Annotated in this window: 46 protein-coding genes (1 of these 46 only partly in view); 31 read left to right on the top strand and 15 right to left on the bottom strand. The window is 67.2% G+C overall.

Annotation, left to right across the window (positions count from 1 at the left end):
- The 3 genes in view from J7I79_RS09655 to J7I79_RS09645 are tightly spaced (at most 50 nt apart) and all read right to left on the bottom strand, a layout consistent with a single transcriptional unit that may run on beyond the window.
- Positions 1-478, bottom strand: partial view of a PH domain-containing protein gene (locus J7I79_RS09655; RefSeq protein ID WP_214952662.1) — the 5' portion only. It extends 149 nt beyond the left edge of the window; 478 of the gene's 627 nt are visible here — the first part of the coding sequence; the start codon lies at positions 476-478; its stop codon lies off the left edge, out of view.
- A complete protein-coding gene (locus J7I79_RS09650) occupies positions 471-1,478 on the bottom strand; it encodes a biotin--[acetyl-CoA-carboxylase] ligase (protein WP_214952659.1) in 1,008 nt (335 codons plus the stop codon). Before J7I79_RS09650 ends, J7I79_RS09655 begins: the two co-directional genes overlap by 8 nt.
- 50 nt (positions 1,479-1,528) lie before the next feature.
- Entirely contained in the window at positions 1,529-2,419 is an 891-nt protein-coding gene (locus J7I79_RS09645; protein ID WP_214952657.1) for an NAD(P)-dependent oxidoreductase, read from the bottom strand.
- A gap of 206 nt (positions 2,420-2,625) precedes the next feature.
- Here J7I79_RS09645 and J7I79_RS09640 point away from each other — a divergent pair, with 206 nt between their 5' ends.
- From J7I79_RS09640 to J7I79_RS09625, 4 genes are all read left to right on the top strand, one after another.
- Positions 2,626-4,209 (top strand): acyl-CoA carboxylase subunit beta, encoded by a 1,584-nt coding sequence (locus J7I79_RS09640; RefSeq protein WP_214952655.1) that lies wholly within the window; start codon positions 2,626-2,628, stop codon positions 4,207-4,209.
- Complete coding sequence (locus J7I79_RS09635; RefSeq protein WP_396020184.1) at positions 4,206-4,472, top strand: acyl-CoA carboxylase subunit epsilon; 267 nt, start codon at positions 4,206-4,208, stop codon at positions 4,470-4,472. The genes J7I79_RS09640 and J7I79_RS09635 overlap by 4 nt, the downstream gene beginning before the upstream one ends.
- Positions 4,473-4,578: 106 nt before the next feature.
- Positions 4,579-6,264 (top strand): DUF885 domain-containing protein, encoded by a 1,686-nt coding sequence (locus J7I79_RS09630; protein WP_214952653.1) that lies wholly within the window; start codon positions 4,579-4,581, stop codon positions 6,262-6,264.
- 176 nt (positions 6,265-6,440) lie between these two features.
- Complete coding sequence (locus tag J7I79_RS09625; protein WP_214952650.1) at positions 6,441-7,883, top strand: dicarboxylate/amino acid:cation symporter; 1,443 nt, start codon at positions 6,441-6,443, stop codon at positions 7,881-7,883.
- A gap of 116 nt (positions 7,884-7,999) precedes the next feature.
- On the opposite strand, the gene J7I79_RS09620 is transcribed toward J7I79_RS09625, so the two are convergent.
- Complete coding sequence (locus J7I79_RS09620) at positions 8,000-8,551, bottom strand: hypothetical protein (RefSeq protein WP_214952649.1); 552 nt, start codon at positions 8,549-8,551, stop codon at positions 8,000-8,002.
- A gap of 182 nt (positions 8,552-8,733) precedes the next feature.
- On the opposite strand from J7I79_RS09620, the gene J7I79_RS09615 reads away from it, so the two are divergent.
- Both J7I79_RS09615 and J7I79_RS09610 read left to right on the top strand, forming a co-directional pair.
- Positions 8,734-9,414, top strand: a complete 681-nt coding sequence (locus tag J7I79_RS09615) for a TetR/AcrR family transcriptional regulator (RefSeq protein ID WP_214952647.1) — start codon at positions 8,734-8,736, stop codon at positions 9,412-9,414.
- A gap of 1 nt (position 9,415) precedes the next feature.
- A complete protein-coding gene (locus tag J7I79_RS09610) occupies positions 9,416-11,959 on the top strand; it encodes an MMPL family transporter (protein WP_214952645.1) in 2,544 nt (847 codons plus the stop codon).
- 80 nt (positions 11,960-12,039) lie between these two features.
- On the opposite strand, the gene J7I79_RS09605 is transcribed toward J7I79_RS09610, so the two are convergent.
- Positions 12,040-13,422: an HNH endonuclease signature motif containing protein gene (locus tag J7I79_RS09605; RefSeq protein WP_251042605.1), complete on the bottom strand. Its 1,383-nt coding sequence runs from the start codon at positions 13,420-13,422 to the stop codon at positions 12,040-12,042.
- A gap of 589 nt (positions 13,423-14,011) precedes the next feature.
- Here J7I79_RS09605 and J7I79_RS09600 point away from each other — a divergent pair.
- From J7I79_RS09600 to J7I79_RS09590, 3 genes are all read left to right on the top strand, one after another.
- On the top strand, positions 14,012-14,701 hold the full coding sequence (locus J7I79_RS09600; protein WP_214952640.1) for a nucleoside triphosphate pyrophosphatase: 690 nt from the start codon (positions 14,012-14,014) through the stop codon (positions 14,699-14,701).
- Between the two features lie 211 nt (positions 14,702-14,912).
- Entirely contained in the window at positions 14,913-16,697 is a 1,785-nt protein-coding gene (locus tag J7I79_RS09595; protein WP_214952676.1) for a biotin carboxylase N-terminal domain-containing protein, read from the top strand.
- Between the two features lie 91 nt (positions 16,698-16,788).
- Positions 16,789-17,520, top strand: a complete 732-nt coding sequence (locus tag J7I79_RS09590) for a glutamine amidotransferase (protein ID WP_104172645.1) — start codon at positions 16,789-16,791, stop codon at positions 17,518-17,520.
- 72 nt (positions 17,521-17,592) lie between these two features.
- On the opposite strand, the gene J7I79_RS09585 is transcribed toward J7I79_RS09590, so the two are convergent.
- Entirely contained in the window at positions 17,593-19,005 is a 1,413-nt protein-coding gene (locus J7I79_RS09585; RefSeq protein ID WP_214952639.1) for an MFS transporter, read from the bottom strand.
- A 268-nt stretch (positions 19,006-19,273) separates the two neighbouring features.
- On the opposite strand from J7I79_RS09585, the gene J7I79_RS09580 reads away from it, so the two are divergent.
- Genes J7I79_RS09580 through J7I79_RS09570 form a run of 3 tightly spaced genes read left to right on the top strand, consistent with a single transcriptional unit; the run spans position 19,274 to position 24,589 of the window.
- Positions 19,274-20,749, top strand: a complete 1,476-nt coding sequence (locus tag J7I79_RS09580; RefSeq protein ID WP_214952637.1) for an MFS transporter — start codon at positions 19,274-19,276, stop codon at positions 20,747-20,749.
- A 1-nt stretch (position 20,750) separates the two neighbouring features.
- Complete coding sequence (locus J7I79_RS09575; RefSeq protein ID WP_214952635.1) at positions 20,751-22,991, top strand: molybdopterin oxidoreductase family protein; 2,241 nt, start codon at positions 20,751-20,753, stop codon at positions 22,989-22,991.
- On the top strand, positions 22,988-24,589 hold the full coding sequence (locus J7I79_RS09570; RefSeq protein WP_214952633.1) for an FAD-dependent oxidoreductase: 1,602 nt from the start codon (positions 22,988-22,990) through the stop codon (positions 24,587-24,589). Before J7I79_RS09575 ends, J7I79_RS09570 begins: the two co-directional genes overlap by 4 nt.
- Positions 24,590-24,635: 46 nt before the next feature.
- On the opposite strand, the gene J7I79_RS09565 is transcribed toward J7I79_RS09570, so the two are convergent.
- Genes J7I79_RS09565 through pnuC form a run of 3 tightly spaced genes read right to left on the bottom strand, consistent with a single transcriptional unit; the run spans position 24,636 to position 27,152 of the window.
- Positions 24,636-25,379 (bottom strand): NUDIX domain-containing protein, encoded by a 744-nt coding sequence (locus J7I79_RS09565; RefSeq protein WP_214952631.1) that lies wholly within the window; start codon positions 25,377-25,379, stop codon positions 24,636-24,638.
- Positions 25,376-26,485 carry an AAA family ATPase gene (locus tag J7I79_RS09560; protein ID WP_214952629.1) on the bottom strand — a complete coding sequence of 370 codons (1,110 nt, stop codon included), beginning with the start codon at positions 26,483-26,485 and terminating at the stop codon, positions 25,376-25,378. Before J7I79_RS09560 ends, J7I79_RS09565 begins: the two co-directional genes overlap by 4 nt.
- Position 26,486: 1 nt before the next feature.
- The gene (gene pnuC, locus J7I79_RS09555; protein WP_214952627.1) at positions 26,487-27,152 is read right to left on the bottom strand and encodes a nicotinamide riboside transporter PnuC; all 666 of its coding nucleotides are present in this window, start codon (positions 27,150-27,152) and stop codon (positions 26,487-26,489) included.
- 168 nt (positions 27,153-27,320) lie between these two features.
- Here pnuC and J7I79_RS09550 point away from each other — a divergent pair, with 168 nt between their 5' ends.
- The gene (locus tag J7I79_RS09550) at positions 27,321-27,998 is read left to right on the top strand and encodes a hypothetical protein (RefSeq protein ID WP_214952625.1); all 678 of its coding nucleotides are present in this window, start codon (positions 27,321-27,323) and stop codon (positions 27,996-27,998) included.
- Here the strand turns inward: J7I79_RS09550 and J7I79_RS09545 are convergent.
- A complete protein-coding gene (locus J7I79_RS09545) occupies positions 27,945-29,360 on the bottom strand; it encodes an NAD(P)H-quinone dehydrogenase (RefSeq protein ID WP_214952623.1) in 1,416 nt (471 codons plus the stop codon). The genes J7I79_RS09550 and J7I79_RS09545 overlap by 54 nt on opposite strands.
- Before the next feature lie 95 nt (positions 29,361-29,455).
- Between J7I79_RS09545 and J7I79_RS09540 the strand changes: the two genes are divergently transcribed.
- A complete protein-coding gene (locus J7I79_RS09540; protein WP_214952621.1) occupies positions 29,456-30,274 on the top strand; it encodes a purine-nucleoside phosphorylase in 819 nt (272 codons plus the stop codon).
- A 33-nt stretch (positions 30,275-30,307) separates the two neighbouring features.
- On the opposite strand, the gene J7I79_RS09535 is transcribed toward J7I79_RS09540, so the two are convergent.
- Positions 30,308-30,793, bottom strand: a complete 486-nt coding sequence (locus tag J7I79_RS09535) for an Rrf2 family transcriptional regulator (protein WP_214952619.1) — start codon at positions 30,791-30,793, stop codon at positions 30,308-30,310.
- Positions 30,794-30,890: 97 nt separating this feature from the next.
- On the opposite strand from J7I79_RS09535, the gene J7I79_RS09530 reads away from it, so the two are divergent.
- On the top strand, positions 30,891-32,633 hold the full coding sequence (locus J7I79_RS09530; RefSeq protein WP_214952617.1) for a phospho-sugar mutase: 1,743 nt from the start codon (positions 30,891-30,893) through the stop codon (positions 32,631-32,633).
- Positions 32,634-32,678: 45 nt separating this feature from the next.
- Here J7I79_RS09530 and nirD read toward each other — a convergent pair whose 3' ends face one another.
- On the bottom strand, positions 32,679-33,044 hold the full coding sequence (nirD, locus tag J7I79_RS09525) for a nitrite reductase small subunit NirD (protein WP_104172657.1): 366 nt from the start codon (positions 33,042-33,044) through the stop codon (positions 32,679-32,681).
- A gap of 281 nt (positions 33,045-33,325) precedes the next feature.
- On the opposite strand from nirD, the gene nirB reads away from it, so the two are divergent.
- The 13 genes from nirB (at position 33,326) to J7I79_RS09460 (ending at position 49,504) form a co-directional block, all read left to right on the top strand.
- Positions 33,326-35,956: a nitrite reductase large subunit NirB gene (nirB, locus tag J7I79_RS09520; protein WP_214952615.1), complete on the top strand. Its 2,631-nt coding sequence runs from the start codon at positions 33,326-33,328 to the stop codon at positions 35,954-35,956.
- A 2-nt stretch (positions 35,957-35,958) separates the two neighbouring features.
- Positions 35,959-36,993, top strand: a complete 1,035-nt coding sequence (gene cobA, locus J7I79_RS09515) for a uroporphyrinogen-III C-methyltransferase (protein ID WP_214952613.1) — start codon at positions 35,959-35,961, stop codon at positions 36,991-36,993.
- A 19-nt stretch (positions 36,994-37,012) separates the two neighbouring features.
- Positions 37,013-38,158, top strand: a complete 1,146-nt coding sequence (locus tag J7I79_RS09510) for a uroporphyrinogen-III synthase (RefSeq protein WP_396020186.1) — start codon at positions 37,013-37,015, stop codon at positions 38,156-38,158.
- A 165-nt stretch (positions 38,159-38,323) separates the two neighbouring features.
- Complete coding sequence (locus J7I79_RS24770; protein ID WP_214952609.1) at positions 38,324-40,981, top strand: GMC oxidoreductase; 2,658 nt, start codon at positions 38,324-38,326, stop codon at positions 40,979-40,981.
- Between the two features lie 13 nt (positions 40,982-40,994).
- Positions 40,995-42,992, top strand: a complete 1,998-nt coding sequence (locus tag J7I79_RS09500) for a hypothetical protein (protein WP_214952607.1) — start codon at positions 40,995-40,997, stop codon at positions 42,990-42,992.
- On the top strand, positions 42,989-44,053 hold the full coding sequence (locus J7I79_RS09495; RefSeq protein ID WP_104172663.1) for an alpha/beta fold hydrolase: 1,065 nt from the start codon (positions 42,989-42,991) through the stop codon (positions 44,051-44,053). The genes J7I79_RS09500 and J7I79_RS09495 overlap by 4 nt, the downstream gene beginning before the upstream one ends.
- Positions 44,050-45,033, top strand: a complete 984-nt coding sequence (locus tag J7I79_RS09490) for an acetoacetate decarboxylase family protein (RefSeq protein ID WP_251042603.1) — start codon at positions 44,050-44,052, stop codon at positions 45,031-45,033. Before J7I79_RS09495 ends, J7I79_RS09490 begins: the two co-directional genes overlap by 4 nt.
- Positions 45,030-45,512: a DUF1772 domain-containing protein gene (locus J7I79_RS09485; RefSeq protein ID WP_104172664.1), complete on the top strand. Its 483-nt coding sequence runs from the start codon at positions 45,030-45,032 to the stop codon at positions 45,510-45,512. Before J7I79_RS09490 ends, J7I79_RS09485 begins: the two co-directional genes overlap by 4 nt.
- On the top strand, positions 45,509-45,985 hold the full coding sequence (locus tag J7I79_RS09480; protein ID WP_251042602.1) for a hypothetical protein: 477 nt from the start codon (positions 45,509-45,511) through the stop codon (positions 45,983-45,985). The genes J7I79_RS09485 and J7I79_RS09480 overlap by 4 nt, the downstream gene beginning before the upstream one ends.
- Complete coding sequence (locus J7I79_RS09475; protein ID WP_214952605.1) at positions 45,982-47,334, top strand: patatin-like phospholipase family protein; 1,353 nt, start codon at positions 45,982-45,984, stop codon at positions 47,332-47,334. Before J7I79_RS09480 ends, J7I79_RS09475 begins: the two co-directional genes overlap by 4 nt.
- 164 nt (positions 47,335-47,498) lie before the next feature.
- Positions 47,499-48,377: an FAD-dependent oxidoreductase gene (locus J7I79_RS09470; RefSeq protein ID WP_214952603.1), complete on the top strand. Its 879-nt coding sequence runs from the start codon at positions 47,499-47,501 to the stop codon at positions 48,375-48,377.
- 93 nt (positions 48,378-48,470) lie between these two features.
- On the top strand, positions 48,471-49,202 hold the full coding sequence (gene deoC, locus J7I79_RS09465) for a deoxyribose-phosphate aldolase (RefSeq protein WP_214952601.1): 732 nt from the start codon (positions 48,471-48,473) through the stop codon (positions 49,200-49,202).
- Positions 49,203-49,273: 71 nt separating this feature from the next.
- A complete protein-coding gene (locus J7I79_RS09460; protein ID WP_214952599.1) occupies positions 49,274-49,504 on the top strand; it encodes a hypothetical protein in 231 nt (76 codons plus the stop codon).
- A 108-nt stretch (positions 49,505-49,612) separates the two neighbouring features.
- On the opposite strand, the gene J7I79_RS09455 is transcribed toward J7I79_RS09460, so the two are convergent.
- The 3 genes from J7I79_RS09455 to J7I79_RS09445 form a co-directional block, all read right to left on the bottom strand.
- Entirely contained in the window at positions 49,613-50,437 is an 825-nt protein-coding gene (locus J7I79_RS09455; RefSeq protein WP_214952597.1) for a metal-dependent hydrolase, read from the bottom strand.
- Between the two features lie 3 nt (positions 50,438-50,440).
- Positions 50,441-54,094: a transcription-repair coupling factor gene (gene mfd, locus J7I79_RS09450; protein WP_214952596.1), complete on the bottom strand. Its 3,654-nt coding sequence runs from the start codon at positions 54,092-54,094 to the stop codon at positions 50,441-50,443.
- A gap of 111 nt (positions 54,095-54,205) precedes the next feature.
- Positions 54,206-55,000: a BTAD domain-containing putative transcriptional regulator gene (locus tag J7I79_RS09445; RefSeq protein ID WP_251042601.1), complete on the bottom strand. Its 795-nt coding sequence runs from the start codon at positions 54,998-55,000 to the stop codon at positions 54,206-54,208.
- A 239-nt stretch (positions 55,001-55,239) separates the two neighbouring features.
- Between J7I79_RS09445 and J7I79_RS09440 the strand changes: the two genes are divergently transcribed.
- The 3 genes from J7I79_RS09440 (at position 55,240) to J7I79_RS09430 (ending at position 57,471) form a co-directional block, all read left to right on the top strand.
- Positions 55,240-56,679 carry an SDR family oxidoreductase gene (locus J7I79_RS09440; protein WP_214952594.1) on the top strand — a complete coding sequence of 480 codons (1,440 nt, stop codon included), beginning with the start codon at positions 55,240-55,242 and terminating at the stop codon, positions 56,677-56,679.
- 68 nt (positions 56,680-56,747) lie between these two features.
- The gene (locus tag J7I79_RS09435) at positions 56,748-57,245 is read left to right on the top strand and encodes a DUF2505 domain-containing protein (protein ID WP_214952592.1); all 498 of its coding nucleotides are present in this window, start codon (positions 56,748-56,750) and stop codon (positions 57,243-57,245) included.
- Positions 57,246-57,249: 4 nt separating this feature from the next.
- Entirely contained in the window at positions 57,250-57,471 is a 222-nt protein-coding gene (locus J7I79_RS09430; protein WP_214952590.1) for an SCO4848 family membrane protein, read from the top strand.
- The last annotated feature ends 200 nt before the right edge of the window (positions 57,472-57,671 follow it).

Here is a 57,671-nt window from a genome sequence, read left to right as displayed (position 1 = left end):
AGTTTCGAAACTTCGCAGCCTCCGGAACATCCGGGATCACGGCATCCACACCATGCCCGGTATCCAACGATATATTCCCGGAACGCAATATGCGTTGCCACAGCGACTGGCTAACCCCGACGTGACGCACCGATGCGAGGGAGATCTGCATGTCCCGCCTGCGCAACATGCCGTAACGGGCAACTATCCGCCTGCTGGTCAATACGTACTGGGTAGCGTGCCACCTCAGCAGGCGCGGCAGGCAATACCCCAACAGTATCCACGCAACTCCGGCGACGCACACTGCGACAAGCCAAAAGGTCCATTCCCTGGTAATCAGCGGCACCAGCTTGGCCGGTTCCCCTTTCACAATCCAGGCACACGCGAAGGCCCCCACAGCGGGCGCCACGATGAACAGCAACCCCGGAAAGGCCAGTTTCCGGGGCTGGGGCCGGGTGACAGTGATGACCTGTTCGCCCGGCAGAAGGTCTTTACGCATATCCGCTTTCCGCGGTTCCGGTCCCCGCGCCCGGAGCGCCCGGCGGCGTCCATGGCCGGAGGTGAACCACGTCACCGGCGGTCACCACATGCTCGTGCTTGCCCGCGTCGACCACCAGGAGGGAACCGTATTCGTCCAGGCGGGATGCGTGGCCAATGATTTCGTGGTCCCCCGGCAACTGCGCGCGGACCTGCTTGCCGAGGGTGGACATCACCGATTCAACCCTCTTGTGCAGCGACGGCCCGCCGGCCATCCCGGCGGCGGGGTCGCCGTCGGCATTGCAGAAGTTGCGGTACAGGGCGGCAAAACGCGAGAGGTAACTCTTGAGCAGTGTGGTCCGGTCGACGGTCCGGGCACTTTCCAGCAGCACGGACGTGGCCGTGGGAACAGGGAGCTCCGATGCGGTCAGTGTCACGTTGAGGCCGGTGCCAAGGATCACGGGCGGAACGGTTCCGTCCCCCATGGGGCCCAGCTGCGCCAAGATGCCCGCGATCTTCCGGCCCCGCACCATGACGTCGTTGGGCCATTTGATCTCGGCCGGGATTCCGGCCGTTTCCAGGAGTGCCTCGCGCAGGGCCAGGGCCGCGAGCAGCGAGAACCAGGAGTAACTGTGGGTGGGCAGCGGCCGTCCTTCCGAGTTGACCGGCCGGAGGACCACTGAGACAGACACGGAGCTCAGCGGCGGCGCCTCCCAGTGGCGGTCAAGCCGGCCGCGCGCTGCCGTCTGGTGCTCGGCCGTCAGCACGGAGAGGTCCGGCCAGGCGTGCGGGTCCACGGTCACCCCCTGCAGGAGGTCCGCATTGGTGGACCCTGTCGAGTCCACCACAATAAGCTGCGCGATCCCGTTGGCCGCCAGGAAATCCTCGCCACTCAACTCATTCCTGTTGAGTCCGACCCGGGCCGCGGCCTCCGACTGCGCCGCGGAGGGCAACTCCGGGTTACTCTCGGGAGAAGGCACGTTGCTCGGGTCCTGGCCGTCGGCAGGCTGTGGGGCGTCCATAGTTGAATCCTACCGAGTTGCCGCAGCTGCGGCGGCGGCCCACAGGGTTCTCAGAGGAAAATGTCAGGGACCAGCCGGCCCTCCGGCGCCCCGAGGCTGTACGGGGAGAAATCGGTCACGCCGGCCGCGGCGAGCACCTGTTCATCCGTGTAGAAATTGCCGCTCCGCGAGCCTCCGTCGCCCACTGCATTGCTGCGCGTCAGCACCGCATGGGCCGCATCCGCCACGATCTCCGGACCGCGTGCGGCCTTGACCATGTTCTCGCCTCCGGGCATGTTGCGGATGGCGGCGGTGTCGATCAGGGTGCAGGGCCACAGCGAGTTGACATCGATGCCGTCTTCCCTGAGTTCCTCGGCCAGTCCGAGCGTGGTGAGGCTCATTCCGTATTTGGCCATGGTGTAGGCAAGGTGCATTCCGGCCCACTTGGGATCCAGGTTCAAGGGCGGCGAAAGGGTCAGGATATTGGCGGACGATGAGCGGCGCAGGGCGGGCAGTGCGAGCTTGGACAGCAGGAAGGTGCCGCGGACATTGATGTCCTGCATCAGGTCATAGCGTTTCATGTCCACGGCATCGGTCTTGGAAAGGTCAATGGCCGAGGCGTTGTTGATCACAGCGTCAATGCCGCCGAATTGTTCGACGGCGGCGGCAACCGCACCGGCGACGTCGTCGTCATTGCGCACGTCCCCGACGATCGGAAGCGCCTGGCCGCCGGCCGCCTCCAACTGTTCGGCGGCGCTGTAAACCGTTCCTTCGAGTTTCGCGTGCGGCTGGCCGGTCTTGGCCATCAGCACGATGTTGGCGCCGTCGCGGGCGGCGCGGAGGGCAATGGCCAGACCGATACCGCGGCTGCCGCCGGACATCAGGATGGTGCGGCCATTAAGGGAACCGGCGGCCTTGTACGGCCCTGCGGCGGTGCCCGAAGCATCGTTGCTTGAAGTCATGAGGACACTCTAGCCGAACTATGTTACTGGTGGGTAACATAGCGGTCAGCGTCACTCAGAGGCAGAAAATTGTAGGGTTTCTACAGCGGTCCGGGCGAATAGCGTCACTAGACTAGCCAGCAGGGTCCTGTTTTTGTGCGGAAGCTACTTAAGCGCCGATGCACAACGGGACCAGCGACTATCAGCTACAGAGCCGGAGACACTTGATGAGCCACGATCTGACAACGACAGCGGGCAAGATTGCAGACTTCCGCGACCGCCAGGCTCGTGCCGAGCAGCCTTCCGGCCCGGAAGCAATCGAAAAGCAGCATGCACGCGGCAAAAACACTGCGCGTGAACGCATCGACCTCCTCTTGGACGAGGGCTCCTTCGTCGAGTTCGATGCCCTTGCGGTGCACCGTTCCACGGCCTTCGGCATGGAGAAGAAGAAGCCGCTCGGCGACGGGCTTGTCTCCGGCTACGGCACGGTGGACGGCCGCCCCGTGGCGGTCTACAGCCAGGACTTCTCCGTCTACGGCGGTTCGCTGAGCCAGGTCAACGGCGAGAAGATCGTCAAGGTCCAGGAGTTCGCGCTGCGCAACGGCTGCCCGGTGGTGGGCATCCTCGACGGCGGCGGTGCCCGCATCCAGGAGGGGGTCGCCTCCCTGGCAATGTTCGCGGACATCTTCCGCAACAACGTCCATGCTTCCGGCGTCGTCCCGCAGATTTCCCTCATCATGGGCCCCTCGGCCGGCGGCGCGGCCTACTCCCCCGCCCTGACCGACTACGTGGTCATGGTGGACAAGACCTCGCACATGTTCATCACCGGCCCTGACGTGATCAAGACCGTCACCGGCGAGGACGTTGACATGGAGACACTGGGCGGCGCCCGCCAGCACAACGCCACCACCGGAACGTCCACCTACCTGGCCTCGGACGAGGCGGACGCCGTCGAATTCGTCCGCGAGCTCCTGGACTTCCTGCCCTCCAACAACCTGGCCGAGGCCCCGGTCCTGGAGCACCAGCAGGAGCTGGAAGTCGACGACGACGACCTCAGCCTGGACGCGCTAATCCCGGATTCCGCCAACCAGCCCTACGACATGCGCACGGTCGTTGAGCAGATCGTGGACGACGGCCACTTCCTGGAAATGCAGGCCCTCTACGCGCCCAACGTGATGATCGGCTACGGCCGCATCGAAGGCCACACCGTGGGCATCGTGGCCAACCAGCCCATGCAGTTCGCGGGAACCCTGGACATCTCGGCCTCGGAAAAGGCCGCGCGCTTCGTGCGGCACTGCGATGCCTTCAACATCCCCATCATCACGCTCGTGGACGTCCCCGGCTTCCTGCCCGGCAAGGACCAGGAATTCCAGGGCATCATCCGCCGCGGCGCCAAGCTCCTCTACGCCTACGCCGAGGCCACCGTGCCAAAGCTCACCGTGATCACCCGCAAGGCCTACGGCGGGGCGTACATCGTGATGGGCTCCAAGAAGCTCGGCGCCGACCTGAACCTGGCCTGGCCCACGGCGCAGATTGGCGTGATGGGCGCACAGGGTGCCGTCAACATTCTGTACCGCCGCGAGCTCGCTGCCGTCGCTGAGGCCGGCGGGGACGTCGAGGCGAAACGCGCTGAGGTCATCCGGCAGTACGAGGAAGAGCTCCTGAACCCGTACCAGGCGGCCCAGCTTGGCTATGTGGACGCCGTGATTGCCCCGTCCGAAACCCGGGTGCAGATCATGAAGGGCCTGCGTGCCCTCCGGGACAAGCGCGCCAGCCTGCCCGCCAAGAAGCACGGAAACATCCCGCTGTGACGCCCGAAGTGGAGCCGGCCGCTAACCCGGCGGGGAACGAAGCCGCACCTGGCGAAACGACCGCCCAGGAGCCGCTGTTCTCCGTGGTCAAGGGCGAACCGACGGACGTGGAACTGGCGGCCCTGGCCGCCGTCGTACTGTCCCTTGGCACGTCTGTCGCAGAGGGAAAGTCGAAGCCCAGCGTCCGCCAGTGGGTCCGCCGGCAGCAGCTGCGGCTGGCCCCCACGCCGGGGCCGGGCGCCTGGAAGCGCAGCCGGGGCTAAGCCGGCGCCGGCCGCGGCCGCAACACCGCCGCGGAGGTCGGTCACTGACACTCCGAAAAGTTCAGTGAGTCTTTCATAACTGGGATTGCCCCGTTAGTCTCGTGGGGTGACTACCGAACCCGCAGCCTCCGCGCGCCCCCAAACAGCCATCGACGCCGTCGCCGACGCCTATACGGAAACCCTCATCAGGCTCGACCCGAGCCTCGCCACGACACTCGGCGTGCCGGGCAGCGAGACAGAATTCCAGGACTTCTCGCCGGCCGGGATAGCGGAGTTCGACGCCGCAGCGTGCGAAACCCTGGCGGCCCTGGACGGGCTGGAACCGGAAGACGACGTGGACGCCGTCACGCTGGACGCCATGCACGAACGGCTGGGACTGCAGCTGGAAATCCACGCATCCGGCTGGGACGCCGCCGCACTGAACAACATCGAATCGCCTGCGCAGAATATCCGCGCCATCTTTGACCTGATGCCCACCGATTCCGCGGAACACTGGGAGCACATCGCCGGCCGCGCCCACGCCGTCCCCGGAGCGATCGACGGCTACATCGAGTCGCTGCGGTCCGCCAGGGAGCAGGGGAAGGTCTCCGCTGAGCGGCAGGTGTCAATCGTCATCGAACAATGCACCAAGTACGCCGCCGAGGACGGCTTCTTCGCGAAGATGGCGGCCGGCGCAAAGACCAAGGAAGGTCCGCTTTCCGCGGACCTTCAGGCAAGGCTCGACGACGGCGCTGCCGCGGCCCGCGCGGCCTATGCGAAGCTGGCGGATTTCCTGTCCACTGAACTGCTCCCCGTGGCCCCGGCCAAGGATGCCGTGGGCCGGGACCGGTATGCGCTGGCATCGCGGGAATTCCTCGGCGCGACCGTGGACCTCGACGAGACCTACGCCTGGGGCGTCCAGGAACTTGAACGGCTCATTGCCGAACAGGAACGCGTGGCCGCCGAAATCCGCCCGGGCGCTTCGGTGGAGGAAGCCAAGAAGATCCTAAACAGCGATCCCACACGTCAGCTCGAGGGCACCGACGCCCTCAAGGTCTGGATGCAGGGCCTCTCGGACAGGGCCGTGGCGGATCTCGCCGGCGTGCACTTCGAGATTCCGGACATCATGAAGACCCTTGAATGCCTGATCGCCCCCACCGACGAGGGCGGCATCTACTACACCGGCCCCACCGATGACTTCAGCCGGCCGGGCCGCATGTGGTGGTCGGTCCCCGCCGGGGAGGATACCTTCACCACCTGGGCCGAGACCACCACGGTGTTCCACGAAGGAGTCCCCGGACACCACCTCCAGATCGCCACGGCCATCTACCGCCGCGAGCTGCTGAACAAGTGGCGCCGCAACGTTTGTTGGACGTCGGGACACGGCGAAGGCTGGGCACTCTACGCCGAGAAACTGATGCAGGAGCTGGGCTACCTACAGGACCCGGGCGACCACATGGGCATGCTGGACATGCAGCGCATGCGTGCCGCGCGTGTGGTGTTCGACATCGGCGTACACCTGGAGCTGGAGGTTCCGGAACGCTGGGGCAGCGGAACTTGGACGCCGGACAAGGGCTACGGCTTCCTGAAGGAGAACCTCGCCATCAGCGAGGGCCAGTTGAACTTCGAGTTCGCCCGCTACCTGGGCTGGCCGGGCCAGGCACCGTCCTACAAGGTGGGCCAGCGCCTGTGGGAGCAGATCCGTGCCGAACTCGAAGCACGCCCCGGCTTCGACCTTAAGGAATTCCACACCAAGGCCCTGAACATCGGCTCGGTTGGCCTCGACACCCTCAAGCGCGCACTGCTGGGGTAGGGGGCCCGCCCACGGGGGCGAGAGATGTTTGCCACATGGTTGCGGGGAATAACTTCACAAAAAGTGCCTAAGTACGCCGTTTTTTGGGGGCGCCCATCGCTGGTGACGCTTTTATTCCCGTAACATTTCTCAACGTGCGTTCGTGGTGGTATGAAACCTGCGCCTAGCGTGTTCGGGTGAGCACTCAAACCAGCACCCCCTCCCCCACAGGAAACACCGGCTTCCGGCTGCCCAAATGGGCCGGTTCGTTCGGCTTCCAGATCATCGCGGCCCTGATCGTGGGCCTTGGCCTTGGCCTGTTGGCCAAGTACACGGGCAGCACCAAGGCGAGCCCCAATGCCCTCGGCGCCACCCTGCAGACCATCGGCTCGAGCTACGTCTCCCTGCTGCAGACCGCCGTGGTCCCGCTCATCTTCACCGCCGTCGTCAGTTCCATCTCGAACCTCCGGCAGGTATCCAACGCCGCGAAGCTGGCGTGGAACACGCTGCTCTGGTTCGCCATCACGTCGCTGATCGCCGTGCTGATCGGCATCGGCCTGGGCGTGCTGCTGCAGCCCGGCGCCAGCACCGGCATCACCCAGGAAGCCAAATACGCGGGCAAATCCGGTGACTGGTGGGCTTTCCTCATCGGCCTCTTCCCTAAGAACTTCCTGGGCCTGGGCGCCAGCACCACCGTCACCGATGGTGCGGCCACCACCGCCGTCAGCTTCAACGTCCTGCAGATCCTGGTGATCGCGATCGCCGTCGGTGTGGCCGCCCTGAAGGTGGGCAAGGCCGCCGAGCCGTTGCTGAACCTCAACGCCTCAGCCCTGGCTGTCATCCAGAAGGTCCTGTGGTGGATCATCCGGATCGCGCCGCTGGGCACGGTAGGCCTCATCGGCAACGCCGTAGCCGTGTACGGCTGGGACACCATCGGTTCGCTGGGCAAGTTCACGTTCGCCATCTACGTCGGCCTGGCCCTGGTCCTGTTTGTGGTCTACCCGGTCCTGGTCCGCACCCACGGGCTCTCCGTCAAGCAGTATTTCTCCGGCGTCTGGCCCGCCGTGCAGCTGGCCTTCGTCTCCCGCTCCTCCGTGGGCACGCTGCCGCTGACCCAGCGGGTGACCGAACGCAGCCTGGGCGTCCCCCGCGCCTACGCTTCCTTCGCCGTGCCGCTGGGCGCCACCACCAAGATGGACGGCTGCGCCGCGATCTACCCCGCCATCTCCGCGATCTTCGTGGCACAGTTCTTCGGCATCCAGCTCGACTTCAGCCAGTACCTGCTGATCGCCGTCGTCTCGGTACTGGGCTCCGCCGCGACCGCCGGAACCACAGGCGCCGTCGTGATGCTGACCCTGACCCTCTCCACGCTGGGACTGCCGCTGGCCGGCGTCGGACTCCTGCTGGCGATCGACCCGATCCTCGACATGGGCCGCACAGCGGTCAACGTTGCCGGACAGGCGCTCGTGCCCACAATCGTCGCAAAGCGCCAGGGCATCCTGGACGAGGCGCTGTACAACGCCCCGCGCAACGGTGATCCTTTCGTGGACGATGACGCAGACGCAGCAGCGGGTTCAGCTGCCGATCCGACGGCGGCCGCTTCCGCCGAGGACCGCGCGCTGGCAGGCGCGAAAGCCTAGTATCCGGCGTCGTCAATACGCAGAAGTCCCCCGGGAATCTCCCGGGGGACTTCTGCGTATTGGCGTCGTCGCCGATCTCAGCAGGAGCCCGCCGGCACCCGCGAGGACGGACTGGCCTAGCGGCCTCTGCCGCCGATCACGCCCTGCTCAACGGCCTTGGTGACAGCGTCCGCTTCGGCCTGCGTGAGTTTGCCGTCGGCCACCGCCTTGTCCAGCCGGGTCTTCAGGGCGGCTGCGCGTTCTGACTGGGCCTCGTTGCGCAATTCGTCAAGGGCGGCAGTGACCTTGGCCTCGTCTATGCCCAGGGACTCGGCGAGGGATTTAGCCAGCGCGGCTTCCGTGGCGGCCCGGTCCGGCTTCGTGCCCTCGGCAGGACGCGCGGATGGCTTGTTTGCTTCACGGAATACCTTCAGCGCGTCAGTGACCTTTGCTTCGTCGACACCGAGCTTGGCGGCGAGCTCCGATGCCCGCACACCTCCTTCGTGCCCGTGCCGGCCACCCTTGTGGCCGCGGTTGTGGCCGTCAGTGCCGGCGTCAGCCGATGCGCTGGCTGACGGTGTGGGCGTCGGCGTAGTGGCGGCCGACGCAATTCCGCTGACACCAATCCCGGCCCCCACAACCAGGGCCGCAGCGCCCAGGCCGAGGCCTAACTTCTTTCTGCTAGACATGGCACGTCTCCTCGATCTGCCGCAGGAACACGGCTGCTTCCGGTGGTAGTTACAGTTCACCTACCTTCCCTAAGGGTGCGGCATCCGGATAAGGATGAGCTGTCACCAAGCTGTTAGGAAGCTGTGAATCCGGCTTCGTCAGAAACTTGCACAGAGTGTAAATATGCACGTAGTGTAAGCGCATGCCCACCGCCCACACCGGCAGTACCATCCCTGACCCGCCCGCGCCCTCGCGTCGGGAACTCAACAAGGCTGCGACCCGCCAGGCCATCACCGACGCCTCCCTGCGGCTCCTGCGCAGCAAGGGACCGGGGAACTTCACCGTGGAGGACATCGCCGATGCCGCAGCAATCTCCCGCCGCACCTTCTTCAACTATTTCGGCAGCACGGAGGCGGCGCTGGCCTCCATCACCCACGGATTCCTGGACAACGCCCTGGCGCAGTTCCGGCTAAGGCCCTCCGACGAGCCCATCCTCGAATCGGCGCGCGCCGCACTGGTGCAGCTGGCTGACCCCATGACGGTGGCCCCCATGGCCGAGCTGTACAGCCTCTCGCAGTCGAATCCGCAGCTGAACCGCTCCGAACTCGAAGCCTGGGACCACTGCACCGGGCAGATCATCGAAGCAGCCCGGGAGCGCTTCGCCGGGACCCCCGGCGCGGAACTCGACGAGCTCTACCTGCACGCACTGGCCGGTTCCGTGATCTCCTGCGGCAAGGCCGCCATGGACGTCTGGTTCGCCCGGTGCGGCACCGACCTTTCGGCCAAGTCGCTGTCAATACTCCGTCAACTCCTGATCGACGCCATGGGCCTCCTCGGCTCGGGCTTCATGCCCACCGCCACCCCCTCCACAGATCGGCACTGACATGGCCCTCTTCCTCTACCGGCTCGGCAAGTTCTCATACCGCCGCCGCTGGCTGGTCATTTCCCTCTGGCTTGCCGTGCTTGTGGCCGTGGGCGGATCTGCCGCTGCCTTCCATGGCACTATGTCCAACAACTTCCAGATCCCCGGTACCGAAACCCAGCAGATGGCGGACAAGCTCAAGAAAGAGCTCCCCAACGCCTCCGGCGGCTCGGCGACCATTGTCTTCGAGGCCCGGGATGGCCAGTTCAGCCAGGCCGGCAAGGATGCGGTATCCGCCGCACTGACCAAGCTCAAGACCCTTCCCGATGTCCAGGGCACAGTGGATCCGTTCGCGACGCAGGCGCAGCTCGACAAGGCAGCAGCCGACCTAGCGGACGGCGAGCACCAGGCCGCAGCGGGCCAGGCCCGGCTGGACCAGGCCGCCGCCGAGCTGGCTGCGGGAAAGGCGCAGCTTGAGGCCGCAGAACAGCAGATGACCGCCGCCGGCATGCCCGCCGCCGCGATCGAGGCGCAGCTCGGGCAGCAGAAGGCAGCCCTCACGGAAGGCCAGGCAAAGCTTGACGCCGGCACCAAAGAGCTGGAGGGGGGCGCCGCGAAGCTTGCGGCCGGCAAACGCCAGCTGGAGGCATCGCAGGGAATGCGCTTCGTGTCGGAGGACGGCAAGGCCGCCATCGCCCAGGTGCAGTTCAAGACCTCCATCAACGGGCTGACCCCGGAGGCACGGCAGCAGGTCCAGGACATCGCCCGGGAAACCTCCTCAGCCGGCGTCACGGCCCTGGCCAGCAAGGACATCACCGAAGACATCACCGAGCTCTTCGGCATTTCGGAGATCCTCGGCATCGCCATCGCCGCCCTGGTGCTCATCGTGATGCTGGGTACCCTGATCGCCGCAGGGCTTCCGCTACTGATGGCCGTGGTGGGCGTGGCTGTTGGGGTGGGCGCCACGTTCGCCCTCAGCGGCGCCGTGGACATGAGTTCCATCTCCCCCATGCTGGCGCTCATGCTCGGCCTCGCGGTGGGCATCGACTACTCACTGTTCATCGTCAACCGGCACCGCAACCAGCTGCTGACCGGCATGGACCCTGAGGAGTCCGTGGCCCTGGCCACCGGAACCTCGGGCAACGCCGTGATGTTCGCAGGGCTGACCGTCATCATCGCACTGGCCGCCCTAGTGGTTCCGGGGCTGCCGTTCCTGGCCGTCATGGGCCTGTCCGCGGCCGCAACGGTGGCGGTCGCCGTCGTCGTGGCCCTGACCCTCACTCCGGCGGTACTCTCTCTGGTTGGCCGGAAACTGATCTCCAAGCGGGCGTGGGCAAAGGCCGAGCGGCACAATGCCGCCCCCGGCCACGAGACCGAGGACCGGGCACGGGAAGAACACCGCAGCAGCCACGGCTGGGGCGGCCTGGTCACCCGGCACCCGGTGATGGCACTGCTGGCCGGGGTGGCACTGCTGGGCATCCTGGCGCTGCCCGCCAGCCAGCTCCGCCTGGCGCTTCCCGACGGCGGTTCGGAACCGGTGGAGTCCCAGGCCTTCAAGGCCTACGACGTCACCGGCCGCAGCTTCGGCGCAGGCATGACGGGCCCCATCGTGGTGGTGGGCGACTTCCCGGCCGGACTCACCGAAGAGGAAGCCCGGGCCAAACAGTTCGACGTGGCGGACATCCTCCGCGGCGTGGACAACGTCACCGCCGCGGTGCCGGTTGCCCTCAGCGAGGACCGCCGCACTGCAGTGTTTCAGGTGATTCCGAAGGACGGCCCGGCAAGCGCCAGCACCGTTCAGGTGGTCTCGGAACTGCGGGCCAGGAACGCCGAAATCCGGGACACCACGGGCGTCGGCATCGGCCTTACCGGCCAGACGGCGGGCAACGTGGACGTCTCCACCAAACTCGGTGATGCCCTGCCTCCGTACCTGGCCATCGTGGTGGGACTGTCCCTGATCCTGCTGCTGCTGGTTTTCCGCTCCATTGTGGTGCCGCTGCTCGCCACCGGAGGCTTCCTGCTGTCCCTCGCCGCGGCCTTCGGCGCCGTGGTGGCCGTCTACCAGTGGGGCTGGCTGGGGACGGTATTCGGCGTCGAGAATCCGGGCGCAGTACTGAGCTTCCTGCCCATCATCCTGATCGGCGTGCTGTTCGGACTGGCCATGGACTACCAGGTGTTCATCACCTCCGGCATGCGCGAATCGTTCATGCACGGGGAATCGGCGAAGCACGCCGTCCGGAGCGGGTTCAGCCATGCCTCCGCAGTGGTGACCGCGGCCGCCATCATCATGGTCAGCGTGTTCGCCGGCTTCATCTTCTCGCACCTGAACATGGTCCGGCCGCTCGGCTTCGCCATGGCCTTCGGTGTGCTGGTGGACGCCTTTGTGGTGCGCATGACGATCGTCCCGGCTGTCATGTACCTGCTCGGTGGAAAGGCCTGGTGGCTGCCGCGCTGGCTGGACCGCATCCTGCCCGACGTGGACGTGGAAGGCGCGAAGCTCCGCAAGGATGCGCCGGCCGCGGTCTCCCCCGCCGGGGCAGAACCGGAAGAGGTCGGCGCACGCTGACAGAACTCCTCGACTTCACTGCGAGACGCCCGCCGATCACTCGATCGGCGGGCGTTCCGCTTTCTGCGGTCCGTGCCTGGCTACGCAGCGAACGGAGCGTCACGCCTCGACCGGAGGGCACGCCGGTGAATCTTGGCGTGGTGGCGGATCTCTTTCCGGTGGCCGGACTCTGTGGCCGGGCTACCGCGTTGAGTCCCGGGCAGCGGTGGCGCGGTGGATTGGTAGCTGTGGCCGGTGGGGGTTGTCAGTCGGATGGCATGTCTGGTCCCGCCGGGGGCGTTCGGTCCGGTGGACCGGTGTGCTTTCCAGCCCGGCGTTTCCTTGGTGTGGTTGCAGGCTTCGCAGAGCCCGGCGCCGTTGGCCTGCGTCGTAGCGCCGCCGACGTGCCAGGGAACGATGTGGTCCAGGTGGCGGATGGGTGCGTCGCAGTAGGGAGTGCGGCAGGTGTTGTCGCGTGCCTCGATGAAGCGGCGGAGCCCCGCAGGGAAATGCCGGGCGCGGGAATCCATCGCCACCAACTCGCCCGTGGCGGGGGCGGTGTACAGACGGCGGATCCACGTCTTGAAAGCCTTGTCGCCGGCTGGGCCGGATGGGAACGCGCCGGCTACGGAAGCACCAGGACCGGAAGTTGAGGGCACCGATCCACCCCGGCCAATGATCTCGCGTGCCCAACCGCCGGGAATCACGCCATAACCAGGGAGACGTGCCGGTTCGCCGTCGCCTTGGAAGAGGGTCCTGTCGGTCATGACTAGCTGGATTTCGATACCGGCGATCCCGCCCGGCGTCCCGGTGACGCGTTCAACCAGGTCATCGGCCATGATCTGGCCCCGGGACCGGGGATCCCCGCCGGCGCGGAGAGAGTCCGCGTTCCGGACAAGAGCGGCCTGAACGGCGACACCGGCCGAGACGGGCAACAGGGCGGTCAGGTAGCACATGGTGTCCGGAGCGGGACGGAGGCTGACGTGCCTCGCCGTGGCGGCCTGGGCGGCGCGTTGGGTAACGGAGCGCGGGTCGCGGCTATAGGCAGCGGTACGGGCGGCGGCCACCAGTGCCCGGTCACCTACACCGGCCAGCGTCCCCGCGTCGGGCGCGAGTTCCTCATCGACACCACACCGGTCCGCCGCGGACAGGCACGCCGTTTCGCGCACCAGCAAGGTGGCCCGCCACTCATTCAGCTGACCAGTCTCCAAGGCAGCGAGCGTGTGCGGCATCTCCGTCACTAAAGCCTTGGCCAGGCCCAACAACCGGCTTCCCTTGGCCGGGGATTCGCGACGGGCGAGGGCGATCTGTGCTCCGACGCCGACTCCGAGCTGGTCAGTGGGGATCCCGGCGTCGGACTGCTGCCGGCGCTGCAGCTGATCAAATGCGACAGACAGCCGGGCCTGACGGGCAGCCAAGGCAGACTTTTTGTCTTCCAGTGTCCGGATCTCGTCAATCAGGCGGGCGCCGTCCTGCTCAGACATGTCTCCGCACACGGCTCCTCCGCGCAACACTAAGGCTGCATTCTCCCTGGCCGGCCCCTGGCCGCAACTGCAAATGCAACCGCACCCCGCTGCGGCCGGAGCTGCTTCGGACCCCCAATTACCGTCCATAGCTCAAGTGTCCCTCTGGGCTCTGACATTAATGGCCCTGACATTAGCTGCCAGGAGACAAATCACGGCCTGCCGAAGCCGGACAGCCGCTTGGGATGCCAGCGGGGAGGTTCCCACCCCGGACGTGGCTATGGGCGCATGGCTCAGGACAGCTGCCACTTCGAGACGCGTCCTGACAGTGCTCACTGCAGAGCTCAGCTCGCCCAACCGCCGGTTGTATTCGATCAGCCCGGGAATATCCGGGGGCAAAGTGAATTCCTGAAGCAAACAGTCGAGCATCGCGTTCAGACTGTGGAGGTCGTACTCATCGCGTCCGGCCATTGCTGCGGCCCCTTCCGGTCCGTGGTTTCCCGTCCATGAACCCACTATCCCGCCCACCTCCGACAATAAGAGGTGAGCGACAAAGCCCGGGCGACCAGACCCAGCGACAATGAGACTCAGGGGGAACTAGGCTGGAGCGGTGACCCGCCTCATCCTTGCCTCCCAGTCCCCCGCCCGCACCAAACTCCTGAGCCACGCCGGCATCCGGCACGAGATCCTGGTCTCCGACGTGGACGAAGACGCCGTCCAGGCCCGCTACGGCGTGACGGATCCGCACGACACCGCCCTGCTGCTGGCGCGCGCCAAGGCGGAAGCCGTTGCCTCGCTGCCGGACGCGGAGGGCGCCCTGGTGCTCGGCTGCGATTCCGTCTTCGAGTTCGACGGCGAGGCGCACGGCAAGCCGTACACGGCCGAGGTCGCAAGGGAACGGATGCTGCGGATGAGCGGCAGCATGGGCGTGCTGCACACCGGCCACTGGCTGGTGGACTGCCGCGACACCGACCCCGACTGGTCGGAGAACAGCGGCGGCGAACGCGCCGGTTCCGGCGCGACGCTGGGCGCAGTGACCTCCGCCGAGGTCCATTTCATGGAGATGAGCGGCGAGGAGGTCGAGGCCTACATCGCCACGGGTGAGCCGCTCCAGTGCGCCGGCTCCTTCACGATCGACGGCTACGGCGGGGCCTTCATCCGGAAGGTCGACGGCGACCCCCACACCGTCGTCGGGCTCTCCATATCCACCCTCCGCGGCCTGCTGGGCCAGGCGCAGGTGGGCATCACGGAGCTGTGGACCGGCGGGGCCGTTGACCCCGCTGAAGTCCGAGCTGAGTGAGCCAATTCGCAGCTCTTTGTAGCTTCCCTACAAAGGTTGGAAGCTTTACGCGCGGAATCCGCAAGTAATATCGGCGGAACCCTCAAAATCGCGCTAGGCTCCCTGAAGGAAAGAAGGAGACGCCTTGTCAGCAAATTCGGAGCAGTCCGCAAGTCCAGAGCAGTCCGCAAGTCCAGAGCAGTCCGCCGCCCCAAGCCACGCAGGTGCCGCCCTGACGAGCTCCAAGCGGCTGAGCAAAGTCCTGATCGCCAACCGCGGTGAAATCGCCGTGCGCATCATCCGCGCCGCCCGCGACGAAGGCATCACCTCGGTGGCGGTCTACGCCGACCCGGACCGCGATGCCCTGCACGTGCGCCTGGCGGACGAGGCTTACGCCCTGGGCGGGAACACCGCCGCCGAGTCGTACCTGGTCATGGAAAAGCTGATCGAGGTGGCCCACCAGTGCGGCGCCGACGCCATCCACCCCGGCTACGGCTTCCTGGCCGAGAACGCCCAGTTCGCAGCCATGGTCATCGGGGCCGGCATCACCTGGATCGGGCCCTCCCCTGAGGCCATCTCCGCCCTTGGCGACAAGGTCCAGGCCCGCCACATCGCGGAGAAGGTGGGCGCACCGCAGGTCCCCGGCACCGCCGATCCGGTGGAGTCCGCCGAAGAGATCCTCGAATTCGTGGACAAGTTCGGCCTGCCGGTGGCCATCAAGGCTGCCTTCGGCGGTGGCGGCCGCGGCATCAAGGTGGCCCGCACGCGTGGGGAAATCCCGGAGCTCTTCGAATCCGCCGTCCGCGAGGCTGTCGCTGCCTTTGGGCGCGGCGAATGCTTCATCGAGCGCTTCCTGGACGCGCCCCGGCACGTCGAAACCCAGTGCCTTGCTGACGCCTACGGGAACGTCGTTGTGGTTTCCACCCGCGACTGCTCCCTGCAGCGGCGTAACCAGAAGCTCGTGGAGGAGGCGCCGGCACCGTTCCTCACCGAAGAGCAGAACCGCCGCCTCTACGAGTCCTCCAAGGCCATCCTCAAGGAGGCCGGCTACCTCGGCGCCGGAACGTGCGAATTCCTAGTGGGCCAGGACGGCACCATCTCCTTCCTCGAGGTCAACACCCGCCTCCAGGTGGAGCACTGCGTCTCCGAAGAAGTCACCGGAATCGACCTCGTCCGCGAACAGTTCCGGCTGGCCCGCGGCGAGAAGCTGGGCTACGACGACCCCGAGGTGCGCGGACACTCGATCGAGTTCCGTATCACCGGCGAGGACCCGGGCCGCAACTTCATGCCCGCTCCCGGCACCATCACCACCCTGAAGAACCCCACCGGCCCCGGCATCAGGATCGACTCCGGCGTGGAGCAGGGCGATGTCATCAGCGGCAACTTCGACTCAATGCTCTCCAAGCTGATCGTCACCGGCGCCACCCGCGCCCAGGCACTGCAGCGTTCCCGCCGGGCCCTGGAGGAAATGGTGGTGGAGGGCATCCCCACCGTCATCCCCTTCGACCTCGCCGTTGTCACCAACCCCGACTTTGCCCCGGCAGAGGGCCCGTTCAAGGTCCACACCCGCTGGATCGAGACGGCGTTCGTCAACGACATTCCCGCCTGGACCCCGACCGGCACCGACGTTGAAGCGTCCGACGCCGGCGATCGCCAGCGCGTCGTCGTCGAGGTGGGCGGCAAACGCCTGGAGGTCGTGCTGCCCGCGTCTCTCGGCTCGTTCAGCACCGGCGGCGGTCCCGCCAAGCCGGCCAAGGCCAAAAAGCGCTCACGTTCCGGCGGCGCGGCTGCAGCTGCCGGCGGCAACGCGCTCACGTCCCCCATGCAGGGCACCATCGTGAAGGTGGCCGTCGCCGAAGGCGACGTGGTTGCCGAAGGTGATCTCGTCGTCGTGCTCGAAGCGATGAAGATGGAGCAGCCGCTCACGGCGCACCGGGCGGGCACCATCACGGGCCTGGCCGCCGTCGCCGGCGAGACGGTGTCCGCCGGTGCCGTGATCGCAACGATCGAAGACTGAACCCGGCGGTTTCGTCCACCGCTACACAGCAATGCCCGCCGCCCCCGGCGCGCCCATGGCGCACGGGGGCGGCTCCATGCAGACTTAGCGTGTGAAGCCATTTCTACTGCTTGCATCGCGCGCCGAAGACAAGGCTGCCGAGGAAGAATACGAGGCCTACCTGCGCTATGGCGGACTCGAACCCGCACAGCTGCGGCGAATCCGGATGGAAGCCGGGCCCCTGCCCGAGTTGGACCTCTCCGACTACTCGGGGGTGATCGTGGGCGGCAGCCCCTTCACCTCCAGCGACCCGGCGGATCACAAAAGCGCAGCCCAGCACCGGGTGGAGCGTGAGTTGTCCCTGCTGCTGGACCGCATCGTGCCGGCGGATTTCCCCTTCCTCGGGGCCTGTTACGGGGTCGGCACGCTGGGCCTGCACCAGGGCGCGGTCATCGACCGGACCTATGGCGAGGGCCTGGGCGGCGCCACCATCAAGCTGACCGCCGAAGGGCTGCAGGATCCCCTCCTGCGCGGGTTGCCGGAGAGCTTCACGGCCTTCACCGGCCACAAGGAAGCCTGCACCGTCCTCCCCTCGCACGCCGTGGTCCTGGCCAGCTCCGCGGCCTGCCCGGTCCACATGTTCCGGATCAGGACCAACCTGTACGCCACGCAGTTCCACCCGGAGCTCGATGCGGACGGACTGGTCACCAGGATCGACATCTACCGCCATGCAGGCTACTTCCCGCCGGAATCGGCCGAAATCCTGATGGAGAACGCCCGGCAGTTCACCGCGACGGAACCCATGAAGATCCTGGGCAACTTCGTGGAGCGCTACGCGCGGTAGCGGCGGGATACAACAAATGCCCGGCACCCCGCGAAGGGGTACCGGGCATTGTTGTGAAGGGCGAAGGCCGGGTCAGGCCACGTTGTTCTCGTAGTCCAGGTCCCGGGTTTCCTTGCTCAGGAACAGCGCCACCAGGGTGAGGACCGCCATGGCGGTCAGGTAGATACCGACCAGGACGGGGCTGCCGTCAGCCTGTTCCCAGAGCGCGACGGCGATGAACGGCGCCACAGCCGCGCCCAGGATGCTGGAGACGTTGTAGCTGACAGCAGAGCCGGTGTACCTGACGTTGGTCGGGAACAGTTCCGGCAGCAGCGCACCCATCGGCCCGAACGTGAGCCCCATCAGGGAGAACCCGATGATGAGGAGCGCCATGGTGCCGATGAACCCGCCGCCAAACAGCGGCACGAACAGCAGCCCGAACACGAAGATTCCGCCGGTCACGACCAGCAGCATCTTGCGGCGGCCGTACTTCTCGGCCAGCGGACCGGAGACCAGGGTGAAGATGCCGAAGAACACGACGCCGGCAATCAGCATCCAGAGGAAGTCGTTGCGGGTGAAACCCAGTCCGGGAACGAACGCCGCGGCGGCTGCCTCGGTCATTGGCTTGCCGGCCTTCTCCGCAGCGGCCTTGGCGGCGTCCAGCGACGCGGGCCGGGTGCCGTAGGTCAGCGTGAACGTGGTCATCAGGTAGAAGAGCACGTAGGTGGCGAGCATGATGAACGTGCCCAGGATGAGCTGCCGCCAGCTCGACTTGAAGACCCGGGCAACCGGCAGCTTGGCCACCTCGTTGGATTCGAGCACCTTGGTGAAGGCCGGCGTTTCAATGAGCTTCAGGCGGACGTAAAGGCCGATGATCACCATAACGGCGCTCAGCAGGAACGGAACACGCCAGCCCCAGGCCTCGAAGGCTGCCGGGGTAAGTACGTAGCTGGCCACCAGGAAGATCACGTTGGCGATGATGAAGCCGATGGGCGCACCGAGCTGCGGGAACGTCCCGTAGACCGCCCGCTTGTTGGCGGGTGCGTTCTCCGTGGCCAGGAGGGCAGCTCCGCTCCACTCGCCGCCGAGCGCGAGGCCCTGGGCGAAGCGCATGACCACCAGGAGTGCCGGAGCCCAGAAGCCCCAGCCCGGGACCAGCGCGGTGGGAAGGCAGCCGATCAGGAACGTGGCAATGCCCATGGTCAGCAGCGAGGCCACGAGGGTGCCCTTACGGCCGAACTTGTCCCCGAAGTGGCCGAAAACGATGGACCCCAGCGGACGGGCGATGAACGCGACGCCAAACACTGCGAAGGAGCTCAGCAGCTGGATGGTTTCATTCTGTCCCGGGAAGAACAACCGGGGGAACACCAGCACGGCGGCCGTGGCGTAGACGTAGAAGTCGTAGAACTCCACGGTGGTGCCGATCAGGCTGGCGACGATCACGCGCCCGCGCGAGTTAACCTGCTTGGCTGACCCCGGCTGCGGCGAAGTGGCAGTGGATGACATGTAGTAACACTTTCGTGAGAACCGGGCGTTCATCCCCAAAAGGCTGCCCGGCTAAGGGATACATAGGTCTCAATAATAGTTCCTGTAGTCCATCGACTGGACAAATGGTCCATCATGCGGACTTCTGAAATTGTCTCACTAACGGCGCCTCACGCCGTCACAAAGGCCACGATAGGCAAACTTCACAGCACGTTAACAAACGGCGACGCTTCACGAAACGAGCCGTCTCTACCTTGGAAGGACAACAAACCCCCAAAGGAGGTACACCGTGACTGTTGACCGCAACGCAGATGCCGGCGCCGGCAATTCCCCTGAGACTGGCTCCGAGCCGTGGCACGGAAGTGTTGCCACTTCATCCAGCGCGCAGCCCGGCACTACCCGCACCGCTGACGCCCCCGCCCTTGAAGTCCGCCCCGGCCGCTGGATCGCCAACTGGGATGCCGAGAACAAGGAGCAGTGGGAATCCCAGGGCCGGTCCATCGCCCGGCGCAACCTGAACTGGTCCATCTTCGCCGAATTCCTCGGCTTTGTCGTCTGGCAGCTGTGGTCCATCGTGGTGGTCCAGCTCCCCGCAGCAGGCTTCACGCTCTCCACCTCGGAAATCTTCTGGCTGATCTCCATGCCCAGCCTGGTGGGTGCCACACTCCGCATCCCCTACACGTTCATGGTCCCGAAGTTCGGCGGCCGCAACTGGACCATCGTCTCGGCCCTGCTTCTCCTTATCCCCTCCATCGGCCTGGGTCTCTGTGTCTCCAACCCGGAAACCCCGTTCGGTGTCATGCTGCTGGTGGCAGCACTTGCAGGCTTCGGTGGCGGCAACTTTGCCAGCTCCATGGCCAACATCACGTTCTTCTACCCGGCCCGTGAAAAGGGCTGGGCCCTGGGCCTGAACGCCGCCGGCGGCAACATGGGTGCCGCCGTCGCACAGCTCGCTGTCCCGATTGTGATCACGCTCCTCGCCGTCGGCACCATCAACCTGCCCCTGGCCGGCTGGATGTGGGTCCCCTTCATCCTGATCGCCGCCTTCGGCGCCTACAAGTACATGGACAACCTCACCAGCGCCAAGGGTGACGTGGCAGGCTCGATCGCCGCGCTCAAGGAACCGCACCTGTGGATCATGGCACTGCTGTACATCGGCACCTTCGGTTCCTTCATTGGCTTCGCCGGTGTATTCCCCAAGCTCATCAAGGACTACTTCCCGGCTTTCTCCTCCATCGGAGTGGGCACCGTGGCACTGTCCCTGGCGTTCCTCGGCCCGCTGGTCGGCTCGCTGACCCGCCCCTACGGCGGACGCATGGCGGACCGGATGGGCGGCGCCCGGATGACCGTTGCCGCTTTCGCCTCCATGGCAGTCATTACGCTCACCATGATCTGGACCCTGCCGCTGAAGAACTTCTGGCTCTTCCTGGTCCTGTTCCTGATGCTCTTCACCGCCAGCGGCTTCGGAAACGGCGCCACCTACCGGATGATCCCGGTCATCTTCGCCACCTCCAGCCGGGCAGCACGCAACGGCGCCAGCACGGTGGCAACCCAGCGCCTGGCTTCCTCGGCCCTCGGCCTGATCTCGGCAATCGGCGCCTACGGCGGGTTCGTTATCCCGCAGGTGCTGAACGCCTCCAACACCGCCAGCGGATCCTACACCCCCGCTTTCTACGGCTTCGTCGGGGCATACGTCCTGATGCTGGTGGTCTGCTGGGCCTGCTACATCCGCAACGCCAACCGAAATGCGATGGGACACGTCTAACATGACCAAAAGCGCCGATACGCACTGCCCCTACTGCGCCTTGCAGTGCGCCATGACGCTGAAGTCCCCAGCGGCTCTGACCCCGGCTGTCCAGCCGGGGTCAGACCCCGTGCCGGCTCCACCCGCTCCGAACGTTCCCGCTGCAGCCGTTGATGCCGGCGGCGCGGCGGCTGCGCCCGTCCTGGAAGTTTCCGGACGCGACTTCCCCACCAACCGCGGCGGCCTGTGCCGCAAGGGCTGGACCTCTGCCTCGCTGCTGAGCCACCCCGGACGCGTCACCGAGCCCATGCTGAAGGGCTCCGACGGCGTCCACCGCCCCGTCAGCTGGGATGATGCCCTGAAGCTCATCACGGCTGCGGTCAAGGACACCCGCGCCCGCTACGGCGCGGACGCCGTCGGTGTATTCGGCGGCGGCGGCCTGACCAACGAGAAGGCCTACCAGCTGGGCAAGTTCGCCCGCCTGGCCCTGGGCACGTCCCGGATCGACTACAACGGCCGGTTCTGCATGTCCTCCGCAGCCGCCGCAGGGATGCGGGCCTTCGGGGTTGACCGCGGCCTCCCGTTCCCGCTCGAAGACCTCGACGGCGCCAGCACCATCCTGATGCTCGGCTCCAACGTCGCCGAGACAATGCCGCCCTTCGTGCAGCACCTGCAGGGAGCGCGCGACGCCGGCGGGCTGATTGTGGTGGACCCCCGCCGTTCCGCCACGGCTGCGTTCACGTCCGACGGCGGCGGCCTGCACCTCCAGCCCCTGCCGGGCACCGACCTCACCCTCCTCCTGGGCCTGTCCCACGTGGTCATCCACGAGGGCCTGGCAGACACCGAATTCATCCAGGCGCGCACCAGCGGCTTCGAAGCCCTGGCCCGCAGCGTCAACGCGTTCTGGCCGGAACGCGTCCAGTCCCTCACCGGTGTACCCGCGGACCTGATCCGCGAGACGGCCCGCCGGCTTGCCCACGGCGCCGCCAAGGGCGGGAGCTACATCCTGACGGGCCGCGGCGTGGAGCAGCACGTGGACGGAACGGACACCGCCACCGCCGCCATCAACCTGAGCCTGCTGCTCGGGCTGCCCGGTTCCGCCCGCAGCGGCTACGGCACGCTGACCGGCCAGGGCAACGGCCAGGGCGGCCGTGAGCACGGCCAGAAGGCCGACCAGCTCCCCGGCTACCGCAAGATCACCGACCCCGCCGCCCGCGCTCACATGGCGAAGGTGTGGGGCGTGCCGGAATCCCTGATTCCCGGCCCCGGCCTCCCCGCCGTCCAGCTGTTGAAGTCCCTCGGACAGCCCGACGGCGTCCGCTGCCTCTTCGTGCACGCTTCGAACATCGCGGTGGCCTCCCCCGATGCCAACGCCGTAATTGACGGGCTCCGCAGCCTGGACTTCCTGGTGGTCTGCGACTTCTTCGTCTCCGAGACAGCGGCCGAAGCCGACCTCATCCTGCCGGTTCTCCAATGGGCCGAAGAGGAAGGCACGCTGACCAACCTCGAGGGACGTGTCCTCCGCCGCCGCCGCGCACTGCAGCCGCCGGCGGGCGCCCGCAGCGAACTCTGGATCATGGCGCGGCTCGCCGAGGCGCTCGAGGCTCCGTCCACCTACAGCGAGGATCCCGAGACGGTCTTCGAGGAACTGCGCTTGGCTTCCGCCGGCGGCCTCGCTGACTACTCCGGCATCAGCTACGCCATGCTGGACCGCGGCGAAGCGGCGTACTGGCCGTACCCCGTGGGCAGCAGCGGCACGCCGCGGCTGTTCCTCGACGGCTTCGCCCACGCCGACGGCAAGGCGGTCATGACCCCGGTGGCGCCGCGCCGCCGTCGTGCTCCCGCAGAGAATCCGGACCCGGGCGCCAAGACCATGACACTCATCACCGGCCGCCTGCTGGAGCACTACCAGTCCGGGGCGCAGACCCGCCGCGTGTCCGAGCTGCTGGCTTCCCAGCCGGAGGCGAAGATGCAGATCCACCCTGCGGCCGCGGCGTCCATGGGCATCACCGATGGTTCTTTCGTTTCAGTGGCCAATGAGCGCGGCGAGGTGGTGTGCCGTGCCGAACTCAGCACGGCGATCCGGCCCGAGACGGTCTTCCTGCCGTTCCACTTCCCGGAGCTCGAGAGCGCCAACCGCCTGACGGAGGCCGCCACCGACCCCATTTCCGGGATGCCCGAGTTCAAATTCAACAAGGTGTGGGTCCGCGTGGCTGCCAACGGACTCCAGCACAGCGTTCTTCAGACATCGGAGGCCTCATGAGTGAGCAGATTGTAATTGTCGGCTTTGGTCCGGTCGCCGCGCGGCTGATCGATGAGCTGCTGCCGGCAGTGCGCAGCGGGCTCGCCCACCTGACAGTCATCGGCGAGGAGCCCGACGCCGCGTACAACCGCGTCCTGGTTGCCGACCTCGGCGTGGGGCGGACGACGGCTTCAGCGCTGGCACTGTCCGACGCCGCCGCGCTGATCGCCGACGGCGTGGACGTCCGGCTCGGCGTCCGTGTCCGACGGGTGGACCGGGCCCGCCAGCAGGTAGTCCTCACCGACGGCACGAAGCCGCACTACGACCGGCTGGTGTTCGCCACCGGTTCCCGTCCGGTGATCCCCAACCTGACCGGCCTCAACCCGGACCCGGCCCACCCCGTACTGCCCGCCGGCGTGACCGCATTGCGCGACCTGCGCGACGCCGAGGTCCTCCGCCAGGCCGTCTCCGGCGGCAAGCGCGTCGTGGTGCTGGGCGGCGGCGTCCTTGGACTCGAGACGGCCCTGGCGGCCGCCGAGGAAGGCGCCACGGTGACCGTGGTCCACAACGGCCCGCATCCGCTGGGCCGGAACATCGACCGCGGCGGCGGCGCGGTGCTCGCCGCCAGCTTGCGCAACTGCGGCGTCCGGATGGCCGGCAACGCCCGCTCCACCGGGGTCGAACACAACGCTCCCGACGGCGGCTTCTCCGCATTGCTGCTGGATGACGGTTCGGCGATCGACGGCGACCTGCTGGTGCTGTCCTGCGGCGTCCGTCCGCGCGTGGAGCTCGCCGAAGGCTGCGGGCTGTCCACCGCCACCGGCATCCTGGTGGACCACAAGCTGCGTGCCCACCACGAGCCGCACATCTTCGCGATCGGCGACTGCGCCGAAGTCCGCTGCCCCGATCCTTCCTGCAGCGACTGCCGGGCCGCACGCGGTCCGTCCGGCCTGGTGGGTCCGGGCTGGCGCCAGGCGGAGTGGTTGGCAGAGTACCTGACGCTCCTCGCCGAGGGATCCGTTGAGGGCTCCGGCGACGGTTCGCCCACCGGCGATTCGGTGGACGCGGCCGAGTCCCTGCCCGAGCTGCCCATGGAGAAGCCGGGCGTCGTTGTCCTCAAGGCCCGCGGCATGAACATGGCAGTGGCCGGAGACAACGCCGCGGAACCCTGGGATGAGGAAGTACTGACCGCCGGTGCCGTGAACGGGCGCCCGCGGCTGCAGATTGCGCAGTGGGCCGATCCGGAACACGGCCGCTACGTCAAGATGACCACGCGCGGCGGCGTGCTGGAAGGCCTCGTGGCCGTTGGCATGCCGCGCACGGCGGCGGAGCTGGTCTCCCTGTTCGAGCGCGGCGACGAGCTCCCCGCCGACAGGTCGCTGCTGCTGCGCCTGGACGGACCGGACCAGCTGGCTGCCGCCGGCAACAGCGACCCTGAGCGCACCGTTTGCCGGTGCGCCGGCGTCTCCGGCACCAAGATCCAGGACGCCGTTGTTGACGGGTGCTCCACGGTGGCTGAGGTTTCCGGTGCCACCCGCGCGGGCACCGGCTGCGGCGGCTGCCACTCGGACATCAAGGACATCATCGAAAAACACTTCCAGGCGGCAGCAGCCGCCTGACACGATGTGACGCCGGGCCCGGGCGAGTCGGTCCCGGGTCTGGCGCTTAGTCGGTCCCGGGCCTGCTCATGGGCGGGTGGATGTGGCGTTCCGTCGCCGTGAAAAGCGCTGCGGGCGCCCCTGTTGCGGCTTTGGACTTCCGCCCGGTGTCGTGAAGGTGGGGCAGCATCTTGCGGGTGAAATTTCCCGCCGCGAGGGGCGTGTTCCAGGTGGCCTCATAGACGGTGCGAAGCTGTGTCATGGTGAACTCTTCCGGCACCAGCCGGGCGGCGACGGTGGTGTATTCCAGCTTCCCGGAAAGCCGTTCCAGGCCGTCGCGGAGGATTGAGGCGTGGTCGAACGCCATCGGGCTTTCCAGCACCTTATGGACGGGATGCCACTCCGCGGCCGCCGCGTCGGAACCGGCGTACAGTGCCGGCAGGGCCTGGCCGTCGGTGGCCAGCAAGGCCAGGTGGGCCACGGAGACCACCCGCATCCGGGGATCGCGGTCCGGGTCGCTGTAGGTGGCCAGCTGCTCAACGTGCACGGGCAGCCGGCCGAGGTCCAAGCCCGTTTCCTCTGCCAGTTCACGGAAGGCTGCCTGCTCTGCCGACTCCCGGACGCCGACGAACCCGCCGGGCAGCGCGAGGCCGCCCCTAAACGGGTGGACACCGCGGCGGACCAGAACCGAGTGCAGCACTCCCCCTGCCACTGCAAGAACCACCAGGTCCACGGTGAGGGCAACGGAAGGGTAATCCTTTGGCGTGTAGGCGTTGAGGAATTCCTGCTCGCCGTTGGGTGTCCTGTTCATACCGCTGCGCCTTCCAGGACGGTGCGGGTGGCCCACGGCGGCGAGGTGAAAACGTGCTGCCGGGCCAGGATTGCGTCGATGACGTCAACCGCCGTACGCATCCGCCGATCGGGATCACCGGTGACCAGGATCCAGGAGTGCCCCTCCTCGGTGAGGGTCTCCTTGAACCATTCGGTCATTTCGGCCCGGCGGTGTTCGCCTTCCCGCCAACCGTCGTCTTCGAATGCAACGCCTTCGTGATCAGTGACCAGGTACAGGTCGCGACGGGGCAGGCTCGCAGCGGCAGCAAAGGAGCCATAGCTGCGTTCGCCCAGGTAGAAGCGTTCCCAGAGTGTGGTGGCAAGGGCATCGGTGTCGGCAATGACCAACGGACAGGCGTCGGCGGCCGCGTTCTCCATCCCGTTCTGCCGGCTGCCGATGAGCCCGAAGTCGGCGGCGGTCCAGACCATTTCCGCCAGCACGGCGTCCGGCTTGTCCGCGCGCAGGGCATCGAACTTCTGGTACGTGTACTGCCGGCCGAATTCGGGCACATCGGCCATGAGCGGGAACCGCGGCCGGTAGTAGTCGGTAAGTGCCGTTGCCAGGGTTGTTGTGCCCGTTGATTCGGCACCGACGACGATGATGCGGGTGCACATCTGCTGCCGGGCAGGGGCGATGATGTTGGGCCACGCAACCCTGAGGTCGTCACGGCACTGCGTCCCGCTGACCGGGTACGCGGACCGTGCCGGGTCCACGAGGACGTGTTCAGCATCGAAGGCGGCAGCGAGGCGGGATCCGTAGGCCTCGGAGCTGAAGACCGCGTCAATGGCGGCGACGCCGTGGGTCTTCAGGGCAAGGCGCATCAGCTCGCTTTGGGCTTTCCAGATCTCGTCGGACCCGTAGTCCTCCGGGCAATCGTTGCGCATGCCGATAACCTGCACGCCGGCGTGGCCGGAGAATTCTTCCGCCAGCCACCGCGTCCGCTCCGCGACGTCCACGGACTCAAACCGGCTGCCCAGGACCAGGACCGAAACCTGCTCCGCCTGCGCTGCGGCCGTCGCGATGAGGTGGGCGTGTCCGGCATGGGGCGGGTAGAACTTACCGATGACCATGGCGTTCTTGTACATGTCAGGCTCCTGCGGTGACGGTCGCCGGGAAGGCATCGGGCGCTTCGGCTGTTCGGGTGCGCTTCCAGTCGATGAGCCCGTAGACGCAAAGGAACAGGAATCCAAGGTACAGGATGGCGGTCAGCGTCAGCCCGCGGCTGAAGTACAGCGGGATGGAGACCACATCGATGAGGATCCAGACGTACCAGTGCTGGAAAATCTTCGTGGCCTGGCCGTAGGTTGCCACCAGGGAGGCAGTCAGGACGAAGGCGTCCGGCCAGGGCACCTGGGAGTCGGTGCCGTGGGTCAGGACCATGGCGATGAGGGCTGTGCCGGCGGCCGTAGCGCCGAGGCCAATGACGGTCTCCTTCCGCGAGGCGTCCCGGATGGGAAGGTCGTTCTTACCCACGGTCCCGGCGTTACCGCGCGCCCAGTTGTACCAGCCGTACAAAGCGACGGCGGCGAAGATCAGCTGGAGGACTGTTTCGCCGTAGAGACCTGCGCCAAGGAACAGAACGATGAAACAGATGTTGTTCAGGATGCCGAGGGGCCAGTTCCACAGTTTTTGCCGGGCGACTCCGTAGACGCATGCCGCGCCGGTCACAAAGCCGATGACCTCGATCCAGCTGACCGGGGTGTCGAAGAGTGCGAAGGCTGGGGAGGTCATCCAGGCGATCAGGTGGTTCATGGCGCTTCCCGTCTTTATTATCAAACTGACAATAACCAAGCTAGCACCATTTTTATCAATCTGACAATAACTGCTTCTGGTACCTCCGGGGGACTTTTGCCCCTTGCCCCTCCCACGGGGCGAGGGTGTCATGGAAGCTACGGTCGGTGAAGACGGAGGAGGGTTGGCATGTTTGCCGTCACGATCTTCTTGGCCGCGGCCGCACTCATCCTGGCTGCCGGGGCCATGGGCATCGTCTCACTGCGGCAGCCGGACCGCTCCGTGCGGGCGCGCGCCCTCGTCTGGACGGCAGCCGCGATCATGGCGGCCTTCACGGTCCTCGCCGGCCTGTTCATCAGCGGCTACGCCCTGGCTGATCCCGGCGGCCTGGAGGGGGTCATGCTGATCGTGTCCTGGGCCGTTCCGATGGCCGCACTTGCCGCGCTTGCGTGGCTTCGTCCCGCATGGGCCGCACCTGCGTTGACCGTGCTGACGGCATTGCTGATCGTGGCGTGCATCTGGTTCGCCGTCGATTCGGCGTCGTGGCGTGCGTTTGAGAACTCAAACGGCCCTGTCCGGGCAGTGGCAGTCCTGGTCCTTGCCTTCCCGGCAGCCGTGCTGGGCCTGAAAAGGACACCAGCCGCGGGCTGGCTGCTGCTGGCCCTCGGCCTGGGACCTGTCGCGTTGTCAGCGCTGGGGAGCCTCGCCGGAGTGGTAGCCCTCTCAGCCATCAGCGTGGTTCCGCTGGTCACGGGCCTGCTGTTCCTCGTAGCCGCCCGGATGGGCAGTTGGCAACCCCGCGGCGACCGAAACCTACATGTGGACGTGCAGGCGCCTGGCCGCTTCGGAGATGGAGCCGCTGAGTGACGGGTACACCGTAAAGGTGCTGGCGACGTCGTCGACGTGAAGCTTCTGGGTGACTGCGATGGAAATCGCGAAAATCAGTTCGGAGGCGTTTGGGCCCACCACAACGCCGCCGATCACGGTGCCGGAACCCTTCCGGGCGAAGATCTTGACGAACCCGTCACGGTGGTTGCGCATCTTGGCGCGGGCGTTGCTGCGCAGCGACAGCTTCACCACGTCGCCCTGGTATTTGCCGGACTCGATCTCCGCCTCGGACACGCCCACGGACGCGATCTCCGGCGATGTGAAGATGTTGGAGGCCACCTGGTGCAGCTTGAGCGGCATGACAGCGTCGCCTAGGAAGTGGGCCACGGCGATGCGGCCCTGCATGGCCGCGACCGATGCGAGGGCAAGGACCCCGGTGCAGTCACCGGCGGCATAGATGTTGGGGGCGGTGGTGCGCGAGACGCCGTCCACCTTGATGTGGCCGCTCTCGGTGACCGCCACGCCGGCTTCCTCCAGACCGATGCCTGCCGTGTTTGGGATGGAACCGACACAGACCAGGCAGTGGCTGCCGGTCACCTTGGAGCCGTCACCCAGGGCGACGACGACGCCGTCGTCCGTCCGTTCCACCGTTTCGGCGCGGGAGCGGGAAAGCACCTTCAAGCCGCGGCGTTCGAAGACACCCTCCAGGACCTCGGCGGCGTCGGTGTCCGAGCCCGGCAGCACGCGGTCGCGGCTGGAAATCAGGGTGACCTTGGAACCCAGGCCGTTGTACGCGGAGGCAAATTCCGCGCCCGTGACACCGGAACCCACCACGATGAGTTCCTCGGGAAGCTCGTCCATGTTGTAGATCTGCGCCCAGTTCAGGATCCGGTCGCCGTCGGGCCGGGCGGTGGGAAGTTCACGGGGATGGGCGCCGACCGCGAGCAGGATGGCGTCCGCTTCCACGGTCTCCGTGCCGTTGACGGTGAGGACCTCGATGGTGTGGTTGTCCAGCAGCCGGCCGGAGCCGATCAGGATGCGCACGCCCTGGTGCTCGAGTCCGCTCCGGATGTCCTCGGACTGCTTCCGCGCCAGGCCGAGCAGGCGGTCGTTGATGTGCTTCAGGTCAGCGCGCATCACCGGCGCGAAATCGCCGCCGTCGACGTCGAACTTCACGCCCAGCTCCCCCGCCTCGCCGACGCGGGTCATCAGGTCCGCCGTCGCGATCAGGGTCTTGGACGGGACGACGTCGGTGAGCACCGCGGAACCGCCGAGGCCGGCGCGTTCGATGATGGTGACTTGCGCCCCCAGGGACGCGGCCACCATGGCGGCTTCATAGCCACCGGGCCCTCCGCCAAGAATTGCGATGCGGGGTGAGCTGAAATCCGGATGCGTAGTCACAAAGATCCATTCTCTACCCATCCGCCGCCGCACACCAATAAAAGGGACCTGCGCCACTGCTGGGCAGCGAACCGCAGGCACGATAGCTTGTACCAGTGAGTAATACAGAATTCCTGAACACGGACCCTTTTGACGCCGCCCGCGCGGCCGCCGACTACATCGCAGAGGAGACGGGCGTGGACAGCCACGACGTCGCGCTGGTGCTCGGTTCAGGCTGGGGCGACGCCGCCGACCTGATCGGTGAGACCACCGCCACGCTGTCCGCTGACGAGGTCCCAGGCTTCTCCGCGCCGGCAGTAGAGGGCCACGTCGGCACCATCCGCTCCGTCCTGACCAAGGAGGGCAAGCGCGCGCTGGTGCTCGGTGCCCGGACGCACTACTACGAAGGCAAGGGCGTCCGCGCAGTAGTGCACGGAGTCCGCACGGCCGCAGCGGCAGGCTGCAAGACCCTGGTGCTCACGAACGGCTGCGGCGGCCTCAATGAAAGCTGGACCCCCGGCACCCCCGTGCTCATCAAAGATCACATAAACCTCACCGCCACGTCCCCGCTCGAAGGCGCAACCTTCGTTGACCTGACAGATCTGTACTCCGCACGGATCCGGGGGCTGGCCCAAGAAGTTGACCCGTCCCTGGACGAGGGCGTCTATGCGCAGTTCACCGGCCCGCACTACGAAACGCCGGCGGAGGTACAGTACGCCAAGCGGATCGGAGCCGACCTGGTGGGCATGTCCACAGCGCTCGAGGCCATCGCCGCCCGCCATGCAGGCATGGAAGTCTTCGGCATCTCACTGGTGACCAACCTCGCCGCGGGCATCAGCCCGGTGCCGCTGAGCCATCAGGAAGTGCTGGAAGCCGGCCAGGCCGCCGGACCGCGCATCTCGAGGCTGCTCGCGGAAATCATCGCCAAGCTCTGACAGCAACCGGGCAGTGCCGCCCGCCAGGCACGCCTAGTACCTGGCGGGCATCAACCGGCGAAGCGTGTCTTTGCGGGACCCGGGAAACTTCCGCTCGACGGAGGCGGCGATGCCCGCGACAGTCTGCCGGGACAACGTCTGCCGCCAGGCAAGCTCGGCCTGGCGCATGGTCTGGGACACCAGGCAACTGCGGAGGTAGTCTTCGGCGGGATCCGAACCCGGCGCGTTCGCGAGGATGGACTCGCAGCGGAAGGCCGGTTCCGGACCCTCGATGGCCAGGACAACGTCCAGCACGGTGATCTTTTCCGCGGGCTGCGCCAACTGGAAGCCGCCGCGGGGTCCGGACACGGAGGAGAGGATGCCGGCCCGGACCAGTGCCTGCAGTTGCTTGTTCAGGTAGGCGGCGGGCAGTTGGTACAGTTCCGCGAGCCGAGCGCTGTTCACGGCCTCCCCGGCGGGTGCCCAGGACATGTTCACGCAGCAGTGCAGTGCCCACTCGACCCCCTGGCCCATCTTCATTTTTCAGACATTACGTGTCCGGAAAATTTACTGTCAAGGACTCCCTGCGGTGCTTGTCGGGCAGCGGATACCGGCGGATAGGCGATAGCTTGTTCCTATGACGTCTTCCGATGCCGAATTTCCGCAGCTGCTGAGCGACGCCCGGGACTGGGCCGCCCAGGACCCGGATCCCGCCACTGCCGCCGCTTTGACCGAACTCATCCAGCTCTCCGAGGACGGGGTTCCCTCTGCGCGCCAGGACCTGGAGGACAGCTTCAGCGGAACGCTGCAGTTCGGCACCGCCGGCCTGCGCGCGGAGCTTGGCCCCGGACCCAACCGGATGAACCGCGTTGTGGTGCGGCGCGCGGCCGCAGGCTTCGCCGCGTTCCTGACCGCTGCCGTCGCGGAGGCCTCGCCGGGCACCCAACCACGCGCCGTCGTCGGGTTTGACGCCCGCTACAACTCAGATATCTTCGCCGAGGAGACGGCCGCGATCTTCACGGCCGCGGGTATCGAGACCTTCCTGATGCCGCAGGCGCTCCCGACGCCGCTGCTCGCCTATGCGGTGCGGTCGCTGGATTGTGACGGCGGTGTGATGGTGACTGCCAGCCACAACCCGCCGCAGGACAACGGCTACAAGGTGTACCTGGGCCGGCACGCGGTGGAGGAAAGCGGGCGCGGGGCGCAGATCGTGGCACCGTATGACGCCCGGATCGCTGCCGAAATTGACCGGGCGGGTGCGCTGGACTCCATCGCCCTTGCCCCCACGGGCTGGAGCGTTCTGGAGCCGTCAATCACCGCCGGATACCAGGACGCGGTGGCTGGCCTGGCGCTTCCCGCGCAGTTCCCGGCCCGCGACCTGCAGATTGTCCTGACCCCCATGCACGGCGTGGGCGGCGACACCGCGGTTGCCGTGCTGAACGCCGCGGGCTTCACCGACGTCACGCTGGTGTCCGAACAGGCCCGGCCGGACCCGGACTTCCCCACGGTGAACTTCCCTAATCCGGAGGAGCCCGGCGCACTGGACCTGGCGCTGGAAACGGCGGCCCAGGTGGACGCTGACATCGTGCTGGCCAACGACCCTGACGCCGACCGTGCTGCGGTTGCGGCCAAGGATCCGGACACGGGTGCCTGGCGCATGCTGCGCGGGGACGAAGTGGGCGCCTTGCTGGGTGCCCACATTGTGGCAAGGCTCGCCGCGGGCGGGGGCAGCACCACCCAGGGCGTTTTCGCGAATTCAATTGTTTCCTCGCGCCTGCTGGCGCGGATCGCGGCTGCGGCGGGGTACTCCCATGAGGAAACCCTGACCGGGTTCAAGTGGATTTCCCGCGTTCCCGGCCTGCTCTACGGCTACGAGGAAGCGCTGGGATACTGTGTGGCCCCGGAACTGGTCCGGGACAAGGACGGCATTTCCGCCGTCGTGCTCATCGCGGAACTCGCGGCAGCGGCCAAGGCGGACGGCAAGACTATTTTCGATACCCTCGACGAGTTGCACCTGGTGCATGGGCTGCATGCCAGCGACCAGCTCAGCATCCGCGTGGCGGACCTGGGACTGCTGGGCGCCATGATGAACCGGCTCCGTGTCAGCCCGCCGGAATCCTTCGGCGGCTCGGCAGTCGAAACATTCCGGGACCTGGCCGAGGGCAGTGAGAACCTGCCGCCGACGGACGGCCTGCTGTACCTGACGAAGGACCTGAGCAGGGTGATCATCCGCCCCAGCGGCACGGAACCGAAGCTCAAGTGCTACCTCGAAGTCATCCGGAGCGTGGGCTCAGCCGCGGAGCTGCCCGAGGCGCGGCAGGCGGCCCGGGCAGCGCTCGACGGCGTGCTGGGAGACGTACGGGAGGCGCTGGGGCTTTAGCCCGGGGTGCCTTAGCAGGCGTGCCTTGGTAGGCGTGCCGAAAGGCTAGAGCTCAACCTCTACATAGCCGTCAACGACGCGGGTGCGGAACGTGGGGAGGCGGAGTTCAGCGGTGCCAAAGCACTCACCGGTTTCCAGGTCGTAGACCTCCTTGTGGAGCGGGGACGCAATGGTCTGCCGCGTTCCGCGGGATCCGACGATGCCGCGGGCCATTACATGGGCGCCGGTGGCGGGATCTTCCTGGGCCACGGCGAACACCTCGGCCGGCGCGGTGCGGAACAACGCAACCTGGCGGCCCGCGATCAGTGCTGCCTCACCCCACGCCAGTTCCAGTTCCTCCACGGCGCAGACGCGGTTCCATCCCGTCGCAAATCCGGTGGTCTGGTCATCAAGTTCAAGTATTGCGGTCATTTCCGGCCCCTCTCGCATTGCCTGCGGCCCGGCGCTCTTTTGAACGGCTGCCGGGCCCGGACCGCCGACGCGGCCACATATCCAAGCTAGGGCGGCGGTGTTTCAGCGGCGTGCAGTGAATGTGTCCGGGACGTAAAAGGCAACTCACCTGTCCCGAAATCCATTCGTGATGCAGAAGTTAAGTTCACGAAACATAAGGGAAACTGAAGCGAAACTGCAGGTACCTAGTCTGGATGGACAAGCTGCAGAGCACCGTCTGCGGCCCATGCGAAAGGCCCACAGTGACCGAACAGACTTCAAGCACAGAGACTCCGCGCCGCATCGTCGTCGCCGGCGGCGGCCCGGCGGCCCACCGTTTTGCGGACGCAATGCATGCCCGTGGCCTTGAAGGCTGGCATGTCACGGTCCTCACTGAGGAAGCCCACCTCCCCTACGACCGCGTGGCCCTGAGCAAGGCCTTGACCGTCATGGACTACGACCTCACCCTGGGCGAGGCGAACATGTGGGACCACGAGGCCCTGTCCCTGAAGACCGGCGAGCGCGTCGTCAAGATCAACACCGAAGCCAAGTCCGTGGAGACGGCAGCCGGCAGCATCTTCGAATACGACGACCTCGTGGTCGCGACAGGTTCCAATGCCGCCCGCCTGCCGATCCCCGGCGCCGAGCACACACACGTCTACCGCACGCTCGAAGACGTCTGGGCCATCAACAAGGCCATTGCCGGACTCACCGAAAAGCTTGGCCGCCAGGTCAACGCCGTCACCATCGGCGGTGGCCTCCTGGGCCTCGAATCAGCCGCCGGCACGGAGCAGCTCGGCGCCAACCCGATCGTCATCGACGGTTCGCAGTGGCTGATGGCCACGCAGCTCGATGAGGGCGCGGGCCAGGCAATGGGCCGGCTCATCAAGGCCAAGGGCTTCGAAGTCCACGGCGGTGTGTTCCCCTCCGAGGTGCTGTCCGACGACGATGGCCAGGTCACAGGCGTCCTCATGGCTGACGGCCGCATCATCGACGCTGACCTTGTGATCGTCGCGATCGGTGTCCGGCCGCGCGATGAACTCTTCCGCGCAGCAGAGGGCGAGGAGCAGATCTTCTCGCTGGGCCAGCGCGGCGGCGTGGTCATCAACGACTACTGCGCCACCGAGGTCGACGGAATTTGGGCCATCGGTGAAGTGGCCAACTTCGGCGGCATGTGCCTGGGCCTAGTCGCCCCCGCCAACACCATGGCGGAGATCGTCGCTGACCGCCTCCATGGTGGAGAGGCCACCTTCCCGGGCTTCGACACCGCCACCAAGCTCAAGCTGTCCGGTGTGGACGTTGCCAGCTTCGGTGACGCGTTCGCCAAGACCGAGCACGCCCTCGAAATCGTCTACGCCGACCCGGCCCGCGGCGTGTACCAGAAGATTGTCACCACGGACGATGCCAAGACCCTCCTGGGCGGCATCTTCGTGGGCGACGCCACCCCCTACACCAGCCTGCGCCCGCTCCTGGGCCGTGAGCTCAGCGCCGAACCCGGCGCGTACCTCACGGCAGCCGGCGGCGGCGACGCCCCGGACACCGAACTCCCGGACGACGCCATCCTGTGTTCCTGCAACAACGTGTCGGCCGGAACCATCCGCGACACCGTCAACGGCTGCGGAGCCTGCGACGGCAACGCTCCCGTCCAGGAACTCGGCGAGCTGAAAGGCTGCACCCGCGCCGGAACCAGTTGCGGTTCCTGTGTGCCGATGCTCAAGAAGCTGCTTGAAACCGAACTGACCAAGTCCGGCGTCGAAGTTTCCAGGGCACTCTGCGAGCACATCGAGCTGTCCCGCCAGGAACTCTTCGAGACCATCCGTGTCCTGGAACTGACCTCCTTCGAAGAGGTCATGGCCAAGTACGGTACCGGTGCTGGCTGCGACATCTGCAAGCCGACCATCGCCAACATCCTCGCCAGCCAGAACAGCGCCTACGTGCTGGACGCCGGCCGCGGCACCCTGCAGGACACCAACGACCGCGCCCTCGCCAACATGCAGAAGGACGGCACCTACTCGGTGGTCCCCCGCATCGCCGGCGGCGAAATCACCCCGAAGAAGCTCGGCGTCATCGCAGCGGTGGCCGAGAAGTACAACCTGTACACCAAGATCACCGGCGGCCAGCGCATCGACATGTTCGGTGCCCGGCTGGAGGAACTCCCGGAAATCTGGAAGGAACTGGTGGATGCCGGCTTCGAATCCGGCCAGGCATACGGCAAGAGCCTCCGCACGGTGAAGTCGTGTGTCGGTTCCACCTGGTGCCGCTTCGGCGTCCAGGACTCGGTGGCCATGGCCATCCAGCTCGAGCTCCGCTACCGCGGCCTCCGCAGCCCGCACAAGCTCAAGATGGGCGTCTCCGGCTGTGCCCGCGAATGCGCCGAAGCCCGCGGCAAGGATGTTGGCGTGATCGCCACCGCCGACGGCTGGAACCTCTACGTCGGCGGCAACGGCGGTGCCACCCCGGCCCACGCCCAGCTCCTGGCCAAGGATCTCGACGACGAGACGCTGATCAAGTACATCGACCGCTACTTCATGTACTACATCCGCACCGCAGACCGCCTGCAGCGCACCGCGCGCTGGCAGGAAGAGCTCGACGGCGGCATCAAGCACGTTGAGGACGTTGTGGTCAAGGACACCCTGGGCATCGCCGAGGACCTCGAGGCCGCCATGGCAAATCACGTTGACACCTACGTCGACGAATGGGCCGACACCCTGAAGGATCCCGAGCGCCTGCGCCGGTTCCGCTCCTTCGTCAACGCTCCCGACCAGAAGGACGACTCCATCACGTTCGTCTCCGACGAGCGCGGCCAGATGCGTCCGGCCACGGCAGAAGAAAAAGGGAAGGTCCTGATCGGGTCTTCCATCCCGATGAGGCCCCGCGACGAGAACGAGGTATAGGCATGCAGCTCAGCATTGATCTCACCGGCCGTGAAGTCCTGGTCACCGGCGGGGACCACGCCGCCCGGCAGGCGGTCCGCCGCTACCAGGCCGCCGGCGCCGTCGTCTCCCGCCTCAGCACCCCGCAGGGCGCGAGCCATGACGGACCGCTGCCCGAGCGCCCGTTCCTCGTGGCTGCCGTCGACGACGGCCAGCCCGGCTGGGACGCGCTGCTGGACCGCTGCCGCGAAACCGGCATCCCCGTCTCGATGGAACCGGCTGCCGGACCAGTGGGCCACGTGACCCTGGTGGGCGGCGGCCCCGGCGTCAGCGAACTGCTGACCGTGGCGGCCGTGAAGGCCCTGCGCGATGCCGACGTCGTCTTCTACGACCGGCTGGCCCCCTACCAGGAGCTGCCGTCCCTGACCTCGGCCGAGCTGGTGGATGTGGGCAAGCAGCCCGGCCACCACAAGGTCAGCCAGGGCGACATCGAAAAGCTGATGGTGCAGAGCGCACTGGCCGGCAACAACGTGGTGCGCCTCAAGGGCGGCGACCCGTACGTGTTCGGCCGCGGCGGCGAAGAGGTTGCAGCCTGCGTGGCTGCGGGCGTGCCCGTCAAGGTCATTTCCGGCGTCACCAGCGCCATCTCCGTCCCGGCAGCTGCAGGGATCCCCGTCACACACCGCGAAGTCAGCCACATGTTCACCGTGGTCTCCGGCCACGCCCCGCTGACGGAGAAGGAACTCACCCACCTCGCCGGACTGGGCGGCACCATCGTGGTCCTGATGGGCATCGGAACCCTGCACCACCTGGCCGCCGGTCTGCGCCGCGCCGGGATGCGGGCAGACATGCCGATGGCCGTCGTCGAACGCGGCTACCGCCCCGGCCAGCGCACCACCATCGCCCAGCTGGGTACGATTGTCACAGCGGCCGCCGATTGCACTAACCCGGCAGTGCTGGTCATCGGCGAGGTGGTGCGGGTGGCTGAAGCCAACCGCGGGCACGCTGAGGCGGCGGCCGATCTCAACCGCCTTGCAGCGTCACTGATGGGATCGTGAAAGTAACACCATGAGCGCCATGAACTCTATTGCCACCTCCGGCCCGCAGGACTCCCCTGTTGCCGACGCCCCCGATTCGCCCCTGGAGGGGTTCCGGATCGGCGTCACGTCGCACCGGCGTTCACAGGACCTGATCGAGGCCCTGGAACGGCGCGGAGCCGAGGTGCTGCACGCGCCCGCACTCAAGATCGCGCCGGTGCAGGAGGACATGCGGCTCATCGACGACACCAAAGCCGTCATCGCCGCCAAGCCCGATCTCTGCATCGCCACCACCGCCTACGGCATGCGCCGCTGGTGCGAGGCGGCCGACGCGTCCGGCATCGGCGATGAACTGCTGGAGACCCTCGGGGCATGCCGGATGTTTGTCCGCGGGCCCAAGGCCCGCGGTGCCGTCCGCGCCGCCGGACTCGCCGACGTCGGGATCAGCAGCGACGAAACCACCGCCACCCTGGTGGACATGCTGCTGAAGGAAGGCGTCCGCGGCAAAACGGTGGCCGTCCAGCTGCACGGCTACACGGACGTCCGCCAGCTTGAGCGCCTCAAGATGTCCGGCGCCACCGTACTCACCGTTACGCCCTACCGCTGGGTCAAGCCCGACGGCGAGGACAAGCTGCCGCGGCTGATCGAGGCCGTCTGCAGCGGCAACTTGGACGTCCTGACCTTCACCAGCGCTCCGGCCGTCGACGCCATGTGGAGCACCGCCCATGAGATGGGCCTCTACAAGCAGCTCGTCGAGGCCCTCAAAACCACAGTCACCACTGCCGTCGTCGGCCCCATCACGGCGCAGCCGCTGATCGACGCCGGGCTGTCACCGCTCGTTCCGGAACGCTTCCGGATGGGTGCCCTCATCCGGCTGGTCTGCGAACACCTTGCCCTGAACCACGTGCGCCGCCTGGACACCCGGTCCGGCAACGTGGAACTCCGCGGACGGTCACTGCGGATCGACGGGGAACCTGTCGAAATGGCCCCCGCGCCGCTCCTGCTGCTGCGCGCACTCCTGGGTGCCGAGGGCGCCGTCCTGTCCCGGGAATCACTCTCCGACCTGCTGGAACTGCGCGGCTCGGTGCACGCGCTGGACATGACGGTCAGCCGGCTGCGCTCCTCGCTGCCGGACGGCCGGATGGTCGAAACCGTGGTCAAGCGCGGGTACCGGATCCGCGTCTAGCGGTTCCCTGCCGCTGCCGGTTGCTCCACATTTCGTGGACAGACCCGGTCCGCAGTGGGAACATGTCGCTAGGGTTTGCGTTTGACTGCCCCGCGGCCGCTTTCGCACCGTTCAGGTGCGCGGCGGAGGGGCCTTCGGCGAGTCAGCTCTTCCGAGAGGAATTGCGTGGAACCGGTGGTGGAAGGCGACGATGATCCCGCGGAGTCTGTGGACGCCGTGGTGGTGGGCTCCGGCTTTGGCGGGTCGGTAGCGTGCTACCGCTTGGCGGCGGGAGGCCAGTCCGTGGTCCTGATGGAACGGGGCAAGGCGTACCCGCCGGGAAGCTTCGCCCGAACGCCATCCGAGATGGGCCGCAATTTCTGGGATCCGGACAAGGGGCTCTACGGGCTGTTTGACGCCTGGACCTTCCGCGGCCTGGAAGGAATCGTCTCCAGCGGCCTGGGCGGCGGTTCCCTCATCTACGCCAACGTGCTGCTGCGCAAGGACGAGAACTGGTTCGTCCAGGAATCCCCCGTACCCGGCGGCGGCTACGAAAGCTGGCCGTTCAGCCAGCAGGACCTCGATCCTTATTACGACGCCGCCGAGGCCATGCTCCGACCGGTGCCCTATCCCTACCAGGACACGCCGAAGACAGTGGCCATGGAAACCGCAGCCGGGGCCCTCGGACTCAGCATCACCCGGCCGCCCATCGCCGTCACCTTCTCCCCCACGCCCGGCGCCGCCCCCGGCAGGAACCAGGTGTTGGCCCCCGCGCCGTACGGAAGCATCCACGGGGACGGCACCGTGCGCACCACCTGCACGCTCTCCGGCGAATGCGACATCGGCTGCAACACCGGCGCCAAGAACACGCTGGACCACAACTATCTGTCCGCAGCCAAGGCCGCCGGTGCCGACATCCGGACCCGTCACGACGTCCGGGGCATCAGGCCCCTGCCGGGAGGCGGCTTTGAAGTCCGCTACGTCATCCACGATCCCGACGACGGCGTGCCCGGGCTCCTGCAGGAACGGGTGATCCACTGCCGCCGGCTCATCCTCGCCGCCGGCACCTTCGGCACCACCTTCCTGCTGCTCCGCAACCGCGCGTCGCTGCCCGCGCTCAGCGCGGCGCTGGGCACCCGGTTCAGCGGCAACGGCGACCTGCTGGGTTTCGTCCTGGACGCGAAGGACCCCGACGGCGCCACACGCACCCTCTCAGGCAGCAGCGGCCCGGTGATCACCACAGCCATCCGCACCGCCGATTCCAGCGACGGCGGCGAGGGCCGCGGGTACTACATCGAAGACGCCGGCTACCCCTCGTTCATGAACTGGCTCCTGGAGACGGGACAGTTCCGCCAGGTGGCCAAGCGCGCCGGCAAAGTGATGGTCCAGCTCCTCAAGGACAGGCTTTTCCACGCCCAGCGCTCCAACATCTCAGCCGATCTTGCAGCCGCCCTTGGCGACGGCCGGCTCTCGGCGTCGTCGGTGCCCCTGCTCGGCATGGGCAGGGACATACCGGACGGCGTCATGACCCTCCAGGGCGGCCGGCTGGCCATCAACTGGACCCTCGCCACCTCGGCCGCCTACTTCGGCCGGATGCAGGCCACCATGCAGGCGATCGCCAAGGAACTGGGAGGCAGCTTCAAGCAGAATCCGCTCTGGTGGAGCAAACGGGTCATCACGGTGCATCCGCTGGGCGGCGCCCCGGCCGGCCGGAACAGCAGCGAAGGCGTGTGCGATCCGTACGGCGAGGTCTTTGGATACCCGGGCCTGCACGTGATGGACGGCGCCGCGATGCCCGGACCGGTGGGGGCCAACCCCGCCCTGACCATTGCAGCGTTTGCCGAACGTGCCTGCCACCGGATCCTCGAGGGAGCCGGCGGGGACGGACAGCGGGACATGGCGCCGGGCGGGCCGGATGCCGCAGGCCTCCCTGCTCCCGACTACGGCCCGGGCCCACTCCGCGCCCTGGTGCCGGACGCGACCAAGGGTGCCAGGGCGCCGGAAGAGGAACGCACGTTTGTCCCCCGCGTCGCCAGCCGTGGGCTGAGACTGCCGGGAGCCGCCGGGCCCACCGCCAGCGACGCCTTGCAGGAGGCCGAAATCGAGGAGGAAGCCGAGGCTGCGGAAACAGGCCCAACATCCGTCAGCTTCACCGAACAGATGCACGGATGGTTCAGCGCCGGAGTGGCCGAACCCGTGACCGGCGGAAGCCTGGGCCGCGACCGCAGCCGTCGGATGATGTTCGAACTCACCATTACCGCCACGGATATTGAGGCGTTTGTCCGGGATCCGCTCCATCCGGCCACCGCGGAGGGGTATGTCCTCGCCGACCAGTTCGGCGGCCGCCTCCCGGTGGAACGCGGCTGGTTCAACCTCTTCGTCCAGGACAACGGTTCAGGCGGCGACGGGAATGGCACCAGCAGTTCTTCCATGAGTGCCTCCGCCGGACGGAAGATGCTCTACCGCCTGTGGCTGCGCGATCCCGGTGGAACCCCGCTGACTTTCGTGGGCCACAAGGACGTCAGCAACGACGCGGGCTTTGACGTCTGGGCGGACACCACCACGCTGTACGTCACCGTCCTCCGGGGCCATGTTCCGCCACCGGACCAAACGGCCCCGGCCGCTGACGGGGCAGCGGTGGCCGGGGCCGGAATGCTGTACATCCGGCCATGGGATTTCGCCCGCCAGCTGACCACTTTCCGCGCGGTGGGCCCGGCTCCTGCGAGCGCCCTTGCCGCCTTCGGCAGGCTGTTCCTGGGTGAACTCTGGCAGGTGTACGTCCGGGTCCCGTCTCCGCTGCGGGCCGGCAGGCGTTCCTCCGGCAAGGTCACCGGCCGGCGATGAAGGGCCATGGGGCATGAAGCGGGGTGAGCTGGCGCAGCACAGCAACGGACTTGGCTTCACTCCCCGGGATGCCGTGCGCTGGCTCGCCCCGGCCCAGCTGGGCAGGACCGCGGTCAGGGTTGTCCTGGCGTCCGTCTTCGCCGACTTCGGCGATAAACGCGAACTGGAGGGCGGCTTTCCCCGGTACGAACTCGACCTGGACAGACTGCCCGTGCCCGGCCAGCCCGCGCAGCCCGTGGTCCGGGACCTTGGACTGCCCGGATCCCCGGCAGCGGCGTCGCGCGGGGATCCGGACGGCCAGCAAGCCGGCCGACGCAACGCCGCCGACCAGGCCGGGACCGCAGCGCTGTGGCTCGATTTCACGGCCGACCTCGGGGACGGCTTTGATTCCACCTACACCGTGGCGTCGTTGCTGGCCGAAAAGTCGCTCGTCGTGGAGGGACATGAACTGCGGCGCGGCAAGGTGCTGGTACTCGGCGGCGACGAGGTGTACCCGGTGGCGTCGCCGGCCGCCTACGAGGACCGCATGGTGGGGCCCTACCGGACGGCGCTGCCCGGCGGCCGCTCCCCCGGCGGCGCCGGCGTGCTCCTGGCCCTCCCCGGCAACCATGACTGGTACGACGGCCTGACGTCCTTCATCCGGCTGTTCACCCGGCAACGGAACATCGGCGGCTGGCGGACCATCCAGACGCGCAGCTACTTTGCCCTCCGGCTCACCGGCGGCGATGATGCCCCCGGGTGGTGGCTCGTGGGACTGGACAGCCAGCTGGGCCAGTACATCGACGAGCCGCAGCTGGACTACTTCTACAACACGGTGACCGCACGGCTGCTGCCGGGCGACGCCATCATCCTGTGCGTGGCCGCCCCGTACTGGGTGCAGGGCGCCGAAGACGCCGATGCGTTCCGGCAGGTGCATTTCTTCGAGCAGGACTACCTCCGCCGCCGCTTCAACCGACGTGCCGGCACCTTCGAGGCAACTGGGGCCGCGGTGCGGCTGTGGCTCACCGGGGACCTGCACCACTACTCGCGTTACGAGGAAACGGCGCCGGGCCCCGGTCGTGAAGACGGCCCGGCCGCAGCCGCCGATCCCCGACGGACCCAGCTCATCACCTGCGGACTGGGCGGGGCGTTCCTAGCGGACGCGCAGGGGCTCCCGGCTGAGCTGACGCTTCCGGCCGCGGTACAGTCGGCTGCTTCGCCACCCCCGATTCGTGCCCCTGGCAACGGCCGGCGCTTTGTCCTGGCTCCCGGGACGTTCCCGGGCCGGGCGGAGTCCCGGCGCCTCCGGGGACGCCTGGCCAATCCCCTCTCACCGTTCTGGCTCCCGGTGCGGAACCCGGGGTTCGGCTCGGCGCTCGGCACTGCGCACGTGGTTGCTGCCCTGACGCTCTGGACTGTCTTCAGCGCATTCCGCGGCCTGTCCTTCGTGGAAAGCCTGCTCAGCCTCAGGGCAGGCAATACCGGGCTCCTCGCGCTGGCCATCATCGCCGTCCCGTTGCTGCTGCTTCTGCTGCTGTCCACCCTCGGCACTGCACTCGGCCTCGGCCGGGAACCGCAGGAAAGCGGCGCCGGGTTCACCGTTTCCCGTGGTGGGCTCTGGCAACTTTCGGCACTCGCAGCGGGGATCGCCGTCGTACTCCTCATCCCCTGGCCCGGAAACTGGCCGCCGTTCCTGACTCTCGGGTTGGTGCTCGCCATCATCTATGTTGTTGGTTTCGCGGCAGGCAGCGAGGCGTTCGCGTTCTTTATCCTGGGCACACCCAGCGGCGAGGTGGCCGCGTGGGCCATGTCCGGCCAGGCCATCGAGGACCACAAAGGATTCCTGCGGATCCGGATTGCCGCGGACGGCACCCTGACGGTGTATCCGGTGGCGGTGGACCGCATCTGCCGGGACTGGAACCTGGGAACCACCAGCGACGGCGGCCTCCGCCCGGTGCCGGCCGGCGGGTTTCCGCCGCTCCGGCTTTTCGAACCGCCGGTGACCATTGCCAGGGAGGGATTTCCGCCGTGAACAGCCCCCGCACCATCACCCGGGCGGATCACGTCACGGAGGTGATCCCGTTCCCCGCACGGGACGGGACGCCACTCACGCTGATCCACGTCACCTCCGCAGTGCCGCCCGACGCCGGAGCCCCGGACAAGGGGCCGGTGCTGCTGGTCCACGGGGCCGGGGTCCGGGCTGAGCTTTTCCGCCCGCCGCTGCCGCGGACCTTGGTGGATGCCCTGCTCGAGGACGGCTGGGACGTCTGGCTCCTGAACTGGCGGGCGTCCATCGACTTTGAACCGCTCTCCTGGACGCTCGGGGATGCCGCGGTGTACGACCACCCCGCCGCCGTCGACTACGTCCTGCAGGCGACCGGCGCCGAAACCCTGAAGGCGGTCATCCACTGCCAGGGGTCCGTCTCCTTCACCATGGCAGCCGTTGCCGGCCTCCTCCCCCGGGTGGACACCGTGGTCTCCAACGCCGTGTCCCTGCATCCCGTGATTCCGCTGTGGTCGGTCGTGAAAATCACCTACCTGGCGGAGCTGCTGAAGCCGTTCACGCCGTACCTGTCCCCGGCATGGGGTTACAAGTCCAACGGGTACTTCTCCCGGGTCCTCAGGTCCATGGTCAAGGCCACCCACCGCGAATGCGACAACCTGGTCTGCCGGCTGGTGAGCTTCACGTATGGCAGCGGCCGGCCCGCACTGTGGTCGCACGAGAACCTGGACGAGGCCACCCACAACTGGATCAGCGGGGAGTTTGCCGAGGTCCCGTTCACGTTCCTGTCCGAGATGGGCCGCAGCGTGCTGGCCAGGCGCATCGTGGCCGCCGGGAACCATCCGGAACTGCCCGCGAACTTCCTGGCCGAAGCCCCGCAGACGGACGCCAGGTTCTCCTTCCTGGCGGGCCGCAACAACCGCTGCTTCCTGCCCGAAAGCCAGGAACGGACCTTCAGCTTCTTCCAGGGCCACCGTCCCGGCAAGGACTCGCTGCACCTGCTGTCCGGCTATGGGCACCTGGACGTCTTCTTTGGGGCCCGCGCCTGGGCGGACACCTATCCCATCATCATCAAGGAGCTGAACAGATGAACAAACTCATCGGACTGGCTGCATCCCTGCTAAGGCTGGCGCCCTCCCCCGTGCCGCGCCGCCAGGAGCGCCTGCGCGGACAGCATGCCACAGTGGACGCCATCAAGTACTCCATGCCCGTCAATTCGGACGATTCCCCCGTGCTGATGGCTGCGTTCCCCATCAACAAGCGGGCCGCCGCGGCCGTCCTGCCGGGCACGGAACTGCGGCCGTTCAGCCTCGGCGGCAAGGGGCTGCTGGTGGTCACCGTGGTGAACTACAGAGCGACGGACATCGGCAAATACATCGAATACTCCCTGGCGATCGCCGTCACGCACGGCTCCCGCGCGGTGCCCCCGCTCCTGCCGCTCGTCTTCCAAAAGACGTTCGGGCTGGGCCAGTATGTGGTGGACCTCCCGGTCAGCACCGAAGTCTCGGTCAAAGGCGGCAAAGGCATCTGGGGCATGCCCAAGCACCAGGCCAACCTGGACTTTGTGGTCACCGAAGCCGCCGTTTCCGCGCAGTACGACGACGGCGGGAAGCTGGGCTGTTTCATCGAGATCGAACGCCCCAAACCCATGGGTCTTCCGCTCAAACTCGCCGCCTCCAACTACTGCGCCTTCCGCGGGATGCTGATGAAGTCCGACATCTATTTCGAAGCCACCGGGGACATCGCGCTAGGAGGCGACGCCAAGGCCCGGCTGGTGCTGGGCGATGCGCCCGGTGTGGCCGCCCTCAGGTCCCTCCAGCCGGCGGACAAACCGGTGTTCACCGCCTACCTCCCCGAAGCCCACGGAGTCCTCGACGACCACTACGAGGCGTGGTTCCTCACCGCCCCAACCGCCGAGGACGCCGCCAGGATCCCCGGCGGCGATCCGCTCGAATCGGTGGCGGGGCTGGGCCAGGGCCAGGAATGGCTGCCCGCGCCGGACCGGAGTGTCACCACCCGGGGCGGTGAGGCCCGCGGCGAAGACACCGCCCGCAGCGGGGGCACGCCGTGAACTGGCTCCTGCTGCTGAACGCGCTGTACTTCCTGTTCGGCGCCACCATGTATGTAGGGACCATGTGGGTCCTGAAGTTTTTCCTCTATCCCACATGGGAGTCCCTGGACCGGGGCAACGTGGACATGCACTTCGGCATCCCCACCCGCCAGGCCACGAAGTTCTTCACCGTGGTGGTGCCGCCGATGTTCATCTCCGGCATCATCCTCGTCTGGTCGGAATGGGGGACGGTTCGGCTCATCCCCGCGGTGCTGTGCCTCGCCGGGATCATCGTCCTCACCGTGGTGGGCCAGGCACTTATCATTCCCATCAACGTCAGGATCCGCGGCGGGACCTTCGCCGACGACACCGAGCTTCGCTCCCTGCTGCGGCGGTGGATGCTGCTCAACGACATCCGCTTCTACGTCTCCACGCTCACCTGGCTGGCCATCGTCTGGCTGCTCGTGGACAGGGGCCGGCTGTGGGAGGCCTTCGCATGAGCGGGGCCGCCCGTCCGTCCGGGGCGCACGTCCCCGGCATCGGCACGTGGATCGCGGCTGATCCGCTGCGCGCCGTCCTGGCCGCGATCGCCGTCGTCACCGTCTTTTCCGGCGCGGTCCAGATACCATTCGGCGGCGCCGTACTGGAGCTGCTGGGAGCGGAGCCGACGACGGCGGCGCGCCAGTTGTTCGCCACGGTGGGCATGTTCATGGTGGTGGTGGGCGGACTCGTGCTGCACACACTGCTGCGGCCGAAGCCGGCCCCGGAAGTCCTGCTGTGGTCCGGCATCCAGAAGGCGGGAGCCTGCGCCGCCGTCGCGGTCGGCGTCCTGAACGGCGTGTTCGCCGCGGTGGCGCTGGGGGTGGCGACCTTCGACCTGGCGACGGCGGCACTCTGCCTGATCTACCTGCGCCGGATCTACTGGGAAAACGGCGCCCGTGACCACGGGACCGGACCGGGGAGCCGACAGTGAAGCGCTCGCTGGTCCTGGCCGGCGGCGGAATGCGCGTGGCCTGGCAGGCGGGAGTGGTGCGCGCACTCGCTGAAGAGGGGCTGCACTTTGACCACGTGGACGGGACGTCCGGCGGCATCCTGACGGCGGGCATGCTGCTCTCCGGGGTCTCCCCCGGGGACATGTGCCGGAACTGGTCGGGTGTCAACGTCAAGGACTTCGGCTCCGCACTGCCGCTGGGCGACTACGTGAAGGGGCCGTGGTCGCTGCCCGCAATCGGCGATGCGGACGGCCTGCTCGGCAAGGTCTTCCCGGCCCTCGGCATCGACGACGGCGAGATACGGCGCCGCGCCGCCTTGCCGGGCGCCGTCGAAGGCACCTTCAACGTGGTGGAGTTCACCGGGAAAAGCTGCCACGCCATCGACGCACGTAATGTGGATGCCGAACTCATGGCGGCGGGGATGTCACTGCCCATCTTCCTTACGCCGCTGCGGCGCGACGGGAAGATCTGGACGGATGCAGTCTGGGTCCGGGACGCCAACGTGGGCGAAGCCCTCCGCCGCGGGGCCGATGAGGTGTGGCTGGTCTGGTGCATCGGAAACACGGGATACTGGGGCGACGGTCCGCTGGAACAGTACGTCCACATGATCGAGATGAGCGCCATGGGCGCCCTCCTGGCCGACTTCGAGGCCGCGCAGGCGGCAGGCCGGGATTTCACCCTCCACGTGGTCAGGCCGGAGAATCCCCTGCCCCTGGATCCGGAGTTCTACCTGGACCGGATCGATGCGGACACGCTGATCGGGATGGGCTACCGGGACGCCCGCAGCTACCTCAAGGGAATGACAGCCGAGGGCCTGCCCAAGGACCCCTCCTGTACGGCCATGGCCGAACCGCCGGCCGGCATTCGCTTCACGGAGCGGTTCGGCGGCAACATTGGCGGCCAGGACGTTCGGCTCACTGTCACGGTGGCACTCCCCCTCGACCCTTCAGCGGCACCGGCCAGGCTCACCGGCTTCCTCGACCACGCGTCTTTCGGACCGAGGGTTTTCCTGGCGGGCGGAAGCGTCGACGTCCGGGGCGGGGCGGTGACCTACCGTGCTTCCGTCCGAGCCGGCGGCGCGTGGCACCGCCTGTCCCTGGCCCGGGTCTTCCACGACGATCCGGGACCGGACGCCTGGGAGGACACCAGGCAGGCCCGGCTCACTGTGGGGTCGCTGCTGGACATTCCGGTCACCATGGGCCTGGCGGACGCGGCGGCGCTCATCGCCTCCGTGGAGCCGGCGGGAATCCACGGGCCCGGCGACCGGGCCGCCGTCGTCGCGAAAGTGGCTGCCGGAGGACTACGGGAGGCCTTCCGCCGCTATGGGTGAAGTGCGCGGCCGGACACGTTTGTTACCGCCCGGTAAACACCCTCGAACGTAGAGGGACATTCCGGCAACAACCGGGAAACACCCGCGAAAAACCGTCAGCCTACGCTGGATCCCATCACCAACACCAGGCCAAACAAGGGTCTCACCAGCGAAAGGGCCTTCACATGTCCGCTTCGGCAGCGTCCACCTCCTCCTCCGCCACGTCCCAGGCGTCGTCCGCGTCGCCGCGGGTGGTCATCGCCGGCGCCGGACCGGCTGCCCGGGCCTTGGTGAGCCAGCTGGACCGGTCCCGCTTCGCCGGCAGCATCACGGTGCTCAGCAACCGGGACGATGCCCCGTCCGAGCTCCTGGAGCTCGCCGCGCTCCCCCAGGTTTCGATCCGTTTCGGCCAGCCGGCCAGCTTCATCGATGCAGCCAACCGCAGGGTGGCCACCGCGGACGGCCTGGAATTCAGCTATGACCAGCTGGTGATTGCCACCGGCTCCGCCCCGGCCCTGTCTCCCGTGGACGGCGCCAGCCGCTGCCTCAGCTACTCCACCATCGACGACGCCGCCCGGATCGGCGAAGCCGTCAAGGAAGTGACCCGGGTCCTCGGCCGGAGGCCGCTGGGGATCCTGGTGGGAACCGGCCCCGAGGCGGGCCAGGCGGAAGCGGTCCTGCGTGCACGGGGGGTACGGCCCATCCGCACCACGCTCCGGCCGGCATCGGTGGTCCCGACGCTGGCCGGCTCCGCACTCCCCGCCGCCGGAATTGTCTTCGACGACGGCAGCAGCATGAACGGCGACCTGGTGGTCCTCGCCGAGGAGCGGGTGGCCCGGGACGGGCTGGCAGCCAGCGCAGGCCTTGCGACAGCAGCGAACGGCGGAATCGCCATCGGACAGGACTTCCGGACGTCCGTCCCGGGAATCTGGGCCATCGGCGATGCCGCCTCGTTCGACGGTGTACGCCTCGGGCTCCTCGTCGCATCCGGCTCGGCGGCGGGCGCCTGCGCGGCCCAGCTCATGCAGGCAACCCTGCAGGAAGCCGTCCCCGCTGCCGCCTAGCGCCGTTATGGCAAGATGGTCACCTGAGAAGCCACGCCGAACACGGAGCCTGTTGCCCACGAGGCCCGGCAGGCCCACCCAGGAAGGACCACCATGAGCAACGACGCCACCGCGCCCGGAATGCCCGACGCAGCAGCAGGGGCGGCCACCGCCCCGGCAGAAATAGCCTCCTTCATCGACCACACGCTGCTGAAGCCGGAGGCCAGTGAAGCGGAGATCCTCAAGGTCTGTTCCGAAGCCGCCGAGTACCATTTCAAGTCCGTCTGCGTGAACCCGGTGTGGGTCAAAACCGTCACCACCGCGCTCAAGGGCTCGGGCGTGCTGACCTGTTCGGTGGTCGGCTTCCCGCTGGGTGCAACGCCCAGCGACGTCAAGGCCTTCGAAGCCCGGGGCGCCGTGCTGGACGGCGCCGACGAGGTGGACATGGTGATCAACATTGCCGCCGCCCGCGCCAATGACAAGGGTGCGCTGGTGGACGACATCAGGGCCGTCGCCGAGGCTGTGCACGCCAGTGACGCCATCCTGAAGGTGATCATCGAGACCGCACTGCTCAGCGATTCCCAGAAGGTCCTCGCCTGCGAGGCGGCGGTGGCGGCCGGTGCGGACTTCGTGAAAACGTCCACGGGTTTCAACGGCGGCGGCGCCACGGTTGAGGACGTGGCCCTCATGCGCCGCACTGTGGGTCCGGATGTCGGGGTCAAGGCCTCCGGCGGCGTACGTTCGCTGGCCGATGCTCAGGCTATGATTGCAGCAGGTGCAACACGTATTGGCGCCAGCTCCGGCATCGCGATCGTCAAGGGCGAACAGGGTTCGTCCGCGTACTGACAGATCCGGCAGCGCCACAGTTTTTGAGCCCTTCGGGGCGTTTTGAGCCCTGCGGGGCCGAGGAGGAATGAATGTCCAAGACCGTTGATAGCCCCAAGACCCCTCAGAACGAGAACAACCTTGCAGCCAGCATCGTCATTTTCGTGATCATGATGGCCCTGTTCCTCGGCTCCATCTACTCGCTGTCCTTCCTCACGCTGGGCAACCCGTGGCCGATGGCTGTGTGCCTGGGTCTCTTCGCCTCAGCGTTCTGGATCCCGCAGACCGTCCTGGGCCGTTCGGATTCGGCCGGCGAGCACTAGGACCCACGACTTAAACAGCTGAAGCCCCCGGATCTTCCGGGGCTTCAGCCAATTAAGCGGCCAGCCGTTTCAGCGGCTTGGCAGTTGACCGGCAAGGCAGTTGAGCGGCTAGCCGGCGCCGAACAGGCCGCTCACCAGGGTGCTTCCGAACGCAAGCGCTGCCGGGTAGTGCGATTTGGCCAGTGACCAGGCTGCCACGCACATTCCCACCATGGCGTAGGCGCTCACCGGGATCAGCACGAGCCATTCCCGCTTGGAGCCGGCCCGCCCCAGCAGCGGAATGGAAAAGGCGCCGTTCGCCTTCCAGACGTCGTTGAGCACCGGCAGTTTCCGCAGGAACTTTGGCGGCTTGATCACGATCGGCCACAACAGCGGCACTCCCCCGGTGGTGATCATGTCTCCCACGATATGCACCACCACGCCGGTCAGCATGGAGACGGGCAGCCACGTCCACTGGTCCGGCGCGAACCAGGTCACCAGCCCGGCCATGGCCAGGGCGAAGAGCCAGTTGCTGATGAAGCCGGCCTTCGGGAACAGCTTCAGCGCCTTCGCGGCGATATTGATCATGAACATGCAGAGCAGGCCGGCGCCCACCGACAGCAGGCCCCAGTCCGTCTGCAGCTGGATCTGCCCGGCCAGCGTGGCGAGCAGCACGAAGAAGGCCGCCCCGAGCACCGAGTGCGTGCCCTGCCGGTGCCCGCCGCTGGCGTTCTCAATGCCCACGGCAATGACGTTGGACAGCGGCGGCAGCGAGTTGGCCACGGTGCTGTGCCGGTGGTCCCAGTCGCAAATCAGCGCCGTCCCCGCCGTCGCCATGCCGCCAATCAGGATTCCGGTGGCGTCCAGTGGGTACCAGCTCAGGGTGTACGACCCCGTGGACGCAATAGCTACCCACGCCGCGGCTCCCGACGCGGCGTGATGTCCTCCCATCATTCTTTATTTCACCGCTAGCGGCGCGTCGGAGAAAATGTTCCGGATCACTCCGTTGGCCCACTCCAGGATCTCGGCGTCCTGCAGGTCCCGGCCACCGATTTTGGCGGTCTTTGGCTTGGGGATGAGCACCGCATCGAGGGCAGGCTTGGACTGCGCTCCGGGATACATGCGATTGAGCCGCATGGTCTTCGATTCGGGCAGCTGCGCCGGTGAGAACTTGATGAAGTTTCCCTGCAGGGCGACGTCGGACAGCCCGGCTTCGCGGGCTCCCACGCGGAAGCGGGCGACGGCGATCAGGTTCTGGGCGGGCAGCGGCGGTTCGCCATAACGGTCCACGAGTTCGGCCAGGACCTCGTCGATGGCCTCGTTCGTGAGGGCGGCAGCCAGTTTGCGGTAGGCCTCGAGGCGCAGCCGTTCCCCTGGCACGTAGTCGTGCGGCAGGTGGGCGTTGACTGGCAGTTCGATCTTCATCTCGGCGGCCTTTTCCTCGGCCTCGCCGCGGAAGTCTGCCACGGCCTCGCCCACGAGGCGGATGTAGAGGTCGAAGCCCACACCCTGGATGTGGCCCGACTGTTCGCCGCCGAGCAGGTTGCCGGCCCCGCGGATCTCCAGGTCCTTCATGGCCAGCTGCATGCCCGCGCCCAGTTCGTTGTGGGCGGCCACGGCTTTGAGCCGTTCCAGCGCCACCTCGCCCAGGGGCTTTTCCGCCGGGTACAGGAAGTACGCGTAGGCGCGTTCGCGGCCGCGGCCCACGCGTCCGCGCAGCTGGTGGAGCTGGGAGAGCCCGTATTTGTCCGCGCCGTCCACGATCAGGGTGTTGGCGTTGGAAATGTCCAGGCCGGTTTCGATGATGGTGGTGCACACCAGGACGTCGAAGCGCTTCTCCCAGAAGTCCACGATGATCTGCTCGAGGCGGCTTTCGGACATCTGCCCGTGCGCCACCTCCACGCGGGCCTCCGGTACCAGTTCCCGGATCTTCGCTGCGGTGCGGTCGATCGTTGACACCCGGTTGTGGACGAAGAACACCTGGCCTTCGCGCATCAGTTCGCGGCGGATCGCCGCGGAGGTCTGCTTGTCCGTGTAGGGGCCCACGTAGGTCAGGACGGGGTGCCGTTCCTCCGGCGGAGTGGCCAGCGTGGAAGTCTCGCGGATCCCGGTCAAGGACATTTCCAGGGTGCGCGGGATCGGGGTGGCGCTCATGGCCAGCACGTCCACGTTGGTGCGCATCTTCTTGAGCGCCTCTTTGTGTTCGACGCCGAAGCGCTGCTCCTCGTCCACGATCACCAGGCCGAGGTCCTTGAAGCCGAAGTCCTTGGACAGCAGCCGGTGTGTGCCGATCACAACGTCCACGGAACCGCTCTTGACGCCGTCGGCGGTTTCCTTGGCCTCCTTGCCGCTCTGGAAGCGGGACAGCGGCTTGACCACCAGCGGGAAGCCGGAGAACCGTTCGGTGAACGTCTCGTAGTGCTGCTGGGCGAGCAGCGTCGTGGGCACCAGCACGGCGACCTGTTTGCCGTCCTGGACGGCTTTGAACGCGGCGCGGACGGCGATCTCGGTTTTGCCGTAGCCGACGTCGCCGGAGATCAGCCGGTCCATAGGGATCTCGCGCTCCATGTCGGCCTTGACCTCATTGATGGTGGTCAGCTGGTCCGGGGTCTCCACGTACGGGAAGGCCTCCTCCAGTTCCCGCTGCCACGGGGTGTCCGGGCCGAAGGCGTAGCCGCGCGAGGCCATCCGGGCCGAGTAGAGCCGGATCAGCTCGCCGGCGATCTCCTTGACCGCCTTTCGGGCCTTGGACTTGGTGCTGGCCCAGTCCGCGCCGCCCATCTTGCTCAGTGCCGGGGTGTCCCCGCCGACGTACCGGGTGACCTGGTCCAGCTGGTCGGTGGGCACAAAGAGCCGGTCGCCCGGGGCTCCGCGCTTGGACGGGGCATATTCCAGGACCAGGTATTCGCGCACCCCGTCTCCTCCACCGGCCACCCGGCGCTGGATCAGCTCCACGAACCGGCCAATGCCGTGCTGTTCGTGCACCACGGAGTCCCCGGCCACGAGCTGTAGCGGGTCCACGGCGTTCCGCCGCTTGGACGGCATGCGGCGCATGTCCTTTGTGGAACCGGCGGACGTGCGCCCCAGCAGGTCCGCTTCCGTCAGCAGGCCGAGTTTGAGACCGTCCAGGACAAAACCGCGTCCGACGGCGGCGGTGGTCACCTCGATGATGCCGGCCTGGGGTTCGTCAATCAGCGAGTCCACCCGGGCACACGGGATGTCGGCGTCGTGGAAAAGTTCGGCCAGGCGCTGCGCCGGGCCGGGGCCCTCCGTGGCAACCACGATGCGCCACTGGTCCCGGACGTGCGAGCCGATGAACTCCATCATCTCCGCCACGTCGCCCTGGTAGCCGCGGGGCTCCCGGGCGTGCAGGTTGAGCACGTTGATGTCCGGTGTCAGCTCTTCGTCAGTGGCCAGTGATGTGATGGACCACCACGAGACTTCCTGGCCGAGGGCGGAGCTGCGGGTTTCAGTCAGCGAGCGGAAGCTGGCCGAATGCAGCGCTTCGGACGCCGCGGAACTCAAATCAAGGGGTGCCGTGCCGCCGTCGGACGCCGTGGACCACGCCGCCTCGAGGAACTCCTCGTTGGTGGCTGCGAGGTCATGGGCGCGGGTGCGGACCTTCTCCGGTTCGATCACCACGGAGATGGACCCGGCGGGCAGCTGTTCCACGAAGGGGACCATGGAATCCACCAGGACGGGGGCCAGCGATTCCATGCCTTCCACCGTGATGCCGCCGGCGATCTTCTCCAGCATGTCGGCAGCGGCGGGCAGCTGGGCCTTCAGCGTCGCGGCGCGGGACATCACGGCTGGGGTGATCAGGATTTCGCGGCACGGCGGGGCATGCAGTTCGGTGGGGTGGTGCAGGCCGGGCGAGGAGAGGGACCGCTGGTCGGCGACGGCAAACCAGCGCATCTGGTCCACCTCGTCACCGAAGAACTCCACCCGGACCGGGTGGTCCTCGGTGGGCGGGAACACGTCCAGGATGCCGCCGCGGACCGCGAACTCGCCGCGGTGCGTCACCATGTCCACACGGGCGTAGGCAGCGTCAGCGAGGCTGCGCACCACGTCGCTGAAAGGGACCTCCTGGCCAACCCGCAGCGTGACGGGAACCAGTTCGCCCAGTCCGGCCACGATCGGCTGGACCACCGCCCGGACGGGAGCCACCACCACGCGCAGCGGCCCGCCGGAGGCTGTCTCGGGGTGTGCCAGCCTGCGCAGTACGGACAGGCGGCGGCCCACGGTGTCCGAGCGCGGGGACAGCCGCTCGTGCGGAAGGGTTTCCCAGCTGGGGAATTCAGCCACCGAATCGGCCGGCAGGTAGGCCCGCAGGGCCGCGGTAAGGTCTTCTGCTTCGCGTCCGGTGGCGGTGACGGCCAGCACCAGGGGCGCCCCGCCGTCGTCGTGGGTTCCGTCCGGCGCACCGAGCGCCGCCAGGCCGTCGGACATTTCCGCCAGCAGGGCCGCCCGCAGGCCGGCCGGCGCGCTGATCTGGTAGTCCTCGCTGCGGGATCCAAAGCTCCGGGACGCTTCAGCCTGCACACGGGCGAAGGTCTGGTCTCCGGCGAGCGCGCGGCGCAGGCCTGTGAGTGACGGGCCGTTGAGGCTCATGGCAGAAACTCCTGAATGATCACGGGAAAGCAGGCAACACGAAGACCCGAAATTCGCGAGAATCCCGGGTCTTCCCAGCCTACCGCGACCGCGGGCTTCAGGCAGCGGACGTCAGACCGCGGCCCGCGCCCTCTGGAGGAATGAGTCAACGATGCGCCCGGCGTGTTCGCGGGTGAGCCCGGCCTCGGCGGCGAACCCGGGTGGCTGCCTGCGGCCGCTCAGGGTCTCCCCCAGGTACAGCAGCGCGGCCATGACTTCCGACAGCTCCACATCTGCCTCCGCGCGCTGGCGCAGGAGCCTTAGGTGCGCGGCCTGCAGCGCCGGGCCCGGAGCGCAGCCGAGGTCACGGTCAAAGATCCGCCGGCAGCGCGCGTAGGCGGCCAGGCCTTCGGCAGGCAGTCCGGCCAGTTCGTAGGCCGTCACCAGCACTGTCCATGCCCGCTCGTTGAGGGGGTCGGACGCCACGGCGGCCCGTGCCAGGCGGACCGATTCGGTGGGCCTGTTGAGCAGGGCGGCTGTTTCGGCGGCGTGGATCTGGGCAGCCACGCGCTCGGCCAGATGCCGGGTCCTCGCCTCATCGGCCCAGTCCGCGGCCAGTTCTGAGCCCAGGAGCGGATCGGCAGATAATTCCAGCGCGTCGGCCAGCAGCGCGTACGCCTCCTCGGGCGAGGCGTGAGAGGCGTTCCTGACCAGCTGGCGGAATTTGGAGAGGTCCAGGTCCACCAGCTCCGGATCCAGGAGGTAGCCTCCGTTGGCGGTGCGGAGCGGGCCGTTCTTGGTGTTGCCCGGCTGGATCGCGCGGCGAATGCCGCTGACGTAGCTTTCCAGGGTTGCGACGGTTCCGCCCCCGGCGCTGGAGCCCCAAAGAATGTCGATTATCCGGCTCTTGGAGACGGGATTGCCCAAATTCAGCAGCAATATCTCGAGAAAGTGCCGTCCTGTGTATGCAGCATGCCGTCCCCCTTTCGGGACTTGCGATGTTTAGCCATGACCTTTTTCCTCCATCGGGTTCATACCGGCTCCCCCTCAACGTGGTTGCTCGGTTCAATGGATGGCCCCAGCATTGATTAGCGGCCTTTGGAAAAACTTGGATTGCTAAGCTGGCTTTCTATCGATGCTTTCCAGGAACGTTCCGAGGAGATCCAATGAACGGCACCCCCAAAACCGTGCTTGTCACCGGTGCCACCGGCTATATCGGCGGGCGGCTTGTTCCCCGGCTCCTCGAGGCCGGGCACACGGTGAAAGTCGTCGTGCGGACTCCGGCCAAGATCGCCGGCGTGCCGTGGCTGGAGCAGGTTGAAGTCATTCCCGGCAGCCTCGACGACGGCGACGTGCTCCGCGCAGCGCTGGACGGCGTCGACGTGCTCTACTACCTGGTCCACTCGATGGCGGCAGGCGCCGGGTTCGAGGCCAAGGAGAAGACCATGGCCGGGACCGCCGCAAAGGCCGCAGCTGACGCGGGCGTAGCGCGAATCGTCTATCTCGGCGGCCTGCACCCGGAAGGCGCCGAACTCTCAACGCACATGCGGTCCCGGGAAGCTGTCGGCAAGGTCTTCCTCACGGGTCCGGTGGATGCGGTCGTGTTCCAGGCGGGCGTCGTGATCGGATCAGGGTCGGCGTCCTTCGAAATGATCCGGCACCTCTCAGAGACGCTCCCCCTCATGCCGGCGCCCAGCTGGGTGCGGAACCGGATTGAGGCCATTGCGGTCCGGGACGTGCTGCACTACCTCGTCGCCGCGGCATCCCTGGAAGGGCCCATCAACCGCACCTTCGACATCGGTTGCCGCCAGGTGCTCTCATACGCGGGAATGATGAAGGAGTACGCCGCCGAGGCGGGACTGCCGCACCGCGTGGTGCTGGCGCTGCCCATTCCCGCGCCCAAACTCGCCGGCATGTGGGTGGCCCTGACCACGCCCATCCCGCTGTCCATGTCCTTGCCGCTGGTCCAGTCGCTCCAACACGACGCCGTGTCAAGGGAGCACGACATCGACAAGTACATCCCGTTGCCGGAAGGCGGCCTGACCCCGTACCGGCGCGCCGTCGCGCTCGCCCTCAGCAAGGAACGCGACGCCCAGGTGGAGACCACCTGGGCCAGCGCGGGCGCGGACGCCGACCCGCTGCCGAGCGACCCGGACTGGGCCGGGCACCGCGTGTTCGTCGACGAACGGAGCTATAGCAGCGCGGTGGACCCCAAGTATGTCTGGACCATCATCGAGGGCATCGGTGGCCGCAACGGCTGGTACTCCCTGCCGCTGGCGTGGCGGGTCCGTGGATGGCTGGACAAACTGACCGGCGGTGCCGGTCTGCTTCGCGGCCGACGGCACCCGCACCTGCTTGCCGAGGGCGAGGTGGTGGACTGGTGGCGTGCCGAGATGCGCGCGCCGGGCCGTGCCTGGCTGGAGCTGTCGGTGGAACCTGACGGCACCGGCAGCCGGTACCGTCAGCGCGCCATCTTCTTCCCGAAGGGCCTCAGCGGCCGGCTGTACTGGCTCGCCGTGCTCCCGTTCCACAGCGTCATCTTTCCGGCGATGTCACACAACATCACGGCCGCGGCGCAAAAGCTGGAGGCGGCCGAATCGGAGTAGGCGGGGCGCGCAACGTAGGATGTGTGAGGCAAAAACCATGGCCCATACCCCCAACCTATGGAGGAACAATGGCACTGAGTGCTTCCACCACCCTGCCGCACAGCGTCGATCGCGTAGCGGCGGTATTCGCCAATGAAGATTTCCAGCGCCACACCAGTGAACTGGTTGGCGGAACCCTTGAATCGTTCAAGGTCGACGGCGATGTCGCCGGCGCTTTCAGCACCACTTCGGTGCGCACCCTGCCCACCACCCGGCTGCCGGAGATTGCTCGGAAGTTCGTGGGCGACAGCCTCACCGTGACCCAGCTTGAGACCTGGGAAGCCCCCGCCGCGGACGGCTCGCGGCGGAGCAACATCAGCCTGAAGATTTCCGGTGCACCGCTGGACGTTAGCGCTGTGCAGCGGCTCATCGCCGAGGGCGGCAGCACCCGTGTAGAGCTCGAAGGCACCGTTACGTCCTCGGTCCCGTTCCTCGGCGGCAAAATCGCCGATGCTGCCGAGCCCATGGTGGGCAAGGCACTGAACATCCAGTCGCAGCAGGCGCAGGCCTGGCTGGAAAGCCACTAATCCCGTGCATCTCCCGGTAGCTCTTGCCTGGATCCTGATCATTGCCGGCATCTGGTCCCTGGTGGTCTGGCCCCAGTTCCTCCGCCGCGTGATGAAGGATCGGCGGGCCCGTGACGCAGCAGGCAAGGCCACAAAGTTCCTTACCGTGCACGTGGTCCTGGTGTCCGTCTCCATGGTGCTCGGTGCCGCCACAGCGGCTATCGGCATCGCCGGCCTGGGCACCTAGCCTGCTCATCGGCCAGGCGGACTTAGGGATCGCCTGGCCGCCCGGGCACTCGAGTACTCCGCGCGGAAAATGGAGTAGGCGGGGGCATAAGTGAGGTGGACAACACGCTGTTATCTGATCGTGATAAGCCATAGATTTTCTGCTATGGATGCGAACGATATGGAACGGGTTTGGCACGGCAGCCACCGTAAAAACGACCG

The sequence above is a fragment of the Arthrobacter sp. ISL-69 genome, from assembly GCF_018613775.1.
Classification (GTDB): domain Bacteria; phylum Actinomycetota; class Actinomycetes; order Actinomycetales; family Micrococcaceae; genus Arthrobacter.
This window is presented reverse-complemented; position numbering and strand designations above follow the sequence as displayed.

Bases quoted from the DNA above. Each gene is read 5' to 3' on its own strand.
- J7I79_RS09650 (WP_214952659.1), bottom strand. From the start codon at position 1,478: ATGGACGCCCCACAGCCTGCCGACGGCCAGGACCCGAGCAACGTGCCT.
- J7I79_RS09645 (WP_214952657.1), bottom strand. From the start codon at position 2,419: ATGACTTCAAGCAACGATGCTTCGGGCACCGCCGCAGGGCCGTACAAG.
- J7I79_RS09640 (WP_214952655.1), top strand. From the start codon at position 2,626: ATGAGCCACGATCTGACAACGACAGCGGGCAAGATTGCAGACTTCCGC.
- J7I79_RS09620 (WP_214952649.1), bottom strand. From the start codon at position 8,551: ATGTCTAGCAGAAAGAAGTTAGGCCTCGGCCTGGGCGCTGCGGCCCTG.
- J7I79_RS09615 (WP_214952647.1), top strand. From the start codon at position 8,734: ATGCCCACCGCCCACACCGGCAGTACCATCCCTGACCCGCCCGCGCCC.
- J7I79_RS09610 (WP_214952645.1), top strand. From the start codon at position 9,416: ATGGCCCTCTTCCTCTACCGGCTCGGCAAGTTCTCATACCGCCGCCGC.
- J7I79_RS09605 (WP_251042605.1), bottom strand. From the start codon at position 13,422: ATGTCTGAGCAGGACGGCGCCCGCCTGATTGACGAGATCCGGACACTG.
- J7I79_RS09585 (WP_214952639.1), bottom strand. From the start codon at position 19,005: ATGTCATCCACTGCCACTTCGCCGCAGCCGGGGTCAGCCAAGCAGGTT.
- J7I79_RS09575 (WP_214952635.1), top strand. From the start codon at position 20,751: ATGACCAAAAGCGCCGATACGCACTGCCCCTACTGCGCCTTGCAGTGC.
- J7I79_RS09570 (WP_214952633.1), top strand. From the start codon at position 22,988: ATGAGTGAGCAGATTGTAATTGTCGGCTTTGGTCCGGTCGCCGCGCGG.
- J7I79_RS09565 (WP_214952631.1), bottom strand. From the start codon at position 25,379: ATGAACAGGACACCCAACGGCGAGCAGGAATTCCTCAACGCCTACACG.
- J7I79_RS09560 (WP_214952629.1), bottom strand. From the start codon at position 26,485: ATGTACAAGAACGCCATGGTCATCGGTAAGTTCTACCCGCCCCATGCC.
- pnuC (WP_214952627.1), bottom strand. From the start codon at position 27,152: ATGAACCACCTGATCGCCTGGATGACCTCCCCAGCCTTCGCACTCTTC.
- J7I79_RS09550 (WP_214952625.1), top strand. From the start codon at position 27,321: ATGTTTGCCGTCACGATCTTCTTGGCCGCGGCCGCACTCATCCTGGCT.
- J7I79_RS09535 (WP_214952619.1), bottom strand. From the start codon at position 30,793: ATGAAGATGGGCCAGGGGGTCGAGTGGGCACTGCACTGCTGCGTGAAC.
- J7I79_RS09530 (WP_214952617.1), top strand. From the start codon at position 30,891: ATGACGTCTTCCGATGCCGAATTTCCGCAGCTGCTGAGCGACGCCCGG.
- nirD (WP_104172657.1), bottom strand. From the start codon at position 33,044: ATGACCGCAATACTTGAACTTGATGACCAGACCACCGGATTTGCGACG.
- cobA (WP_214952613.1), top strand. From the start codon at position 35,959: ATGCAGCTCAGCATTGATCTCACCGGCCGTGAAGTCCTGGTCACCGGC.
- J7I79_RS09510 (WP_396020186.1), top strand. From the start codon at position 37,013: ATGAACTCTATTGCCACCTCCGGCCCGCAGGACTCCCCTGTTGCCGAC.
- J7I79_RS09500 (WP_214952607.1), top strand. From the start codon at position 40,995: ATGAAGCGGGGTGAGCTGGCGCAGCACAGCAACGGACTTGGCTTCACT.
- J7I79_RS09490 (WP_251042603.1), top strand. From the start codon at position 44,050: ATGAACAAACTCATCGGACTGGCTGCATCCCTGCTAAGGCTGGCGCCC.
- J7I79_RS09480 (WP_251042602.1), top strand. From the start codon at position 45,509: ATGAGCGGGGCCGCCCGTCCGTCCGGGGCGCACGTCCCCGGCATCGGC.
- J7I79_RS09470 (WP_214952603.1), top strand. From the start codon at position 47,499: ATGTCCGCTTCGGCAGCGTCCACCTCCTCCTCCGCCACGTCCCAGGCG.
- deoC (WP_214952601.1), top strand. From the start codon at position 48,471: ATGAGCAACGACGCCACCGCGCCCGGAATGCCCGACGCAGCAGCAGGG.
- J7I79_RS09460 (WP_214952599.1), top strand. From the start codon at position 49,274: ATGTCCAAGACCGTTGATAGCCCCAAGACCCCTCAGAACGAGAACAAC.
- J7I79_RS09455 (WP_214952597.1), bottom strand. From the start codon at position 50,437: ATGATGGGAGGACATCACGCCGCGTCGGGAGCCGCGGCGTGGGTAGCT.
- mfd (WP_214952596.1), bottom strand. From the start codon at position 54,094: ATGAGCCTCAACGGCCCGTCACTCACAGGCCTGCGCCGCGCGCTCGCC.
- J7I79_RS09440 (WP_214952594.1), top strand. From the start codon at position 55,240: ATGAACGGCACCCCCAAAACCGTGCTTGTCACCGGTGCCACCGGCTAT.
- J7I79_RS09435 (WP_214952592.1), top strand. From the start codon at position 56,748: ATGGCACTGAGTGCTTCCACCACCCTGCCGCACAGCGTCGATCGCGTA.